This window comes from Bacillus sp. FSL R5-0512 (assembly GCF_038593295.1).
Taxonomy (GTDB): Bacteria; Bacillota; Bacilli; order Bacillales; family Bacillaceae; genus Bacillus; species Bacillus safensis.
Genome location: NZ_CP151982.1, coordinates 746029 through 803699, shown reverse-complemented (window position 1 = coordinate 803699; position 57671 = coordinate 746029). Strand labels below are relative to the sequence as shown.

Below are 57671 nucleotides of genomic sequence, written 5' to 3'. Positions count from 1 at the left end.
TGGTTTCAGCATTGTAAGATCGATTTGGTTCTCCCTTTTTAGAGACGTTTGGGCCATTTGGAATGTATTGAATCGGGATTGATATTTTATCCTTTCCTTCAATCGGGGTAATGACCACTTCTTTTTCTTCAGTAATGACAGTTTTTTTATCTAATTGCGTCCACACTTGAAGTGTTCCATGAATATTTGAATATTGTTTAATAAAATCAGTGAATTCGATGGAGGCATTTCCGCTCTCATCTACAGAAAAATAACCAATGGTTGCCTGATTAAACTTCATCTCAAGACGATCGATTTTTTCATAAATCACTAATTCCTCTGGAACCTTGAAATGGAATTCATCCCCGCCATTATAGCTATGACCGTTCGGGATGGCCCACTCATAGTTAATGGAAATCAGCGAGTTGATATCAGGTTTCTCAACTGAATTTCCTTCCTGATCTTCAAAGATTAATTTCGCATCAGTAAGGAGATTTTCTTGTATCAGCGTTTGTTTTGAAACACTTTGCAGCCCTGCACGCTTAGATACGCTCACTTTGTTTTTTAGTAATTCATCTTCATCGTTTTGTTTCGTTTGAGCGGCTTCTTGATTGTTAGAAGCTTTATCTTTCTCAGATGAGATTGAGTCATCTTTTGGAAGGCTTTCTTCACCCTTATTTTGCTTTGTTTTCTCTTCTTGCTGAGTTATACTGGTGACATCGATGTCAATTGATCCTTCTAAATTTGGATCGATCTCAACATCTTCTTTAAATTTCACCGTCACTTCATTTTGTTTTGAAACGGTATACTCGCCAACAAGTATGTCACCCACAGTAATGGGTTCCTTCTGCTCCTTCTCTACCTGGATGGCTGAAGGAAGAGTGAGAACATACGGATATTGTTTTTTTAGATCAATTCCTTTTATAGACCAATGCACAGTGGCCTTTCTTACTTGCTGATCTTCCATGCTTGATAACTTATTGCCTTCGCTATCAGCAAATTCAATATCCCCATAAATGTTTTCTTGAATTTCTTTTGCTTGTGCCCCTGCTAAAGGCAAGACTCCTAATATACTAGACTGTATGACTAGCACTGTAATGAGTGCCAGCGACAATATTCTTTTCAATACATCCACCCTTTTCTAAAATTAATTTTCAACAACGATAAAAAAATCATTCGTATACTGTCAGATCAATCACCCCGCTTCTGATCAATATTTTCTAAAAATTGCACCTTAAGACCCTATGAATAAAATGAGTTGATCAATCATGAGCTTGAAAGGTCATCATGAGTAGTGGATTGAGTAAATGGATTGGGGTCTATAGAAATGGGGAATAGTGAGAGGATCGTGAAAAGATTAAATGTGAATTTTTATATTTATACTGGAATGAACAATAAACGATGTGTACATGCATATATAAGCATGTATTCACATATGGTTCGTTCATATGAAACAAGCATGTATCATATCGTATGTAAGGTGAGTCAGTTCAGCATTATATAAATCGCATTCCTTTCTACTCCCTTTCATATGGTAATCAAAAATCTGCTGCGTTTTATTCTTACATTTACCGTTTCAACAGCAAAAAAATAAACTTAAATATCTAAAATGATCCATTTTTATAGGATTCATGGCTTACTTATCACCTTTTAAAAGAAATATATGGAGAATCAGGGAATAACATTTGTTTTCGTCTAATTTTTTTCTCTTTTATCATGAAAAGTGAAGACAAAACGATTTAGCCTAAACATTAAAATCATTTTATGCCTATTTAGAAAATCAAATGTTCTTTAAGTGAACTTCATCATATAGAGGCAAGCCAAGGGAAGGAGTTAGTTGTTTAATGGAGCTCATTGATAATAAATCAAAGAGATGGATAAAAATTTTAAAACTGCTTGTATCAAAAGATAAGTGGTGGAGCCTTCAAGAGATATCGAATGAAAATATCGGTTCCGTTCGTGCCATTCAAAGCGATTTAGAACAAATGAAGTCGTTCCAAACAGAGAACGGAGAGCCGTTAATCCACATAAAGCCAAGACAAGGCATATCCATTTGTTATACACAGACGATACGAGTCGACTACTATATCAAAGAAATTCTAAAAGATACGATTGAAATTCGATTGATTGACGGCGTTTTCTTTGAACAAAACAGGTCTTTCTATGAATGGATGGACACGCTGAATATCAGTAGATCCACATTGTATAACACCATTCATAAAATCAATTCGCTTCTTATCTCGTATGACATTGAGTTACGACCAGATAGTATGCAGTTCCATGGGAATGAGAAGGAGATTCGTCAATTTTTTGTGGAATTTTTGTTTGAAGTCTATGGAAGCAGGCTTTGGCCATTCGATGATATTCAAAAGCAAGATGCAGTTGATTTTTTACATAAGCTTTTTCAGGTGCTCGAAGTCAATCTACCTGATGTGGCTATAGATAAATTTTGCCTATGGCTCGCCGTTTCCATACACCGAGTGAGGAAAAATTTTTCAATACGACGCAATTATAGGTACTCATTGGATAAGGAAAAACAATCATCTACAGCTAAAGGTATCTATAATCAAATCAAAAACTTGGAAGAACACGTTTGCCAAATGACAAAGGACACTTTTGGTGTTACGTTGGATCGTCACGAATTTGTCTTTTTACTATTGATTGAACCAGCTATTGGCCATTATAAATCAATTGAAACTGTCGAAGAAAAATTGATGTTCTTTCAATCGCATACACCACACCTCTTCGAAGCCATTCATTCCTTTATCAATCAATTGGAGTTGATTTTTCATCAAGAGGTGGCTAATCGCAAGGCGATGACACTGATTCTTCTCCAATATTATGTGTATTCTAGGGAAATTACCGTAAGAGATGGATTCCTTTTCAAAAAGAAATCGAGGTATTTATCAGAGGTAAAAAAACAGCTTCCTTACTTCTATTCGAGGATTACTCATATCATCCAAGAGCTAAAAACAGACGATATACTTGCTTCTTTAGTGAAAAATGAACGAGAATTGATTCGTATCATTACTTCTAACTGGAGGGGGCTTGTTCATTTGGAAATGGATCGGAGAAACGTGTTGAACATTTTTGTCATTTCAACATTAGGTTATAATCATAGCTTGTTGATTGCGGATTTAATTAAATTAAGATTGCCTCCTCTCATTCATATTTTCACAAGTCCAGAAAATACATTAAATGAACTGACAATGGATCGACTTGGGATTGATATGATTGTGACCGATACTGAGCTTCCTAATCAACTAGGACGCCCTACGCTGCTGATCAGCTCTTTTCCAACAAAGAAAGAATTGGACAACCTGCACTCAAGATTGGTTGATATGACAAACTAATATTCACAAGAAAAGCTGCTGAGGAGCTCTCAAGCAGCTTTTTTGCTTCTGTATTAATGAAGCGCTATTTGTTCATTCATCAAATCAATGGCGTAAAGCGATTGCTCATATTCATCTAATAAAAGGTAGACTTTGAGCGGTGCAGCGGTTTGATCTGTCTGCTGCGTGAATAGAACACAAGTGAATTTTTCGATTCCTTCTGGCAGCTTGCTTTTCAGAAAAGGATGAAGAATAGGAGAAATTCGAAGGGTATCAACATCTTTTAGCCAAAGCTCATCTTGTAACGCAGGATAATGGTCAACCAAAAACTGACGAAACACTTCCAATGTACTCAAGGTAGATATCCTCACTTTCTTCTATTTATGGCTTTAAGCTTACCTAAAAACAAACATGTTCAACTCATCCTATGATCTCAGTCCGCCTATTTTCGCTTACTACTAGAGACATGATTTCATTTTTTCTTCTAAAAGATTTGTAGATCAACTTGACTGCAATGGGTTTTCAATATGTATGACGTTTACTATATGAAATACGAATTCCAACCGATGGACCTATGATCATATTCTTATCTGTTTCTTTCGTGATGAAACGACAACTTCCTTCTACAAAATTCCATTTTTATTCTAAAAAGAGGAAAATAGAGCAAAAAAGAACAGCTGCTCACTGTTCTTTTAGAAGTTATGAAAGGTCTGTCAAAGAGAACACTTCACCGCTCACTGCATCAACGCCTTCATGACAGTCGAGCTTTCCGCATAAAACATATTGTTTTTTCACATCGTCATAGACGTAGATGGGTGTAAGTTCGAGGTGTTCTCTCAATGTTTCAAAGGCTTCTTTCTGAGATATGGTGATTTCACTAACTGTTTGAGATGGATTGAGTATCCCGCATACTTGAAACATCTCTTTTTTATCTATGTAATTAATGGCTTCAAAAGTGCCGGCATCAATGAAGACCTTGATCTTATCCATAAATCCACAGCCTTCTTGCTCATTCGTTTTTAATATCGCTTCGATGCAGCCATGGTCGCGGTGGAGTGTTTTTAGCACCCACTTCCCTGTATCCTTTGAATATTTTTGCGCCAAAAAGGTTCGAACCGCTTTGATACACGCAGCCTGCTCTTCTTTTGAGATTGGGAATATATCCGGCGAAGGCTCCAGTGAGAAGGCTTGTTCAGCAGTAATGTCCTCGTTTATATCGATTTCCTTTTTTTCAAAGGCTTTGTTTAACGGTTCATTCCACTCCATGACCTGATGCATGTGGATGCAATGCGTTTCTTCACGCCCAATTTCAAACGGAAGCGTACCTGTTCCATCGTTCTTCACATAAATTTCTTCTAACGCATATATAGGGCGGATTCGATTCTGCTCGAAGGATGGCCAATCAAACCGCTGCACTTGCTGCTGGGCTAAATCCTCGATCCTATCAATGGAAAGCACATATTCTTCAGTTTTTAGTCGTTTTTTTGCCATAAATGGCCCTCGATGTATATAGTGAATGAGCTGCCCATGTTCATCCCATTTCACTTCGATTCTGCCTGAAGGCGTCACTTTCACACCATCTATTGCTTCTTCGAAAAAAAGTTCCCCTTTCTCCTTTTGATGCATGTGAAAATGCTCACCATAGACCAATCCTGTTTCTTGTTCGATCCATTGAATGACATAAGCTGGATAAGGCCTCTTAAATGTGACACCATTCTTCGCGAAGGTTTTGTCCATGACAAAAATGACCGTTTCAATCTGGCCTGTATTTAAGTTCACGTCAATCACAGCTGTGCCGTCCGGGTTTAGATCATCGTCCTCGGGTTCAGCTTCATGAGAGGGAAACCATTCCATATTCAATGTATAAACCGTTTCATTGAACATATTGACGTAGCGATGAAAACTGTGTCTTTTTAAATAGTAAAGATCTAAACCAAATTTCGCCTTTGTCTGATCGATCAGTTGTTGAATGTTTGCATTCATTTGTTTCACCTCCAAAATGATTCAGTCTTATGGAAGAACAAAGATGACGATAAAGCCGAAGATGACGATCGCTGTTAATAATCCTAAAACCATTGACACCATGTTTGTTTTCTTTGTAAAGCCTTTTAATTCATGCTCTTCAGTCGACCGATCGATTTTTCTAAAGCGAAAAAGCATGCTTAAATTAATAAGGGCTAGAGTTACAAATAATAAGAAAATTAAAAGCATAGGTTGTATGTTTAAGAATGGATTCGTTACATCTTGGAAGCTGAATGACTGAAGGAACATCAGACCACTTAATACTGCTCTTGAAATATTTTCTGCCTTCTTTTCTTTCTCCCACTCTTCCCCCAATTTTTCTTTTTCATAAATGGCTATCTGCTCGAAAAGGGGAATGAAAGACTTTGTTGATCCTTTTTTAATAAAACCATAAATACTTAGAAAGAGCATGATAATTCCTAAACAAAGAAAGAAATGTGTAAATCGAATGTCAGACATTTGAATCAAGATAAAAAAAGCGACGATTATGATGCCGGCTATTAAATTAGAAACGACTATTTGTTTTGATCTCATCATTTTTAATGCAGCTTGTTCCATGTAATACTCCTCCTCGTTTCAAATGTTTCTGTTAAGCGCTCTATCTCTATTACGATTTTATTGAAAAAATGTTTCAATATTTCCCCTTTCCATTGCAGAAATGGAAAGACGCCCATCATTCAATGGACGTCTCATCCTTCGTAAGGAAATCATCAAAGCATGTCTTGAACCACTTTTCTGTCTTTTATTTGCTCAGCTGCCATGTGTTTAAAGTCCTCAATCGACAGCTGCTTTGACGTCTTTTCTCCGTGCTGTCTGATATTTAGTGTGTTGTCTTGCATTTCTGTATCGCCGATGACTGCGATATAAGGGATTTTTTGCATTTGTGCTTCTCTCATTTTGTAGCCAAGTTTTTCATCCCGCTCATCGATTGTGGCTCTTATTCCGATACTTCTTAATTGCTGCTGCACCTCTAAGCAGTGATCAAGATGAACAGTTGAGACAGGGATGATTTGTACTTGTACTGGTGCTAGCCATAATGGGAAAGCGCCCGCAAAATGCTCGATGAGAATGCCTAGGAAACGATCTAGAGAACCAAAAATGGCACTGTGAATCACAACTGGCCGTACCTTTTCATTTTTTTCGTTAATATATGTTAAATCAAATTTCTCAGGCATTTGGAAATCCAGCTGAATTGTGGCACACTGATGGCTCCGCTGCAAGGCATCTTTGATATGAAAATCGATCTTTGGACCATAAAATGCCCCATCTCCTTCGTTTAGCTGGTAGTCAACCTTTAGACGATCAAGGACATTTTTTAGCGCTGTTTCGGATATATCCCAAATGGCATCATCCCCTAAGGCTTTTTCTGGACGAGTGGATAGCTCGACGGAATACTCAAACCCAAATGTCCGATACACATGATCAACTAATTGAAAAATCCGTTTGATTTCAGCTTCAATTTGATCTTCTCTTAAAAAAATGTGAGCATCATCTTGGCAAAATGTCCTGACCCTGAACAATCCATTTAACGCTCCGCTAAATTCATGACGATGCACCTGACCAAACTCAGCCATTCTGATCGGAAGGTCTCTGTATGAATATAAGCTGTTTTTGAACATGAGCATATGCCCTGGACAGTTCATCGGTTTTAAAGCAAAGCTTGTATGGTCTACTTCTGAGAAATACATATTTTCATGATAATGATCCCAGTGCCCTGACTTTTCCCAAAGCTCTTGGTTCATCATAAACGGCGTACTCACTTCTTCGTATTGCGCTTTGCCTCGCACTTCTCTTGAAAAGGCCATTAATTCATTTCTGACAATCTGACCTTTTGGTAAATAAAACGGCATACCTGGCGCTTCTTCTGAAAACATAAAGAGAGATAACTGTTTCCCTAATTTCCGGTGATCACGTTTATTTGCTTCTTCCATGAAATGAAGGTAATCAGCGAGATGATTTGGATGTTGAAACGCCACACCATACACTCGCTGCAAGACATCCTGATTGCTATCTCCCCGCCAATAAGCCCCTGCAACGCGTGTTAGTTTAAATGACTTTAAGTACCCTGTAGAAGGTACATGCGGCCCGCGGCATAAGTCGATAAATTCACCCTGCTGATACACTGTGATGGCCTCTTCTGAGGGGAGTCGTTTTAAGATATCTAGCTTATATGGATCATGTGCAAACAACGATTCAGCTTCTTTGTAAGAGACCTCCTTTCTTTGGATGAGGAGATTCTCGTTTATGATCTTTTCCATCTCTTTTTCAATTGCAGCCAAATCCTCTACACTTAATGTTTGATTGAGCTTCATATCATAGTAAAATCCATTTTCGATAACAGGTCCGATTCCAAGTGTGACATTTTCGTATAACCTTTTCACAGCTTGGGCTAATACGTGTGCAGATGTATGGCGCAACACTTCAAGCCCTTCTTTTGAATCGAGTGTGACAATAGACAGCCGAGCATCACAATCCAGCTGATGACTGACATCGACCATTTGTTCATTGATCTTTCCTGCCACTGCTTTCTTCCTTAAGCTTGGGCTAATATAGGAGGCAACATCTGCGACAGTCGTACCTGCGGGAAACTCCTTTATCTTTCCATCGGGAAATTGAATCTTCACCATTTTTTCTCTCATATCTGACACACCTTTCCTATTTTTTGAAATAAAAAAACACACCCATCCCGCGTAAAGGGACGAATGTGTAATCCGTGGTTCCACCCAAATTCCCATAATGCGCATTTGCTTTATGGCTCTGGTGCCGTAACGTGGCATTGACGGTATTGGATACTGCGATTTTCCCCAATACAGCTCAAAGGTGGTAAGACAGCTTTTCTGCGTTAGGAAGATTTCAGCGTGACTTCCCTCTCTGGTAACCGTAAAAGCTGCTCATGTCCTTTTCGAAGCAATGATCATATATGGGTGTACAAAAAAAACACACCCATCCCTCATAGAGGGACGAATGTGTGATCCGTGGTTCCACCCAAATTCCCATAACGCGTATTCGCTTTATGGCTCTGGTGCCGTAACGTGGCGTAGACGATATTGGATACTGTAATTTCCCCAATACAGCTCAAAGGTGGTAAGACAATTTTTCTGTGTTAGGAAGATTTCAGCGTGACTTCCCTCTCTGGTAACCAGTAAAAAATTGCTCATGTCCTTTTCTTCGCTTTTAATTTCTCCATATCTTACATGATGATGATGGATTGTGTAAAGTTTTATTTTGTGCAGTGGTAACGAAATTCATTCTTTAAATGTAATATTGTGTGTATTCGCTTGGGCTGTATTCAATTTGAAACGCAGGAGATAAGGCTCGTTTCACTTCTTCAGTGATACGCTCTCCTTCTTGATTGAACTTCCTTTCCATGTTTACACCATTTGGCAGCAAATCATCGGTTTCTTCGTCAAACCAGCGGCCATACTGTATATTCCAATTCCATAACTTTGAGAAAAGGGTATCACTCATTGGTACATCATCTCTTTCTAAATGACATTGACAATGCCCGCAATGAAAAGGTTCACCACCGTAATCTCCTTCAATTTTCACAAAAGGATGATCCTCAAACTCTCGACAGCACACCCATTTTTTGAAGTTCTGACCGAACTCTGTCAGTTTAATCGAGTAATAACGCATGGAAGTTCGTTTTCCTTTCATGTCAAACATCCCTTGATCAATTAATGTCTTCAATCGATATTCAATAAAATCATCACCGATATACTGATCTAAATGACCAATGACTTCTCCTATTAAGCGTGGAGTGACGATATACTCCTCTTCTGGCGCGGACTGATGAAGCCGCTTAGCCATTTTCACTAAATAAGCATCAAATTCATCTTCTGGTACGCTGATCACTTGTCCTTTTTGCCATATCCGCAGCGTATGATTTTCTTTAGCAAGTGAAAGCCATTCGTTTTGTAATCTTTCTCTCTCTTCTTTTGTCACTGGGTGAATATGCTCTTTACTCTCATACAAAATTTTAAATTTTTCAGATGCGATTTCTCCGGAATCTCGAAGGATCATTCTTCTTGTATTCGTATTGAACAGCTGATCAAATGCTGTCGTTGTATTGATTACAGACAATTCAACCCTTTTTTCTTTTAATAAATAGACGGCATATCGCAAGCCAATTTGCTCATGTGCATTACTGCCTGCCCAGATGAGAATACGACTGCCAGTCTTTATTTCTTTTATTTGCTGAAGCATTCTGTGCTGATCGTTAACCATGTCGTCAAAATAGCCAAATTCGTTTGACATCACGTTACGCAGCCATTCTATACGGTTCGCTTGTCCTTCACGATTGTGCAATTGCCAAAGCGGGCCAATGGAATACGTATCATCAAACGTGATCACTTCTTCAAATCGGTTTCTTTTCATTTCAATTAGTGCTTGTTTTAAACTACCAGCAGCTGAAGCGCCGAAAACAATATGAATCATGTTTGTCTCCTTTTACCTTACAGTTTCTTTCATTTTGACCTATTCCTGGTTCTTGCGTCAATTCTATTGAGTCAATTTCATTCAAAAGTATGACAAAGAGACGATAAGATATATACAGAAGAAATGAATGCAGAATCGAGGAGAAAAATGTTCTTAGACTTTTTATTTAAAAAAGAAAAAACGACTAAACCCGTTGTACAGAAAGATGTCCAACAAAAAACTACGGACAACAAAAAAACCGAACGAAAAGGGGCACTTGGTGAGTACAAAATAGATATTCAGCTCTCACAATTGCCAAAAGATTTTCTTTTTTTGAATGATGTAATGATAGAAAATCCTTCTTCTTCAACGGGTTACTCTCAAATTGACCATATCGTCATCTCGCCGCATGCCTTGTTCGTAATTGAAACGAAGAACTATCAGGGGACAATTTACGGTGGTAAAAAGCGAAAGACATGGCTGGTAAACGGAAAATTTCCGTTTATGAGTCCACTCGCTCAAAATTATGGGCACATCCAAGCCATCAAGCGCTGCTCAGGAAATTTGATTGATATCTCATCAGTCGTTTCTTTAATCTCATTTACGAAGCGATGTACATTTAAAGTAGACGAAGAATTAAGGAAAATTCATTCAAATGAGTTAGTCATTTATGATATAGAATTAACGGAATTTATCAAACGGAAGAGTGCAAATATCCGCATGCAGCATCCATCACCGATTTATTCTGAGAGCGAACGAACGCGTTTGTATGCAACACTCTGTCAAGCTAATATCAAAGATGACAAAATTCGAAAACAGCATATTGAACAAATTAAGCGAACTTCATCTGGACAAAAATCTGAGAACGCAGTTTGCCATGAATGCCAAACCTCTGTATCCGATAAAGTTCGATCGTACTGTCTGTCTCAATCAAGATTCCAAGGAAAAATTTTTTGCTATACTCATCAAAAAACATTTACAAATAAAAAAAGGTAAGGACACGTCTCCTTACTTTTTTTATTTTCTACGACCTCATCTAAAAACCCCATATGCTCAACAACTTTCATATCGTTCATAAATTGCTGTAAACTTTCTCTATTTTCTTTTCTTTCTAGCTCTGATGGGTACCCTAAACATAGGTTAAGAAGACAATCTAGCTTTTCCCCATTTCCACTGTAAAACTAGCCTGTTAATACGTCACCATTTTCACTTGAAAGTACGACCGTTACTGCTGTGTCTAGTACGTATTCGATCTCGTTTTCAGAAACCGTTCAATCTTGTTTTCTCGTATTCAAAAATTCAGCACTATGGATAGAACGAATTTTTCCTTCAAGAAGCTCAAGCATAGATTTTTTATAGATGATATAAACACCTTTGATAATATCTATATCGGGGCAGTAGGGGTCTTGTAAAATCAACGTGATACGTTCGTCTTCTTTTGAAAGTTTGATGGCATCAAAATCGTCTAATAATACTCTCTCTACTTCTTTTACTATCTTAGGTGCAAATGTTGCGATCATATCTTGTTTATTTTTCATAAAATATTTGCATACATTTGGCCATTTAATTTCTCTTCATACTGTGACATGATGCTTTCTTGCAACTCTGGGTATTCCCACACCAATAATGCTTGTTCAGCAAGCCTTTTGCCTCTAATTTTTCATTTCTTGTTCATTCCACACTTCAAGCTGTCCCAATCCTCTGTTTAAACGTAATGGACTGTCAGCAAATCCACCTTCCATATCCCTTTTCACTTTAAACGGTTTATCACTCAATTCAGAGTTATATCTTGTCAAAGTCAAATTGCCTAAAGTATGAATATAATTGTTATGGATGTATTCCCAATCTTCTCCAAGGTCTTGTTTCCATTCATCAGATAATCTTTTGTTTTGTGGCATGATATGTTCAATTGTATAACTCTCAATATCCACAACTTCTTTTCTCTCGTGATTTTCCTTTTCCTGTCGCAGCCATCAATGCAGAATAGAAAGATTTGATATGCTGCTCAATAGGTGAAGATTTGGCACATTCCGTCACTAGTTCATGTTCCAGTTTATAAGCAATGTCTATTGTTTCTCTTTGGATTTTGTCAGGTTGATCATAAACAGACTCACTTAAAAACGGTGTAAGATGAATAACCTCGCTGATACCAGCAAATATTCCGGAAATCTCACGTTCATGTGAGAACAATAATCGTAGTTTATAAATACACTTATTAATTGTTATACCCCAAATAAGCACTTGATCCTTCTGAGTATCCCCACCATACATCCAATAAAAACGACAATAATATTCCATTTTTGACGAATTATTCAAATTAAACCCATCATATGTTATAATTTGTTTTTCAGGAGGGATTAATATGGTTGACTTTACAAACGCGTCACTTGATTTCTTGGTTATACATAAAGTTGGAAACAAATTAAAACAAGAAGGTTATTTAGCTTCTAATTCACCTCCCATATTAAACGAACAAGAAGGAATAAATGCTCAGGAAACTTTAATGAATTACTTTTTAAAATCATTCAATTATGATAAAACGTTTCAATTTTCTCATACAAATGATCTGAAATTTAATGAAGTATACACATACTGCAACAACATTTTTGCAGATAAGAATAATAATTTCACAGATGAATCAATTAACATTCTAAAGCATCTTTACAATCAGTCTGACCATCCAAATATTAAATCTGGTGAACTTTATATAACATACTTATCCTCTTGTTTAATCAATGGGGAATTAATTGATGCAATAGGTATTTTTAAGTCCGAAAACAAAGATATATTTTTACAAGTTGAACCTTCTGATAAAAAAATCATCTTGAATTTCGAAAAAGGAATACATACAAAAAAGTTAGATAAAGGTGCACTAATTTTAAATCTTGAAAAAGATAATGGTTATCAAGTGTTCCTTGTTGATACATCAAATAAAAAAATTGATGAATCGAAATATTGGAAAGAAAATTTTTTAGGGGCTACAGACATTACAAATGATTCTTATTACACTCAGAAGTTTTTGAATATTTGCAAGGAATATTCAAAAACATACACCGAGATAGAAGAAAATCAACCAATATTAAAAAAAGTAAACTTTCTTAATAAAGCTGTAGAATATTTGGAAGACAACACTAAATTTCAGTTAGAAGAATTTACCTCACAAGTTTTTGAAGATAAGAAGTCTATTACTTCATTTGAAAGTTTAGTTGAAAATAATTATTCTAAAAATCATCAACTTCTAACAAAGGAATTTTCTATAGAACCGGCCTCATTGAAAAGAGAAATAAAAAGATTAAATGAAACTATTAAGTTGGATGATCACATTGAGATAAAAATCAAAGTTGAAAATCCAAAAAAATTAAATAGCGAGAATATTGAAAAGGGTTTTGATCAAGACAAAAATATGCATTACTATAAAATATTCTTTAATAAAGAATCATAAATAAGGAGTTGCAGTCATGGGTGAAAAGGAAAAAAAATCTGGGGAAGCTGGAGAACGCGTAGCAAAAAATTTTCTTCGACTTATTGGTTGGAAGAATCTGATCGACGGGATTGACATTAAGTGTTTTAACCCCGAAAAACACCAAATAAGTGAAGGGCCAAGAAAAAAACACGGATTAGATTTTTTCACAATTTATAGTTGTCCACTTTTTACCAAGTATGTAAATAGGGTGCCTGTTTCGATGAAGTATCGAAACAAATACAAGTCTAAACCAACAAACGAGCTAAAAAAGTTCATCAAGGATATCGATGATGCTGCAGAATGTATTAAGTTATCTAGCGTCTCAAATGTGCGAGGATTTAACAGAAGTGAAAAGAAGCTTACAGAGTGTATTATATGGCTTGCATATGAAGAAGATCCAAAAGCCAACATAATAAAAGAAATTGATGATTTTAGAACACCAGAAGATACAAATTATGAAACTTTAATTTTAATTGACAACTTTAGAATAAACTTCATACTAGGATGTTTAAACTTCTTAAAACTAAACTTTCCTGAAAAAACATACAATTACTATTATACCCGCACTAGTTTTAATTTAGAGATTGATAAAAGAATAAGTGAAGGACCTATTCTTCCAGTTGAATACTTAGCGTCTAATATTTTGTTAATCAAAATGGTTGACAGAGATGCCAAAAACCCTACACTTGTAATATTTTCAGCTGAACCATTCGACGAAGATGACTTTAAAAAATTCATCGGAATTGCCAACACTATATCCAATAACTGGCCTACAAAAATTCTTATTTGTTTTCCTGATTATCATGAGCTCTCACATGAACAATCTATTAATATAGTAAAGTCACAATTTGAAGATAAAGATTTTGCAGATAAAATCTCAGCACTTAAATTCGATTTTGGTGACTTTAGAGCACTGGAGGTGGAAAAAGTTGATTACTGATCTTGACTTTATATTACCACATGGAGATATTTTGAAACCTTTTCTTTCATCATCAGAAATTACCGACTCTGATTTAAAAAGAATGTTAGCTAAAAAAGGAATTTATGTACCTGACTCAAACCCTCATAAAACAATACCTTTATTATGTTGTAATGTTTTATCGCCATCAGAGTTTCAATTTTTGAAAGAAAATCAAAAAAGAAAAGAAGACAGCATAAAACGTAGATCTCGTAGCATTGATTTAAAAAGTGACATAAACTTTCCTCAGGAAGTTAGTTCACTGGACTTTGATTTTGACCGTTTATTAAACTACGACAACAACATATGTAGAATAAAAGATTCTCCGCAATTCAACTTTGAAAATACAAATACAGCAAGCTTGTCTTATACAATTGAACGTGAAGACGTGACCAAAAATTTCATGGAGCATAAAACAACTCATGATGCAAAGATAACACTTGTAAAGAATGAAGATAATCAAGTAGATATTATTGCAGAACATACCTCAACCGAAACCAAACGGATAAATGAATTAATAATGAAAGAAGCGATAAAACAGTTTAAGGATAAAGGGTGCGTTCAAAAAGAAACTGCTTTAAAAAAGCTTACTTCCAACATTTTGCCTACGGAAAATAGAAATAAGTTTCTTTTTAGATTGTTAAACAGTGACCTGGTAGATAACTTTAATTTCAATCAAGTTTCAAATATCCGCTTAGGCCCTAACTCGGATTACAACAATCCACCTCAACAGATAAAATGGATGGAAGAAAAAGTGAAAAAAGTTGTGTTAAATGGCGAGGCTATTGACCGATCTGAAATTTTTACTGATCCTGAATGTCTCAAAGCCATCATTATTGAAGAAATTGAAGCCAGTTTTAATGCACATTTTAGATCTCATGAAATAAGCTGTAAGGTAACTTTTGGTTTTACCAACCTCCTAAAAAATATAGAATCAAATAATGCTGAATTTGAGTTTAAAATAACCCCTAAAATTGGATTCATGTCTTTGAATAAAAATGCTGTAAGTCAATTCTTGTACGAATCTTTTGATTACATAAAAAATAAAGTTTTATCAGAATTTATACCGTCGTAATTACTTTCATCCTTTAATAGGGCCAAAACACGGTACTCATTTTATCAGGAGACTCAATAAAAAATCTTAAGCTAATGGTTTTTTAGCAAGTACTTTTCCAAATAAAAGCCCCGATTTTTCTGGGCTTTTATTTGCTACTTATTTTATTCGTTTCATTGGTTTTTTAGAGCCTTCTTGAAGTGGTAATTGGACAGCATTATCATATTCTCCGTTGCATCAGTTTCCTCCTTTCAATTCATTTGACTTAACTCAATAGTCTGCTTCATATAAGGAAAGTCTGAAACCTCAAAGATACAGCTTGGAAGAAGAAAATTTTCAAACAACTTTTTCTTTGCCTCGTTTAATGTGTTGAACAATTTAGCTACATCATTGAACCCTGATATATATAGATGCAAAAAATTCAACCTCTGACTATCAGTAAAGTTGCCTGCACTGCTCTATCATCCAACTGTATTTCCGTTGATAGATTGCGATGATAAATTGCTTTGTGCCTTGTAGAAATTTCAATAGATTTGTTTCTGATGCCTTCATTTCTTCACCCTTCATTTTTTGGATATTTACTCCTATTGTAGCAAATAAACTTCCTCAACTGGTGCATTCTTCAAATCAAAAAAGGAACTACTTGAAATAAGTAGTTCCCACAATACAACACTGAATTTGTATGATCACTGGTGAATCGATCATGTTACCTTCCATGCTCCATCACCTTCAAACTCTTATGCTGAGAGATTCCGTCAAACGCCACCATCAAGATGGTCATGAGTAAGCGCGAAGAACCGTTCCAGCACTAATCCAGCTTAGATTCAATATAGATTTCCTGCTCAATACAAGCCCTCCTAAACCCGAGCCTAAAGCAAATCCGAATTGAATAAATATGGAGATTATTAGAAATGGGCTTAAAAGAGTTAAAAGCATTTCAAGCTGTAATTCAGGAAGGGACATTCTCAAAAGCCCTCAAAAATTGAATTATGCACAGTCGACCATAACGAATCAGATCAAACGATTAGGAAAGGAGTTAGGCTTTCAATTGTTTGTAAGAGGATGGGAGGCTGAATTAACCACTTCCGGACAATTGTTTGCCAAAGAGATTGATCAGCTGATACTCCATTGGCATTTTGTATTAGAGCAATCACAAAAACTCCAAAAAGAAGAATCGGAACCTTGAATATAGGCGTCATAGAACCTATTGCTGCCTCTATTCTTCCTTCCGTCCTTCAAACATTCAGAAGGCAAAAACCGAATATCACATGCCACTTTATCATTGGTAATACAGACTTTCTTCACAAGCTTCTGCTCAAGGGTGAGATTTATTTTGCCATTGCAGGTGAACCAGTGATGAATACACTTCCGTTTGAGGAGTTGTACAAGGAGGAAATGTCTTTTATTATCGCAAAACAGCAGGCAGATCAAGTTGGACCGATTTCATTAATCAAGGATCTTTATGAACAGCCTTTGATTATTGGCGGGGAAAGTTGTTTATATCACATAAAATTACAAAAGGAACCTCTCAAGAATAAATGTGGAGCCGTTCACTTACACCGTCAGCCAGATTTCAGCGATTCCATCATTTCTAAAGAAATTCCCCTCTGTCGGAGTTATCCTTTCTTCTACTCTATTGTCAGACGAATTTGTGAAAGTTCCAATTGAAATGGAGGACCCTTTTATCCCGATAGGAATCTTAACTTATAAGGACCCCATCTATCTCTGGAAAAGACCAAGCAGCTGCTGCTTGATCTATTTCGTCAAGAAGCGGAGCAATTCACATTCTAGTAATCTCGTTTCAAAAATAAAAAACCTAGATTTCATACATCTAGGTTTTTCAATCTTTCAAGCCATTTTAAGATGGCTCCACTTTTAAAAGAATTGAATATAGCACCCTCGCAAAACCGCTCAGCTCTCACAACCCCCATGATGAGAGCAAGTACACACTGCGCATTTAAATTTGAGATGTCCACATTCTCGATACCGTTCAATCCACCTTCAATTCCATTTTCTTTGAGGATCTCTCTGTAGCGGGTAAGCTCCATTTCTTGATGTTGTTCTGCAAAGGTATAGACATCTTCGATAAAGTGACGGGCCGTTTCGGAATAATTCACAAATGGCATCTGGATTGGGCGTTCAGCTGTTCCATCATTTTCTTGATCGATCACCCATTCTCCGATATGGTCCTCGCGGAGCATCGGTATGTATTTTGTTAGACTCTCGAATTGGCTCATCGTTATCCTCCTCTATTCATTCATATGGTTTAATCTGATCGACACCTATGGAACAGTATAAAAAAAATCCGTGATCATCCTACCAGCTAGACACCAGTATTCAAATCACGGACAGTTTTATTTACTTCACTTTTTTACACTCTAGCCATTGATACAACGGTCTCCACATGCGCGGTATGCGGAAACATATCAACTGGCTGCATGTATTCGATTTTGTAGTCTTTTGACATGTATTCAAGGTCTTTTGCTAGTGTGGATGGGTTGCAAGAGACGTAGACAAAGCGTTTTGGTTTGACTTGTTTGACGGTGTCTAAGAAGGTGCGCTCGCAGCCTGTTCTTGGCGGGTCGACGACGATGACGTCAGGGCGGAAGCCTTCTTTGACCCATTTTGGCAGCCAATGTTCAGCTGTTCCTGTTACATAGGTCGCGTTTTTCATGCCGTGTTTTTTGGCATTTTTCTTGGCATCATCAATCGATTCTTTGATGACATCCATTCCTCGTACTTCTTTGGCGCCATCTGAGAGCCACATCCCAATGGTCCCAACACCGCAATACGCATCGACAACCTTTTCTTTTCCTGTCAGTTTGGCCGCTTTTTTCGCTTCATCGTAAAGCTTTAGCGTCTGCTTCGGATTCAATTGGAAGAAAGCACGTGCACTCAATTCAAAGGAGACGTCTCCTAAAAATTCTTGAATGACCATATTGCCAGCTAGGTGAGATGTTTTATGGCCGAAGATGACCGACGTTTTTTCACCATTAATATTGTGCATAATGGACGTCACTTCAGGCAGACGTTTTTGAATGGCTTCGGCTATTTCTTTTTTCTTTGGAAATTCAGGTTTTGATGTGACAAGAACGACTTGTACTTCCCCTGTTTCAAAACCGACACGCACGACAATCGAGCGTACGTCGCCTTTTCTTGTCCGTTCATTGTAGACCGATACGCCGAATTTCTCTAAAATTTTGCGGACAACGCCTGTTGTTTTGTTCGTTTTTGGATGCTGCACGATACATTCCTTGATCGGTACAAGCTTATGGGAATTTAGTCCATAAAGTCCTGCAATGATATCTCCGCTATGAGAACGTCCTACTTGGAACTGACTTTTGTTTCGGTAATGCCACGGATCTTCCATGCCGATCGTTGGCCTAATATCAAGCTTTTCAACCGATAGCTTTGTATGGCGCTCCATTGATTGAATGACAATATCACGCTTTTCATTTAGCTGCTGCTCATACGCCAGATGCTGCAGCTGACAGCCGCCGCACTGTTCGTATACTGGGCATGGCGGTTTGACTCGATGCTCGGAGCGCTTTCTTACTTTCCTCACTGTACCTTCTGCATATTTTGCTTGGACATTCGTTGCTTCAACCACCACTTCCTCACCTGGAAGCGCGCCTGGGACAAAGACCACTTGCTTTTTAAAATAACCGACCCCTTCCCCATTAATGCCAAGGCGTTTAATGGTAAGCGGGAACTGCTGTCCCTTTTGTAAAAGGGCACCTTGCTGTTTTTCTTTCACTTTATTCTCTCCGTTCTATTTAAAACCTTGATAGGTTGTCTTCATTTTATTCCATCTCATTAGTATACCACGTCTTAGACAAAGAGAGAAAATGCCTTTCATTTATTTATCTGTCTCAATGCTTCTCCATAAATATAAAGAAGCGTAGCTTAAATATGGGGTCCATTCCTTGCTTAGCGCTGACATCTCTTCTTTTGTCGGTTTTTCAGACAGGTCGAAGTGCCGTTTGATTGCGTTTTGAATGCCGATATCTGCCATCGGAAAAAGATTTGGTCTTCCAAGCCCATTCATGAGCACATTTTGAACCGTCCAAGGTCCGATCCCTCTAATCGGAAGCAATCGCTCTTCCACCTCCAGATCAGATAAATCGTGTAATTCCTCTAAACAAAGTGAGCCGCTCACAATTCGTTTCGATACATCGATGACATATTCTGCTTTTCGCTGACTAAATTGAAGCTTTCTCAAATCATCTGTTTCAAGAGAGGCAATGGTTTCTGGTAAAGGATCAAACCATACACCTTCTATTTGCTCGCCGTACGTATGGACAAATCGTTTCGTGAGCTCGTAAGCAAACGAAAGATTAAGCTGCTGATGAATGATGCATTTCATTAAACAATGATATAAATGAAAATCCAGCATGAGCGGCGTTCCAATATGCTGCTCAAAAATGGGCGCTAGATTGGTTTGAGAAAAATGGTCTTGAATCATGTGTAATTGATGCTCCATGCCAAATATCCGTTTCACCTCAGAAAGAAGGGGTTCCTCTGGGCCGTTTGATCGCACCCGGAACATAGGCGCATCCTTTGTTCCAGTAGCTTGAACGATGACCACGTACGGTTTTTGCTCTAATCTGATCGGCACTTTTATTTCTCTTTGACTCAAATCGACTGCTTTTAATGGATCACTTGATAAGCGTCTAAGCACTTGATCGAAATGATACGGCGGCTCTACCGCAAGCTGTTTTTCCCACATACATGTCCTCTTCCTTTCTGCAAACATACGCAGATGTGATTGTTTCATTTTGCATGAATGATTCTCTAGATTGAATACTTTTAAACATAAAGAGTACAAGAATTTATCAGTTATATCTTCCTTATTTGTGGTCATTCTCCTTTTGGATAGATGAAAGTTTTTAGTCGAATTCAGCTAAAATTCGACAGCATCCTTCAACATTTTAGGCTCATTTTCCTTAAATTAGAAATAGAACCTCTGGGTGATATCTTCCATTCAAAAAATATTTGTATAATTATGACATATCAAGGAGGTGAACAAAGAAATTAGCGGATTAGGCAATCATTTGTTTTATCTTGCAGGAACATATTTACCTCATTGATGACCGGCTTCACTTAGTTTCACATTTTACAAAAAAGAAGACCCAAAATTTAAAAACAAAGGAGATCCGACCAATGAAAAAAACAATTCTTTCTGTTGCCCTTGCCACTGCTGTTTCTTCGACACTGCCAGTATTCGCTGATGCTGCTGAGCCAAAAACTTCAGCACCTGTTTCTACTACACTTCAGCAAACTGTCTTAAACAAAGCTGCTGAAGGTAAAGCATCTACAACTGCAGGAAACGTTAATATTAACTTTGATGTACTTGGTATTGCAAATGCATTAATCAATGCTGCAAATGCTAACACAAACCGTGAAGGCTTTGTCAAAGGATTAATGGAGTCTGCTTTCTATGCTGCCGGCGCAAAATACAATGTCATGGTATTTAACTTAAGTCAAGGTTATGAGACTCGTTTCAACGGCGTCAAAACGTTTGCTACTGTGAAATACGGAAGTATTACGTACGGAGTCTGGGTATTTGAAAATGGATCTTTCACAAACAAAGGTGACGGCGGCTACATCAACTGGGCATTTAGAGGCTGGTTCGACCGTAATGGTGGTTTCGTCAACTTCCGTCGCCCTTAATTCTCGGTTTTATCCATCAATCATACACGCACATTGAACCGATCTCAAAAATGAGATCGGCTTTTTTTATGAAGAAAACGTATAAGTTCACCGGCGCTGCTTCATGATATAATGCAAGTCTGGAGGGGTGCACATGCTGAGAAAACTTGCAGTGACAAAAAACGGCGACTTGATTGAACATGCAACATTGCAGCAGCTTTCAAGCCCCGATATCGCCTGGTATTGGATTGATTTTCATGCGCCAACGGAAAAGGAAGCAGCGCTTTTAAAGGAATATTTTCATTTCCATCCACTCGCGATTGAAGATTGTTTTCATTATTTACAGCGGCCCAAGCTTGATTTTTATGAAGGATATTTGTTTTTCGTGCTGCATGCCCTTAATCAAAAAACGCTTCGTTCTGAGGAAGTCGATCTGTTTGTTGGTGAAAACTATATCGTGACCTTTCATTTGAAAGAAGCGCCGTACGTTGAACGTGTGATTCGAAAGCTCAAAGGCTCTGATAAAGCGAGAAACAGCGGACCTGAGCATATTGCCTACATGCTGATTGATGAGCTTGTTGATGATTATTTCCCTATTATTTATCAAATTGAAGACAGGCTGAATGAAATTGAGGATGAAGAAGGGCATAAAACGTATGGCACGCTGATGAACGAAGTATTTGGGATTCGATCAGATTTGCTCAAACTGCGAAGAACGATTATCCCGATGAGGGACCTTTTATATCGTATTGTGAACACGAATATGATGAAAAGCGATCCAAACCGCCATGCTTATTTTAATGATATTTATGATCATCTTTTGAAGTTAACCGAGATCGTTGAGTCAAACCGTGATATGACAGCCGATTTACGAGACAGCTATCAGACACTGAATTCCAACCGGATGAATGCGATCATGATGACATTGACCATTGTGTCGACCATTTTTATTCCGCTGACCTTTATTGTTGGGGTGTACGGAATGAACTTTGACAACATGCCTGAATTACACTGGAAATATGGCTATTTTGGCGTGCTGATTTTTATGGGCCTCCTCGTCTCGGGGATGCTTTTGTGGTTTAAACATAAAGGGTGGTTTAGGATTTTTAAATAGTGTTTGACTCTTTTTCACGTCAACATCCTCTTTTGTTTCAGCGTAAAATCAGAGAGGGATAATCAAAAAGCCTGCAGGTCTTCTGCAGGCTTCTTTCTATAGCTGAGGCAGATGCCATACTTTTTCAAGCATGAGATCGTCTAGACTTTTAAAGGAATATCCTTGTTTTTTCAGAGCGGTGATGGCATCATCCAGCGCTTCGGCATTGTCTCTAGAGACGGTATGAAGTAAGTAAATGGCACCTGGGTGCGCCTGCTTCATCATTTGATCGTAAGCATACTGTTTTCCTTTTTGATGATGGATATGCCAGTCCACAAACGCCACTGACCAAAAAACGGTTTGGTAGCCGAGCTGTTTTGTTTCTTTTAATACCCTTTCACTGAACACACCGCGCGGCGGACGAAGATAGAGGTTATCCTGTTTTCCTGTGATTTTGTACACATCTTCATTGACACGGTCCAGTTCTTCTTTGATTTCTTTTGTACTCTTTGTTGTTAAATCAGGATGGTGATAAGAATGGTTGCCAATGATATGACCTTCCTCTGCCATACGTTTGACAAGCCCCGGCTGGTCCTTTACAAAATGACCTGTCACAAAAAAGGTGCCTGGTACTTGATGTTTTTTCAGCACGTCTAAGATCTTGGGTGTGTACCCATTTTCATAGCCATTGTCGAAGGTAAAATAAATCTCTTTCTTTTTCGTGTTGCCTAAATAGAACGCATCATACTTTTTTAAGAGTGCCGTCAATTCTTTGCCCGCATCCGGCGGCCTGTGCTCTTTACTTTTCGCAAATCCCCAGTTAATGGGCTTATTAGACACGGCTTCCGCTTCTGAGAGAGGCATGGAAACAAAAAGCGCACATAAACAGATCAGCATGAATTTTTTCATTTACGTCACTTCCCGGTTTTTCTTCTATTGTGCAGAATAAGACCGAGACTCATACACCGATTCACCTGCCAATTTAAAGAAAAAAGCCCGCACCGCGCGAGCTATTCTTCCTTCCAATCATTTTTAAACCGTTCATATTTCGCTTCTAGGTCGTCAATCATCTGGATCAGTCTGTCTATATCCTCAACGTCTGTTGATTCAGGATCTAATGAATCAATCACATTCATAAACATATCTAATCGGTTCTTTAAATAATCAACCTGCTGCTCTTTGCTGTCTGCTGCCTTACCCATCGATACACTCCCTTTAGCGTTTGTTTATAGCTTATCTTTTTTTCCCTTGCAAATCAATTGTGTCCCCCTTGCGTATAACCGTGATGAGGCTTAAAATTAACTGTTGGCGGGTCTACGTTTGCCCGAATGAAAAGGAGATAGATACCATGAACCAAAAAACAGCACTTCGTCCGATCACACCTGCATACGACCCTTGGGAAGCCTATCTCGATGTGCAGGATTACGGAGAAATGAAGCTGACTAATATTGAATTTACGACAACAACGCTGTGTAACATGAGATGTGAGCATTGTGCGGTCGGCTATACCTTACAGCCTAAAGACCCGAATGCGCTGCCGATAGATTTACTGCTTCGCCGTTTAGATGAAGTTCCGCTCCTGCGCTCACTCAGTATTACAGGCGGAGAGCCCATGCTTTCTCTTAAATCTGTACGGGAATATGTCGTCCCTTTATTAAAGTATGCCCATGAACGCGGCGTCCGTACACAGATCAATTCAAATTTAACCCTTGATTTGACGCGGTATGAAGAAATTATCCCATACTTAGATGTCCTTCACATTTCACATAACTGGGGCACTGTCGAAGAGTTTGCAACGGTCGGTTTTGCCATGATGGATCGAAAACCAACCTTTGAGCAGCGCGAGAAATTATTTAACCGCATGATTGAAAATAGTCAGGCACTTGTCAAAGCGGGCGTAACCGTATCCGCTGAAACCATGCTGAATAAGCGCACGCTTCCATATATCGAACACATCCACCGGCAAATCGTCGAGGAAATGAAATGCCAGCGCCACGAAGTTCACCCGATGTACCCAAGTGATTTCGCCAGCGCCCTTGAATCATTGACGCTTCCGCAAATGCGGGATGCGATTCATCAGCTGCTTGATATTCGTGATCAAAACACATGGATGCTGTTTGGCACCCTGCCGTTTTATTCATGCAGCACAGATGAAGAAGACCAGCGACTCCTCAACCGATTGCGCCAGGAGAAAAACGTCACGGTACGAAATGACCCTGATGGACGTTCACGGTTGAATGTGAATATTTTTGATGGGAATATTATTGTGACAGACTTTGGCGATACTCCGCCGCTTGGAAACATTGCAACTGATACATTGCAATCAGCCTATACACGCTGGATGAACACAAAATTAGCAAAAGAACTAAATTGTCATTGCCCAAGCGTGCAGTGCCTCGGTCCGAATGTTTTAGTGAAAAACAGCTATTATCAAGATGTTGATTTTACTTCTCGTACAGCCAGGGGGTAGCCGATAGATGGACGATACATTTCTGACAGTAGTCAAAAACAAATACATTGAAATTCTCCTTGTTGGACTCATTCTTTGGCTTGCTGTCTTTATGATTAACAAAGCCCTTCAAATTTTCTTTAAACGAACTGAGTTTATAGAGGACAAAAAGAAGAAAACGATCGAGAGCTTGGTCAAATCGGTCACGCAATACACCGCTTCGATTTGCTTTGTGCTCTATGTCATTTCTCTGTTCTTTCATGACTTTGGGAAAATCCTTGCGGGTGCTGGTGTTGCTGGGATCGTCATCGGTTTTGGCGCCCAGACGCTGATTCGTGATATTTTAGCAGGCGTTTTTCTTATCTATGAACGTCAGATTCATAAAGGGGATTATGTGACGGTGAATAACCTCTTTAATGGAACCATTGAAGAGATTGGTCTCCGCTCTCTGCAAATTAGAGAATGGAGCGGCAAGCTGTTAACCATTTCTAACGGAGATATCCGTCAAATCCAAAACTATAACATGGACTACATGCGGATTACGGAATCTGTGTTAATTAGCGCGAATCAAAACCCAGATATCGCCTTTCAAGCACTTGAAACAGCATGTGACAATTTAAATCAAATGCATCATGATTTTCTTAAAAAAGACGAATTTCAAAACGCCATTGAACCCTTTCAAGTTCATGGAATTATGGGTCTGAATAAGCTGAATCGCGGGATTGAAATCACAGTAAAAGGAATGGTCGAAGACGAAAAATACTTCGATGCTGCCCTCGCTGTGCGAAAAGAAATGATCAAACAACTTCATCAGCATGATGTCAAATTGCTTGAGGATCTCGCTTATCCCCAGCCTGCAAAATAACCTCATATATGATGGGGTTATTTTTTTATTTGTTTTTTGTTAACCAGTTAATTATAATGTTATTTAGTTAATCAGTTAACAAAAGAGAGGATGTATGGAATGACAAAAACAGAAGCAATTTCTTTCATCAAGGAGATGTATCAAGAGGTGTTAACCAAGTTCGATGTAAAAAAGGTGGAGACTTATTTTTCACCTGACTATCAGCAAGTGACCGATGGGAAGGTTTCCACGCTTGATGAATTTAAAAAGCATCTATCCACATTAAAAGAAATGACAACACAGCTTGTGATCCCCGCCTTTCATGATGTGTTATTTGATGAAGAAACGCAGCAAGCGTGTTTTCGTTACACGGTTCATGTTGAACTCACAAGCGGAGACGGGGGTTTAATAGATGTCACAGCTCTTTTCACCTTATTAGATGGCAGGATCATTCGATGTGACGAGCTGACTCGGGCTCACGCAAAACATGAAATGCTTGAAACGCTTGGGCATATTTGCTAACAATTCTCTTCACTTCAGCCCTCTGACTTCTATCCTCTTGACTGATTCATGTATAATAGATAGCAGAATGATTTCATGCAGCATGGGGACCCTCATACTGTGTATTTTCTAAGTGAAAGAGAGTGAATAAGATGGGTCGTAAGTGGAACAACATTAAAGAAAAGAAAGCATCAAAGGATGCCAGTACAAGTCGTATTTACGCAAAATTCGGGCGTGAAATCTATGTGGCTGCCAAACAAGGTGAGCCAAACCCAGAATCAAACCAAGCACTTCGTTTTGTCCTAGAACGTGCAAAAACATATAGTGTCCCAAAACATATTGTGGACCGTGCCATTGAAAAAGCCAAAGGCGGTGCGGAAGAGAACTTCGATGAGCTGCGCTACGAAGGATTTGGTCCAAATGGATCAATGGTGATCGTTGACGCCCTCACCAATAACGTGAACCGTACAGCTTCAGATGTTCGAGCAGCATTTGGGAAAAACGGTGGAAACATGGGCGTAAGCGGCTCTGTTGCCTACATGTTTGACGAAACAGCTGTCATCGGTGTCGAAGGGAAAAGCGAAGAAGAAACGCTTGAGCTATTAATGGAAGCAGACGTTGATGTACGTGACATCATGGAAGAAGATGAAACGGTGATTGTGTACGCTGAACCAGATCAATTCCATCAAGTACAAGAAGCATTCAAACAAGCCGGCGTAGAAGAATTCACTGTCGCTGAAATCACAATGCTTCCGCAAAACGAAGTGACATTAGACGATGAATCGAAAGCACAATTTGAAAAGCTGATCGATGTATTAGAAGAGCTTGAAGACGTGCAGCAGGTTTATCATAATGTGGATTTAGGGGAATAAAAAATTTAAGCCATAGTAGTCGTTGAGTTCATTCAACTTCTACTATGGCTTTTTTTATTTTCTTTAAAAATCATGGATAAAGCGTTAATGTCTCCCCTATTAATAAAAGGAGATTAATTCATCCCTTGAAACCCAAACGTCAAGTGATCCTGAACAGGAATCCAAGCGCCGATTCCTTGTGAGGTCACGTTTTTTACGACGAGTTTTCGTTTATTTCCTTTTAGCACAAGGTACACTTCTCCGTATGTGACCTTACCTTTTTCGTTGATCGCTGGTGCATAGGCATGAAGCGATGCTGCTTTTTTCGGAGAGACATGGTATGACTGATCTCGTTTTGTTCCTGCACCAATCACGGTGTCAAAAGCGAGGGGCAGCTTTGTTTTTTGAATCGCTTTTTGCATCATCAATGTTTTCACATCTTCTGGGTTCGGCACTTTTGCTGTGAGCCCGCCGCTTACTTTCACTTGCTGCTTTTGAACGTATTTTCCAATGGCTGTTTTATTGCCGCCTCTGTTATCAATGTGGTTCGTATTCACTTTTTTGTATTCCCAGTTGGCGACCGTTTCGTTTGAATCGTAGCTCAGCGCCCATCTCCCGAGGAAAATGGTCGCACGGTATCCAACAGCTAATGGCGTCCCTGAAATGCTGGATTCATTCAGCATTTTAATCAAATGAGTATTCTCAATCGGTACACTTGTTGTTTTGAACAATTCAGCCGTCAGCTCGCTCGGCTGGAGCAGCGGCTGATCCTGTGACGCGTTGGGATACGTATTCTCCTTGGAGATACTGGCGACAGAGGATGGCACTTTAAATGGCTTTGCCGCCTCCGCTGAAAAGCTGTATAGAAAACTTAAGGATAAGAGAACAACAAACATGATGCGGAGCATCTTTTTCATATCATCACTCTTTCTCATTCATTTTTCCATAGTATTTTCCGCAAAGACGTCCCTTATCCACAAAAGATTATAAAAGGAAAAATCCAATCGCCATAATAAAATAGGCAGCGAGTAATGTGGCACCTTCAAACCAGTTTGTATCCCCGTCATTAGATAAAATGACCGTGAGCAGCACAGAGGATGCCATCGCAATGAGCTCTGGCAAGGAGAAAATGAGCGGCATCTGCTTATCAAAAAATAGCGAGCTGATGACTAGGATTGGCGCGACCATCATGGCAACCTGAAGTGTGGAGCCAAAGGCAATTTCCACTGCTACATCCATTTTGTTTTTATACGCCATGATGACAGCTGAGGCATGTTCTGCGGCGTTGCCGACGATGGCCACAATAATGACACCGATAAACAGCTCACTCCAGCCAAACTGTTCTCCTACCGTATCAAAAGTATGAACAAGACGCTCTGAAATGTACGCAACTGCGATCGTCGAAAGCAGCAAAATGACAGTGGCAAACTTTCCAGACCATTCAGGTGTTTCTTCTTCCGTCTCCGCTTCACCTTGCATACTGTCCTGCTTAGCAACATAGACTCCGCGGTGGCTGACCAGTTTGAAATAGAGCGCCGCGACATAAAGCAAAATCATCACAATGCTGATCCCAATGCTTAAAACAAACTGCTTATTCTCTGCCATCTCCATCGAAAACACTTCTGGAATGACAAACGCTACAATGATGGCAAACATGAGCAAGCCTGAATTGTGCCTTGCATCATGGACATTGAACACTTGGCGCTTATATTTTAATCCGCCAACAAAAAAAGACAGCCCCGCCACAAGCAGTAAATTTCCGATGACTGATCCAGTTAATGAAGCAAGTACGATGGCCGTCAGTCCTTGCTTCAAGGCAAAAAACGATATGATTAATTCCACTGCATTTCCGAATGTGGCGTTTAAAAGTCCGCCAATTCTAGGTCCCGCAATGATGGCAAGACTTTCTGTGGCTCTTCCCATAAAACTAGCAAGACCAATAATGGCGATACAATAAACGGTAAACATGATGACCTGCGGGAAATGAAGAAAACTGCCAATCACCGATAGCGGAACACCGACTGCGACAATCACAAGAAATAAACGATTCATACAGCCATTCTCCTTTACATATGTCTGACTGTTATTCTTTCGTGAGTGCCGTCATCGTATACATTTTAGATTCGCGCGTGTGAGAAGGTGATATCAATACTCTCTTTCACGGACTGCACCATAGAGCAGTGCTTCAATGCAAGGGTGATCATTTTATCGATTTGTTCATCAGATGTATTGATGTCTTCAAATAAGATATGTAAATGAATGCAGGAAATTTTGTTTACAGCTCCTGCCCTTGTCGTTTCAGATGTGATCTTCATCCCTTCATAGGATATTCGCTTTTTACGGCATACATGAATGAGCATTTCTCCAAAGCAGCCTGCAATGGCTGAGGTGAGCAATTGAGATGGGCGGTACCCCAGTTCTTCTGTTCCTGAAATAGGCAGCTGCCTGTCCTCAATAAGTGCGATCCAATGATCCTTTTCGTATGTCAGCTTCATTCCTTTTCCACCTTTCTATTGAAACCCCTCTGGTTCCATTGTACGATGAAAACATGAACTTGTAAGGAGCATCTTATGTCGAGAATTCACTTTATGATTTTAATTTTACTGGTATCCGTATCCGGTTTTTCACAGGGTGCATTACTTCCTGTCATTTCCATTATTTTTGAACATGCCGGCACTTCTCCTACGTTAAACGGCCTGCATGCCACAGGCTTATATCTCGGTGTGCTGTTTGCGTCTCCTTTTATGGAAGCACCGCTTCGCCGGTTTGGATTTAAGCCGTTAATCGTCATTGGAGGCGCTGCTGTCTTTTTAAGCTTGTTTAGCTTTGTGTTTTTTGAATCTTATGTCGTCTGGTTTTTCCTCCGGCTCATGATCGGGATTGGTGACCATATGCTGCATTTCTCTACACAGACGTGGGTGACCTATGCTTCATCATCAAGAAATCGCGGACGAAATATTTCATTGTATGGATTATCATTTGGACTCGGTTTTGCCGCCGGCCCTTTTTTAACGCCGCTCATTGAGATCAATCCAGCCTTGCCTTTTATTGTTTCTGGTGCCGTTAGTTTATGTATTTGGCTCCTTGTGTTTGTTTTAAAAAATACATATCCAGATACAGGCGAAGTGCAAACGTCAGAGCAGACAAACAGTTTGAAGCGCTTTAAAAAGGCCTTTCAATTTGGCTGGGTCGCCTTTATGATGCCATTTTGCTACGGCTTTTTAGAAACGACGCTTAATAGTAACTTCCCTGTGTATGCACTCAGGAGCGGTGTGACAGTAGATGCAGTTGCGTTTATTTTACCTGCGTTTGCCATAGGGAGCATTGTCTTTCAGCTTCCTCTTGGGATGCTTAGTGACCGGTTTGGCAGACGCCGCATCATTTTATGTGTGACACTCGCTGGATCATTCTTTTTCCTTTTGGCAGGGATTTTCATTCAATCCGTTTTGGCTGTGGCCATCTGTTTCTTTATCGCTGGAATGGCTGTAGGCTCTACCTTCTCGCTTGGCATCAGTTTTATGACCGACTTATTGCCAAAGCATCTTCTTCCCGCCGGGAATTTAATGTGCGGGATGGCGTTTAGTGCAGGCAGTATTCTCGGACCGGTACTCGGAGGATTCTTTGTGCAAACGTTTGAAGAAATGAATTTACTTTACCTTGTCAGCATCGTGATATTATTTGTGTTTTGCTGCGTTCGATTTGGGAGAACGCAGGCAGTGCTGGAAAGTCCCAATGAATCCATTTCTAATTAAAAAAACTCCCCTGCACCGCAGAGGAGTTTTTTCATTTAATGATAACCATTTTGCCCGTTCGCACTGCCGCTTGTTTTGTGCTTTGGCTGATGGCCTTTGTTTTGTTTCGTGTTGCTTCCGCCTTTTTTCGATTGTTTGGACATATGTGATTCCCCCATCTATCAAGATTGAACATGTTCGTTCTTCTTTAGGATGCCCGGATTTCTTCACACCTTGCCTGGTACGATTTTACGCTTATGTAAAAGCGCATTGAGCTCGCCGCCAAGAATGATCATGATGCCGGTTAAATAAAACCAGATCATTAAAATAATGATTCCCCCAATACTTCCGTACATCGCACTGTAATTAGCAAACTCGCCTACGTAAAATGAGAACAGCATGCTCACCAAAATCCATCCAATCGAGGCAAAAATAGCGCCTGGCAGAACAAATTTCAATTTCAATCTAATGTTTGGGGCGAAATAGTACAAGGCTGTAAACACAATCAATAAAATCAGCGGGCTAATGATCCACCTCATGGCCGTCCAAATGGTGAGAAAGGCATCTGACTGCCCGACTAATTCAGCGAGAAATAAGCCAAGTTCTTTTCCAAAGACAGGCAGCATTAAGGCAAAAATAATCGTAAGAACCATTGCTATGGTTAAGATGATGGATGTTAAACGTACGAGAATGAAGGAACGATTTTCCTCAACTTCGTAAGCATGGTTAAATGCTCTGACGACGGCATTAATCCCGTTAGATGCAGACCAAAGGGCGGCAATAATCCCGAATGACAGCAATCCGCCGTTACGGCTGTTCAGTGTCTCTTCGGCAATGGATTCAATCATCGAAAGCGCTCCTTCTGGCGCATAACCAGAGATGACGCTTAGGACATCCTTCGACGTCAGCGGCAAATATCCAACGAGCGTCAGCACGAAGATGAGAAACGGAAATAATGAAAGCAAAAAGAAGTAAGCAAGCTCAGCAGATTTTGCCGGTCCTTCATGCAGCAAAAAGCGTTCAATTAACGCTTTAATAAAACCCATACGCCTCATCTCCAATGATCAATCTTTCTATTTCGATCGAAAGTGATCCTTTGTTTCTTCAATAATCTCTAATACTTTTGGGGTTGTTTCCTTTAACTGATTGACTTGTTCATTTAAAAATGACAAATCATCTGAGACTGTTCGCATCAGCTGCTTCGTTTCTTCCATTTTTTCTTTCATGCAAGCAGAAATTCTGGCTGGCTCCTGACGGTATTCCGCCAGCTTTTCCTGACAGTCATCCCATTTGTCTTTAAGCGCGATTCTCGTTGGCCGATGAAATAATGTCAGCAGTGCGCCGCAAGCTGCTCCTATCACAGCTCCACGAAGCATGATTTGATTTTTTTCTTCCATCTCGTCTGATCTCCTTTCAGTTAAAGGTGTTTCTCTTTTTTTACATACGTCAAAAAACGATTAATTCCTTTTTCAATTAAATCATGTACTTCCTCAAAGTTTCCAGTGTAATAAGGGTCTGGCACATCATCTCGATCGTCGTCTTCAACAAAGTCAAGAAGACGGCCAATAAAGTGATGTTTCCCATAGCCGGCTATACTGCGAAGTGCTCCTACATTTTCAGCATCCATCGCAATGATATAGTCGTATGCTGTGATGTCCTCATCTATGATTTGTCTTGCGGACATCCCTTCATAGCTGATCCCTTTTTCATCAAGCAGCTTTCGTGTTCCTTCATGCGGAGGGCTGCCTTGATGCCAGCCGCCAATGCCTGCTGAATCAATGACAAAGTGCTCGCTTAGCCCCTCATCTTCTACTCGTTTTCTAAACATGGCCTCTGCCATCGGTGATCTGCAAATATTGCCAAGACATACGAATAATACATGAATCATCCTTCATTCTCCTCCTATCTTTTCCCTAAGAACTGCTTTCGGAAACCTTTTCTCTATCATATCAAGCCCTTTTTCTTTTGAAAACTTTGCAAGAAAAACTCCCATCGGCATTGACACATTATACAAAAAAAGGTGACACTTTAGGAGAAATAAACAAATAAAGGGGGATACATATGGGATGGGTAGAACAGATTGTCAGCAGTATCAATGATGTATTATGGGGACCGCCGCTTTTGTTTTTGATCGTGGGGACAGGGATTTACCTTACCTTTCGCGTGCTCTTCATTCAAATTAGGCTGCTCCCCTATTCGCTTAAGCTGGCATTTTCAAAGCAAGATAAGACATCAGAAGGTGATATTTCTCACTTCCAAGCATTAATGACAGCCCTTGCTGCAACGGTTGGAACGGGAAATATTGTAGGGGTCGCCTCTGCTGTCATTGCCGGCGGACCAGGCGCTGTGTTTTGGATGTGGTTTGCAGCGTTCTTTGGAATGGCGACAAAATATGCTGAAGCTGTTCTCGCAGTGAAATACCGTGTCAAAAATGAAAAAGGGGAAATGTCTGGCGGGCCGATGTACTATTTGGAGCATGGCTTGAAGCAAAAATGGCTAGGGGTGCTGTTTGCTATTTTTGGCGCTACGGCTGCCTTTGGGATTGGGAATCTCGTGCAGTCAAATTCGATTTCTGGTGTCATGAATTCAACCTTTCAAATTCCAACATGGATCACCGGCATTATTATTACGGCCTTTACTGCCCTCGTGATTTTAGGCGGGATTAAAAGCATTGGCCGTGTGACGGCTATTTTTGTACCGGTCATGGCTTTATTCTACGTCATTTGCGGACTGATCATTCTTGTCATGAATGCGGATCTTGTCCCAAGTGCCGTCGGGCTCATTTTTACGGATGCATTTACAGGTCAAGCCGTTGCAGGCGGTGCAATCGGCACCGTAATCCGCTGGGGTGTGGCGAGAGGGGTATTTTCCAATGAAGCGGGTCTCGGTTCTGCACCAATCGCTGCAGCTGCTGCCAAAACAGATATGCCTGCTCGTCAAGCGCTTGTGTCAATGACGCAAGTCTTTATTGATACGATGATTGTTTGTTCCATTACAGGGATCACAATTGTCATGGCCGATATGTACGTCACAGAAAAAAGTGATGCACTCACCTCGTTATCCTTTGCTCATTTCCTTGGTCCAATCGGCTCAATCATTGTTGCAATCGGCTTACTTTTATTCGCCTATTCCACCATTATTGGCTGGTCCTATTATGGCGAAAAATGCTTTACATATTTGGCGAAAGATTCATATGTGATGTATTATCGTGTTGTGTTTGTTATTGCTGTCTTTTTCGGTGCCGTGTTTAAGAATGATTTCGTCTGGGGCGTGGCGGATATGCTAAACGGACTGATGGCTGTTCCTAACTTAATCGGCCTCATCGGTTTATCTGGGGTTGTCGTGTTTGAATCTAAACGAATCATTGATAAGATCAAGCAGGAGAAAAAGGAGAAAAACATCTCGGTGTCGTCTTAATAGCCCTTTTATTCTTTTGCATTTCTGTTAAAATAGACATATTATTCAACACATATGCAGGAAAGGACGTGCCGCCCTTGTCAGAGCAAAAAGCGGCTGAAGTCAATCAGCTGATTGAAGACATTTCGCAAAAGTTAAATATGCTGAACATTGGAGTCATCAAAGCCGAGGACTTCAGTCCAGACAAGTACGAAGATATTGAATTTCTACACCAAATGGTGATGAAAAAATCTTCATTCAGCCCAAGTGAAATGCAAGCCATCGCAAGCGAGCTAAAAAACTTAAGAAAATAATCGTGCAAAGGAAACTGGATTGCGGTTTACGCCGCTTTCTTCATCCATGCACAGAAAAAGCCAGCACCCCGCAAGGTGCTGGCTTTGTTTATCCTGTCAAAACTGCTTATTTTGCGAGCAGTTTTAATGATTCACGGTTAAATGCTGGAATGTCATCAGGTGTACGGCTTGTCACAAGCTGATCCTGACAAACGACAACTTCTTCATCTTTGAATTTTGCGCCTGCGTTTTCCATATCTACTTGAATGGATGTATAGCCAGTCGCGCCTCTGCCTTCCAGCGACTTCGCTGTAATGAGCAATTGCGGTCCGTGACAGATCGCAAATACTGGTTTTTTCTCGTCCATAAATGCTCTTGTAAATTGGACATAGCGATCATCTGCACGCAGAATGTCTGGTGAGAACCCGCCAGGAATCAGAAGTGCATCGAAGTCTTCAGGCTTCACGTTATCAATGGACGCATCCACTCTCACTTCTGCTTCTCCTTGCTTCCCTTTCACTGTTTTTCCTTTTTCGTTTTCAATCACTGTGACCTCATGGCCTGCATCTTTAAAGGCTTTTGCAGGCTCGGTGAATTCAACATCCTCAAAGTAATCTGTTAATACAACTGCAATTTTCTTACCCATGTAGAAACCCTCCTGCTTGATTATCGTTACACTACACACTATACCCGGGTACATTGAAATCAAACATCCTATCCCGATCAGAAAACCCCTTATGATGAAAATAAGCATTTAGACTTATTTATATTCCCTCAACAAGGTAATTCGTATGATTTATGTTATCTTTACAATAATCTGCAAAAAATAACTACAAAAGTTAACGAAACATTTCTACAATAGGTATTGTGGTCAAAAAAATTTGAAAGGCGGAGATCAGGTGAAGAAGCAAGCACATAGGTCTAAACGAAGGAAAAACCTGTCTATTCTGCTCACTTCCATTATGATGATTAGTCTCATTCTCCCAGCAGTACCTACTCATGCAGCAATAGAAAACGGAGATGCCGTAAAAGTCAGCATCTTAGCCACAACGGATGTACATGCCAACATGATGAATTACGATTATTACAGCGACAAAGAAACAAATGAATTTGGTTTGGCAAAAACAGCCGAGCTGATTGAAAAGCACCGTTCACAAAATCCTAATACACTCCTTGTTGATAACGGAGACCTGATTCAAGGAACCCCTCTTGGAGAATACGTTTACAAAAATGAGAAAGACAGTATCATCAATCAAACAAAGGTTCACCCCATTATTCATACACTCAACAAACTAAAATACGATGCAGGAACACTTGGCAATCATGAATTTAACTACGGATTATCATTTCTTGATGGTACCATTGCCGGCGCTAACTTCCCGATTGTCAATGCGAACGTCAAAAAGTTAAATGGAGAACACCGTTTTACGCCTTATGTGATCCAAGATAAAACCTTTAAAGATGCAAACGGAGCTTCACAAACTGTAAAAGTCGGTTACATAGGATTCGTTCCACCGCAAATTATGACGTGGGATAAGAAACATTTAGATGGACAAGTTCAAGTGCAGGATATCGTCGAATCTGCCAATGAAACCATTCCTGAAATGAAGGAAAAAGGGGCAGATATCATCGTCGCTCTTGCCCATACAGGAATTGAAAAAACCGCTTCGCCTAAAGGGTCAGAAAATATGATCTTTGATCTTGCCACGAAAACAAAAGGCATCGATGCGATCGTGTCCGGCCACCAGCACGGCACATTCCCAAGCGCTGAATATAGCGGCGTCGACAAATTCGATGTCTCAAAAGGAACCATCAACGGCATTCCAGTCGTCATGTCAAAAAACTGGGGAAGCTACCTCGGAGTCATTGATTTAACATTAGAGCCTGACGGCAGCAAATGGAAGGTCACAGACGGAACAGGAAAGATTGAACCTGTTGCAGGAGTCACTTCTCAAAACAGCACTGTGAAAGATGCCATTCAAACAACGCATCAAAACACACTTGATTATGTGAGAAAACCTGTCGGTAAAACAGAAGCAGACATTAACAGCTTTTTTGCTCAAGTGATGGATGACCCTTCTATTCAAATTGTGACAGATGCACAAAAATGGTATGCACAAGAAAAAATGAAGGATACCGCGTACAAAAACTTACCGATTTTATCTGCAGGCGCCCCGTTTAAAGCCGGCGGTCGAAACGGTGTGAATTATTATACGAATATCGCAAAAGGTGATTTAGCGATTAAAAATATCGGCGATCTCTACCTTTACGATAACACCGTGCAGATTGTCAAACTGAGAGGCAGTGAAGTCAAAGACTGGCTCGAGATGTCTGCCGGACAGTTTAATCAAATCAAACCAAACGATTCAAATGAACAGCCTATTTTAAACGAAGAATACCGCTCGTATAACTTTGATGTGATCGATGGTATCACCTATCAAGTCGATGTGACGCAGCCTGCTAAGTACAGCACAACAGGCACCCTTGTTAATGCGAATGCAAACCGCATCAAAAACCTGTCCTACAACGGGAAATCAGTCTCTGACAATCAAGAATTTTTAGTCGTGACGAACAACTATCGAGCTTCTGGCGGCGGAGGCTTCCCGCATCTGACGCAAGATAAAGTGGTGCTTGCCTCAGCTGATGAGAACCGCCAAGTACTGATGGATTATATTATCGAACAAAAAACCATCAACCCAAGTGCGGATCAAAACTGGTCCATTGCACCAATCAAAGGCGCAACAGTCACATTCGAATCTTCTCTTTTAGCTAAGCCGTTTGCTGAAAAATCAAGCAGCGTAGAGTTTGTTCGTAACGCCAGCACAGATGGCCTTGGCGTGTACAAGCTCGCCTTTAAAGAGGATGGCACAACAGAACCGCCTTCATCAGACAACTGGAATTTAACGGTGATGCATACAAACGATACACATGCCCACCTTGATGATGCGGCAAGACGTGCAACCAAGATTAAAGAAGTTCGAGCCGAAAGCAAAAACAACATTTTATTAGATGCTGGAGACGTCTTCTCTGGTGACCTATATTTCACAAAATGGCAAGGACTTGCCGACCTAAAACTAATGAACTTAATGAAATATGATGCCATGACATTTGGTAATCATGAATTTGACAAAGGTCCTTCTGTTCTTCGTCAATTCCTGACAGGTGATGCATCAGATGTAGATGCGAAAAACCGTCATCAATTTGAAAAGCCTGCATTCCCGATTGTGTCATCAAACGTTGATGTCTCTAAGGAAAAACAATTGAGCGGCTTAGTGAAAAAGCCAGCGACATTTAAAGCTGGTGAGAAAAAAGAAGCTGGGATATACCCATACATCCTGCTTGATGTAAACGGTGAAAAGGTGGCTGTATTCGGCTTAACCACTGAAGACACGGCCATTACATCCAGCAGCGGTCCGAACATTCAATTCAAGGATGCATACAAGAAAGCAAAAGAAACAGTCAACACGATTCAAACAGAAGAAAAAATCAACAAAATCATTGCTTTAACACACATTGGCTATAACCGTGACCTTGAGCTTGCTCAAAAAGTAGATGGTATTGATTTAATCATTGGCGGTCACACGCACACCCTTGTTGAAAAATTAAAGGTCGTCAATAAGAAAGAACCAACGATTGTCGCACAGGTAAAAGACTACGGACAATTTTTAGGAAAAGTAGACGTGGCCTTTAATCAAAAAGGAGTCGTACAGCCAAAGGAATCTTCTTTTGATCTCATCACCATCGATGACTCTGTCAAAGAAGATGCTGATGCAAAAGCGATCCTCGATCAGTACAAGGCAGATATTCAAGATTTAAAAACGGAAAAAGTCGGGTCTGCTGATGTCCTCTTAGATGGACAACGCGAGCATGTCCGTGCAAAGGAAACGAACCTTGGGAACTTTATTGCTGACGGCATGCTGAAGAAAGCGCAAGAATCTGCTGGTGCTGATCTTGCCATCACAAACGGCGGCGGAATTCGAGGCAGCATTGAAAAAGGAGATATCACTTTAGGTGATATTTTAACGGTCATGCCATTTGGAAACACACTCTATGTCGCAGATCTAAAAGGCAGCCAAATTAAGAAAGCACTCGAACAAGGGCTTTCAGGCATTGAGGAAGGCGGCGGCGCATTCCCTCATGTAGCCGGCATTGAATATACGTTTACACTGAGTAAACCAGCTGGCAGCAGACTCATTGATGTCAAACTGAAAGACGAAAACGGCAAACTAACAGACATTGATGATAAGAAAACATACCGCGTGGCAACAAACGCATTTGTTGGCACAGGCGGAGATGGCTACAGTGTCTTTACAGAAGCCTCTCACGGCGAAGACTTAGGCTATGTTGACTATGAAATCTTCAAAGAGCAAATTGAACAGGCAGACGGCGGGCATATTTCTCCTGTCATCGATCACAGGGTGAAAGAAGTGTTCCTTCCGCGTGCGAAAGGAAAAGGCACCTATGACATTCAAGATGATGAGAAATTCCAAACGTATGTGCAGCATACAAACAAAGCATTGCTCTATTTAGACAAAGCGAGCGAAGCGAAAAACGTTCAATTGTCTCTATCAAAAGCGCAGGTAGCCGAGCTGAAGAAAAGAGAGCAAGATCCAAACGTCACCATCTATCATGACAAAGTGGGACTCGCATTACCGCTCTCTAACTTGTCCGAGAAAAGCGCAGATATATGGATGACAAAGACGGATAAGGTGAAAAATGCATTAACGGATACGTATGATTTCCAAATCAAACAAGATCAGAAAAAGGTTTCTACCTTTAAAGATTCTGTCACACTATCCTTTACATTAGATGAGCCTCAAAAGGCGAAGAAACCTGGTGTATATTATGTAGACCGCAAGAAAAACCGTTATGCAAAAACAAGTAACGGATCGTTCGAAAATGGTGTCGTATCAGGTCAAACTGAACACTTCAGCGAATATACCGTACTCAACCAAAGCGGGGCAGCTGGAACAACGCCAGATCAAACTGGCGGAGACGGCGGTACATCAGCGCCAGGCGGAGGTACAGGTACAGATCCAAACCAAGATGGAACCGGACTCCCAGGCGGCACACTCCCGAATACAGCAACAATGATGTATACAGCTGTATTGATTGGCGTACTCATGCTTGCCTCAGGCGGTATCCTATATTACTACCAGCGCAAGCGTACAAGAAAAAATGTATCATCCTAAAAGAAAAGGACAGAGCCTATGCTCTGTCTTTTCTCATCTCAATCTTGGGATAAATAAATCCAATTGCGTTTATCAAATTGTTTCACCTCATCTGATCCTATATGACGCAGCATTCTATTGAAGAACGTGATGTCATCTTCATCATCGACGGCATATAAATCCTCTTGAACATAATTTCTTATAATAAAATTCGTTAAGTTTGTATTATTCACAAAGTCTGCAAAATAATCTTCTACAAGAGTTAAATCCTCTTCACTTAATTTTTCATCATTGATAATGGAAATATGAAAAACATTCAAATACGCTTGTATATCTTCTTCATCCATATAACATAAAGGTTCCAGCTTTCTGTCTTCTGCCGTAAACGGTTTTCGCGTATCTTCAATGATGACATAACATAAAATCTGCTGATCTTTCATCACACTGAATATTTCTAAATCTCTTAATTTTAATGGTCTATTTACTCTCATCATCTTTCCCCCAGAAAGTAGTGATCTATTCGTCATCTACTTTTCCCATAACCTGAAAAGGACAGAGCCTAGGCTCTGTCCGTTTTTTCTCTTCTAGCAAAATCGACGAATCTGAAGCGGTCTAATCGGTGACGGCTTTCTGTGTATTGAAATAGACTCGTATCCTCTAAGAACACATAATTTTTTACCACAACGACATGGTCAAATCCCTTCAAATCAAGGTACTTGGCGTCCTCTTCTGTACATGGCTCTACCACAAATTCTTTTTGAGCATAGCTGATCGATACACCGAGTTCTCCCTCAATATACTCGTAGATTGATCCTTCGCATATGTCTTTAGACAATACTTCGACATGCTTTTGCAAAAAGTAGTCCTTGTCTAAAATCACCTCTTCCCCGCTAATATTGCGAGATCGAATGACTTTCCAGACGTCTGTCTGTTCATCAATTTTCAGCTGAGACTGAATATACTGATCCGGTTTGATTAAACCAAATTCATGAACTGTTGTGACCGTCTTTCGGCCAAGCGTTTGGGAAAGCTCTTTAAAGCTGACAAGACCTGATACAGGAAACTGCATTTTCTCCCGATTCAGCAGTACAGAGCCTTTCCCGCGGATTTTTTGAATATAGCCATTTTGCACAAGAATATTTAATGCCTTTCTCACCGTCTCCCGGGACGTGTCGTACATGATAGAAAGTTCATGCTCTGATGGAAGGATGCCTTTATCCTGCCATTCACCTTGCTCAATTCGTCTTGCGAGCTGATCATAAATCACTCGAAACTTATTCTCTTTCATTTTCCCTCCGCCCCATTTTCTAGCGTTTGGTTAAATGATAAACGATTGACTCATATGGGCGCAACGTAAATCCCTTGATATGTGCCGGCACATCCTCATAATTGGATAACAGGACTTGCCCCTCCATCTCATCTACAGCCTGCACAAGCTCATCAGGAAGCGTAAAGTCCGCCTCCCCTGCATAAAAGTGGTTGATCACGAGGAGCTTCTCATTCTTGCTTTCTCTAACATAAGCAAAAATCTTTGGATCTTCTGCTAAAAGTAAGGAGAAGCTGCCAGATGTGATCACATCAAGTTCTTTACGCAGTCTGCAAAGGGCTTGGTAATGATAGAAAATGGACGTCCGGTCTTTTAACGCAGCTTCGACCGAAATGTCGTTATCGGCTGGCTCAATCCAAGGCGTTCCTGTTGAGAAGCCTGCATTCTTCTCTGAGGTCCACTGCATTGGAGTTCTCGCATTATCTCTTGACTTGACCTGTAAAATGGCGAGTGCTTCTTCCTTTGATTTTCCCTTTTCAAGCATGACTTCGTACATATTGAGTGATTCGATATCACGGTAAGACGAAATGTCCTCAAAGCGAGGATTCTTCATGCCAATTTCCTCACCTTGATAAATATAAGGAGTCCCCTGCATCAGATGAATCGTGGTCGCCAGCATCTTCGCTGATTGCTGATGATACGTGTCATCATCACCATATCTTGAGACGATACGCGGCTGATCATGATTGCACCAGAACAGCGCATTCCAGCCGCCGCCCTCATGCATTTTCGCCTGCCATTCAGACAGAATCGACTTTAATTCTTGAAAATCAAATGGTGCGATCGCCCACTTTTCGCCGTTTGGATAATCCACCTTTAAATGATGGAAGTTAAACGTCATATCCAGCTCCTGCCGATCAGGTCTTGTATACCGAATACAGTCTGCGATATTCGTTGAAGACATTTCTCCAACTGTCATGCTATCGTATTTCGAAAAAACCTCCTGGTTCATTTCATGCAGAAATTCATGAATTCTCGGCCCGTCCGTATAGTACATGCGGCCGTCGCCTTGCACAGATTGTCCGGCATCATCTAAGAAGCGCTGATCCTTTGAGATGTTGTTGATGACATCCAGCCTGAACCCATCAATTCCTTTTTCAAACCAAAAGTGCATGATGTCATATACTTTCCTGCGCACCTCATCCTTCTCCCAATTGAGATCCGCCTGAGTGACATCATATAAATGGAGATAATAATCTCCTGTTACTTCGTCTAGCTCCCAGGCTGGGCCGCCAAATTTCGACTGCCAATCATTCGGAGGAGATCCGTCCGCTTTTGGCTCCTTCCAAATATAATAATCTCGGTAAGGGTTATCCTTTGACTCACGCGAGGCTTGAAACCACTCATGGAAAATGGATGTATGGTTAACGGCTAGATCCATGATGACCCGTATTCCTCTCTCATGCGCTTCCTTCAGCATGCGTTCAAAATCTGTCATTGTGCCGTACATGTCATGGATTTTTGTATAATCACTAATATCATAGCCGTTGTCATGCTGCGGGGACTCATACATTGGCGTGAGCCAAATACAATCCGCCCCAAGCTCTTTGATGTAATCAAGCTTTTTCGTCACGCCATTGATATCCCCTGTACCAGAGCCCGTTGTATCTAAAAAGCTCTTCGGATAAATTTGATAGACAACCGCTTTTTTCCACCATGGTTCATTTGATTGCTGATTCAATTTCCTTCACCACCACTAGTTAAGTTCTTCTGAAAAATCCTTCTTCTTTTTTAGTTTTGCATATAAAAGAGTACCGATGAATGGGAGGATGAGTACAATCACCATTCCAATTGCAAATGCCCCCCAATATTTCGGGATAATGGAGAAAATTCCTGGAATGCCTCCAACACCAACTGAGCTTGCCAGCACCCCTTGAGAGGCGATAAACATACCGGCTAATCCTGAGCTGATCAGTGCAAAAATAAATGGGAATCGATAACGCAGGTTGACCCCAAACATCGCCGGTTCGGTAATTCCTAAATAAGCAGAAATACTTGATGTCAGCGAAAGTCCTTTTTGTTTTTCATCTTTTAAGACAAACATCATTGCCAGTGCAGCTGATCCTTGTGCGATATTGGACAGTGCAAGCATTGGCCATAGGAACGTGCCGTGCAGCTTTGAGTTAATCAATTGAATATCCACAGCGAGGAACGTATGGTGCATTCCTGTAATGACTAATGCTGCATACAGTCCGCCGTATAATAGACCGCCAAGTGCTGCGAATTGCTGGAATACAGCTACAAGTCCAGATGTTAAAACATTACCGATTGCAAAGGTAACAGGTCCAATGACGATAAATGATAAAAATCCAATGACTAATAACGTAATCGGTGCAACAACTAAAAGCTGAATACTTTCAGGTGTCCGTTTTGTAATAAATAATTCGAGCTTTGCAAGTAAATAAGAGGCAACGAGTATCGGAAGAACCTGTCCTTGATAGCCTACCTTCTGCACTTCAAGTCCAAACAAGTTCCAAACAGGAATGTCACCGGTCTTCTCAGCCGCTCCATAGCCCCATGCGTTTAACAAGTCTGGATGTACAAGCATTAGTCCAAGGACCATTCCTAAAAGCGGATTCCCCCCAAACCGCTTCACAGCTGACCAGCCAATTAATGCTGGCAGGAAGGTAAAGGCAGTGCCTGCAATTAAGTTGATCATATTCGCTAAATCAGCCCATGCCGGATACACATCCACAATCGATTTTTGATCGAAGAAAATATCAGGAGCTGTTAAAATATTATTAATTCCCATTAATAAACCGGCTGTGACGATGGCAGGAAGAATCGGTATAAAGATATCCGCAAGCGTTTTCACAGCACGCTGCAATGGATTTAGTTTTTGATCAGAGGCACGCTTGACGTCCTCTTTTGTGGCTTCCCCAATCCCCGTCCTTTTGACCATTTCGGCATATACTCGATTGACGACCCCTTGGCCGATCACCACTTGGTATTGACCGTTCGCTGAGAAAGATCCCTTCACTTCTTCAATTTGTTCAAGTGCTTTCTCATCCACCTTACCTTCATCTTTCAGCACAAAGCGCAGCCTTGTCACACAATGTGTCGCTTGATCAATATTTTCTTTGCCGCCGATGGCTTTCACAATCTGATCTGCTGCTGCCTGATAATCAGCCATACTATCCCCTCCGAGATCGTTTTTTTATATAAGAAAAAAGAACCAAAAAACTTGTATATACATGTTTGATTATTATTTTATATTTGTATATACATGTAGTCAACAACAAAATGCAGCGCTTACATAAAAAAAGCCCCCTCAATGTGCTCAGGAGAGGCAGCGTGTCATCATCTTTTTTTATGCTCCGTTAATTTCTCGTAGACCTTATTTTTATAAAAGGAGGAAGCTGGACGGGCAAAAGTTTGGCGCTTAGATGTAAGTTCATCCAGACGTTTTTGTTTTTCTTCACATATGAGAGACAGCTTTTTTCTCTCCTCTCCGTCTATACTGGAGCGAAGCAGCTCTTTGACAGTCATGAGTTCTTTTTTCAGCGCTGTTTCTTCCCCAGCAAATCCGGCATTTTTCATGATGCGGTAGCCCATTCTAAGTTCTTCTGGTACATGAGCAGCATCATCTTTTGGCAGAGGCTTCCCAAAGCCAGATAATCCTTCAAAAGCCCCGTTATCCATCGCTTTTTTGATCCGTTCTTCTGATAATCTCTGCGCAAAATCCATAGCGTTTCTCCTTTCGCCGCAAGTATTTGATTAAGCATAGCAAAAAAGCTGGCTCTCTCACAAGAGCCAGCTTCAGCATCTAGACACCCCCTCGCATTCGGTGTCTATCCTGCGCTCAGGTGCTCGTCCCTTCTTCGCTGAAAAGAGAAAAAGGGCTAAAATATTTTAGCCCTTTCTCGTTATTTATTGTCGACTTTGAAGGTTGAGACCATTTGTGCTAAGTCATCCGACATATCAGAGAGCTGTTCAATCGCACTTGAAATTTGCTGCATACCAGCACTTTGCTGTTCTGTTGCTGCCGCCACTTCTTGAGAGCTGGCTGCATGTTCTTCCGATACAACAGAAATTTGCTCAATCGATGTAGAAATCGTTTGATATGCTTTCTCAACTTGCTTAATAGAAGCAAGCAAATTGTTCGTTCTTCTTGAAAACTGGGACACACCGTCGTAAATCAAAGCGAAGTTTTGTGACGTGCCTTCCATTTGCTCACGTCCTTCTTCCACTGCTTTACTGCTTTCCTCTACGCTTTCAAGAACGCGCTGACTGTTTTCCTGTGTACCGATGACAAGGTCTGAAACGGTTTTAGCCGCATCCGCTGATTGTTCAGCTAACTTGCGCACCTCATCTGCCACAACAGCAAAGCCTTTTCCTTCTTCTCCAACACGTGCCGCTTCAATGGAAGCATTCAGTGCAAGCAGATTCGTTTGTGCTGAAATGTCTGTAATAATCGAGATGACACTTTCAATCTCCGTTGAATGAGATTGTAATTCTTCTGCTGCCTGCTTTGAGTTGGTCATCTTGTCATGTAGCATATTCAGATGATCAAGCACATGGTTCACTAATTTTTGACCAGATTCTGACTGCTCTTGTACGTTAGATGAAACAGATTTCATTTCATCAACTTCTTTTGTGACACCTTCGATTTGCGTATCGATCTCAGCAACGGATGTCGTACAATCCGTAATATTTGCGACAGAATCATTGATTCCTTCACTCATATTCGTCATGGCTTCTGATACTTGCTGCGCACTTTGACTCGATTCGTTCGTCACCGTACGAAGCTGTGAAGACATTTTCGACACTTCACTAGATGAGTGTGAGATTTTCGAAATGAGCTCTTTGATCCGCCCCTGCATCTTTTGGAAGGATGCGGCAAGCTGGCCGATCTCGTCTTTACTTTCAACCTCTACCACACCAGTTAAATCACCGTCAGCAATTCGGTTCGCTGATTCCATCAATGAACGTGCTGGTTTCGCAATTCTTCTTCCCATAAAGTATGAGAAGAGTAATCCACCGATGAGCACAATGGCAGATGCCACTGTGATATAGATCGTCAGCTTCTGCGTTGTTTGAGGCACGACAGACGCATCTAAATCAATGCCTAAAATCCCTGTCAGCTCACCGCCTGAATCCTTGATTGGCAAAAAGACTGATTTATGTGTACCAAATGAATCTTTGTAAATATCACTTTTGACCATTTTATCTTCAGAAAGAGCTTGTTTCATCTCATCTGAGAATGCATAATCCTGGTCAAAATCATTGTCTTCTCCAGTTAATACGATAATTCTTTCTTTACCGCCTTTATTAGATAACACGTATAAGTTCTCAAGCGTATGATCTTTTTGAAGCTCTGTGAATTTCGTTTTAATCTCGGCATAAATGGGATCATCCTTCCCGCTAATGCTGAGCACGTTTCCATCGATGTTATCGATTTCTTTTTTGGCAGTATCAATATCTGTTGTTAATCGATAATCAAATTGCTTTAATAACTGGGATGATAAATCCTGGCTGACTAGATAAAAGGTTAGAACGAATAATGCAACGGTTGCGAGTAATGTTACGGTAACGACTGACATGATTTTAGAGGATATCGTGTATCCTCCAAATTTCCTTTGTTTCGCCATTTTTTCCTACATCTCCACTCTCAGATTTGATTTAAGCATGTACATTTTCAAATTGTCCACAAACAGATGCAATCACATCTTTTAAATAAGATACGATATGAGGGATATGCTCTGGTAACGTATAAGGTGAGATGACAAAAAACTTACTAACACTTAGATAGAATTCTTGGCCTTCTTTCGAGTTGACAAGTAAAAACTTCGTTGTATCGCCAAAGAACATCTCATCTCTTTTCTCTCCAAGCTTTTCAAACAGCATTTTGTTCAATTCATTGTTCCGCTCAATTTCGATTGAAGTCGCTTCGCCAGAAATCTCTTCTTGAAAACGCGGTGAGCCGTCTAGGTAAATTCTAAATAATGTAGCCATTCCGACGTTGTCATCATTCACGACTTCTGCTTGCGGAATTTCCCGACTAAGTGCTTCTCTGAAGGCAAGGTTCACTTCTAAGAATTGACCAAGCAAGCGCTGATAGCCTTCAATCCCAAACGTTAACAGCACACTCAGCATACTGATCGAGCTTCCCATTCTTGAGCATTCCAGTGTATAACCCGTATGGTATTCTCCGTAGCCTCTATGGCCAACATATGGTGTCTCCTGTTCTTCCAGGTCCAAACGCTTTAAGTCAGCAGCGTTTTTCACTAGGAATAAACTGGATGTGTAAGGTGTTTGGCCAAGCTTTTGAAAATCAAAGCACATCGAGTCTGCAAGAGACAGATGCTGGAATTTCGCTTTGATTTCTTTTAGCATACGAAGAATACCGTCTGAGAATTGCAGCGGATTTTCCGATACATCATACTCATTAAAGAAAGCAAAGAATCCACCCAGCGCCGAATCTGCATGAATATGCGGCACCTTCAGATCATACTTTTCAGCAATCGTTTCTGCTGTTTCACGTACCCCTTTTACATCATCAATTGCAATGGCATCTGTTGTTCCGGTTGTTGCAACAATATAAACGGGAATCCCGCCACCCTGTGCAACACGTTCCATTTGACAACGCAAATCTTCCATATCCATTGAATGATCTTTATTCGTCTTAATTCTGATTAAGTTGTTTGTGCCAAGTCCTGTTGCTTCCATTGACTTAAATAGGCTGTAATGTGCAGCATCAGAACAAAACGCATAAAGATTTTGCGGAACTCCTTTTCGCAGTGACTCCGGCGCAGCCTTTGCGATCGCTAAACGAAGTCCTGAAAAAATCGCTCCTTGACCTCCCCATGTTGTGTATCCCCCGCTCACATTTGGATCATATCCGATGAGCTTAGACATCATTGAGACCACTCTGACCTCAGCTTCCGCACCTGCTGGTCCATAAACATCCCATAGGTTGTTTCCGTTTACCAGCATAGCTGTCAGCATGCCTAAAATTCCTGGTGTACTTGCCATTGGCAAAATGTTCGTGAAGAAATACTTGGTGTGGTATGGATGGTTATGTAAAAGCTTCAGTAATTCTTCATTCACAAGTTCCGCTTGCTGGCCGTTCATCGGAATTTGACTTGTTTCAGTAAGCTTTTTGTAAAAGTCCTCCCCACGATTCTTTTCACCTTTAAGGTGTGCACGGTTGGGATCTTTCAGGTCATCGACCCCTGAAATGATCTGCTCCATCAATTTGATGAGTTCTTTACGCTCTCCTGCATTTCCGTCCTCACTCGGAAACCAGTTCTGAACGAGGTTCTCTGCTCGTACAGTCATATACTATCAATCCTTTCAATGGAAGATTTCCTGTCACTGTCTATATCGACCCCAATTCAGAAGTTTATAGTCTCAATATGTTCACTTAAGTATATTTAGATAATTTGTTCACTTATTAAAATAAATAAAACCCTTAAAAAACACATGAAAACCATTATTTTCGTGAAACACAAAAATATATTGATATATTGTATGAGAGGAATTTTTATCCATCGCTTTGTTCCATTCCATGGCTCATTTTTTTTGCTTAACCTGCATAAACATTAAGAAACAATGGAAATACTCTCTAAATGACCATTGTAGAAATCAAATTAATTCTTTAGACTTGTGTCTTTTTACCTGTTTTATTGATATAGCAACTGGAAAATTACTGAATTTTCTGTCAATAATAGGTCGATTTTCATAAAAAGTTTTTCGATGGGCGAATATTTTCATTTTCTCTCCTTTTATTGCTCGGACAGGCTTCCAAAGGCTCTTCACTGGTTATGACTTTTCTATTTGTGCATTTCGTGGTATATTCTAATGGTTCGTTTTCTTTCGTTCCGCCTCTTCCGTTTAACGGAGAAAAGGAGTGTTTATATGAAAACATTTATTCAAAAAAGAGGTCTCGGCTTCTTTCTGATTGCAGCCGTCTTACTATGGCTCAAAACGTATTCAGCGTATTTAATCGAATTTAAACTTGGTATATCAAATGTGCTTCAGCATATTTTGCTTTTCGTGAATCCTATTAGCTCCAGCTTGTTCTTTCTTGGCTTTGCTTTATTGTTCAAGAAAAAATGGCAGCCTGCCGCTATCATTGTGATTCACTTTTTCATGTCTTTTTTACTATACGCAAACATCGTGTACTATCGATTCTTCAATGACTTTATCACGCTGCCTACAGTGATGCAGGCAGGAACGAATGGCGGACAATTAGGTGATAGTGCATTTTCACTCATGCGTTGGACTGATGTGTTTTACTTTATTGATACAATCATTTTGATCGTACTTGCAGTCCGCATGAAAAGGCAGCAGCAAACAAGTACAGCCACTGTACCTGTTCAAAAGTCAAAATCGTTTAGACTCGTCCTTGTGTCCTCTGTTGTGATCTTTGTTTTAAACTTAGTGGCTGCAGAGATCGATCGTCCAGAGCTTTTATCAAGATCGTTCGACCGCAATTATTTAGTTAAATATTTAGGCGCTTATAACTTTACTGTGTTTGATGCCATTCAAAATGTGAAATCAAACAGCCAGCGTGCTCTGGCAAATTCAAATGACGTGACAGATGTAGAGAACTATTTAAAAGCGAACAGCGCTGATCCTAACCCTGCTTATTACGGGAAAGCGAAAGGCATGAACGTCATTACAATTTCTCTTGAATCTCTGCAAAACTTTGTCATTGATTATAAGGTCAATGGAAAAGAAGTAACGCCATTCCTTAATTCATTGGCACACGACAACAAAACGTTTTACTTTGATAACTTCTTCCATCAAACAGGACAGGGAAAAACGTCTGATGCTGAATTTATGATGGATACTGGGTTATTCCCATTATCACAGGGCTCTGTTTTTATTAACAAGGCGCAAAACACATATCAAGCACTTCCTGGTATTTTGAAGAAGGATCAATATACGTCAGCAGAATTCCATGGAAATACGAAAACCTTCTGGAACCGTAATGAAATGTTTAAATCCTTTGGATATGACAGATTTTACGATTCTGAGTACTACGATATGAACGAGCAGGATACGAAGAACTATGGACTGAAAGACAAACCGTTCTTCAAAGAATCGATGCCAATTCTTAAAAACATGAAGCAGCCGTTTTATTCGAAATTCATTACCTTATCGAACCATTTCCCATTTGGAATGGATGAAGGTGATACTGATTTCGAGCCTGGTGATTTCGGTGACTCTGTCGTCGATAACTACTTCCAATCGGCTCATTATTTAGATGAAGCGATTGAACAGTTCTTCAACGATTTGAAAAAGTCAGGTCTCTATGACAATACAGTCGTTATTATGTACGGCGATCATTACGGTATTTCTGAAAACCATAATGAAGCGATGGAAAAAGTGACAGGGCAAAAAATTGGAGATTATGAAAATGCGCAGCTCATGCGTGTGCCGCTCTTTATCCATGTTCCTGGCGTAAAAGGCGGACAGATTCATAAATACTCTGGTGAAGTCGATGTCGCACCAACTCTTCTGCACCTGCTTGGCGATGATACGAAGAACTATTTAATGTCTGGTTCTGATATCTTATCGAAGAACTTTAAAGAGCTTGTGCCATTTAGAAACGGTGACTTCGTGTCTAAGGACTACACGAAAGTAGGCAATAACTATTACAGCAACAAAACAGGCGAGAAAATCGAGCCAACTGACAAGGCATCGCAAGAAAATGAAACGGTGAAAAAGATGCTGGAGACATCTGATAAGATTGTCACCGAAGATTTACTCCGTTTCTACAAGCCTAAAGGCTTTACACCGATTGACCGCAACGATTATGATTATACAAAGAAAGTACAGGATGAAAAGGATTCCTCTTCCGCCAAAGATGAATCCAGCTCTTCTTCAAAATAACGTTCTCATGCTAAGAACCAGCCGATCCTTGATCAGCTGGTTCTTTTCACGTTTGATCATGATGGCCCCGGGTATAGGAGAAGAAGGAGGGATTTATCATGAAGAAAACAGCAACTTTTGTCGTAACTGCCTCACTTGCTTCATCGGCCCTATTCGGTTTCAGCCCTGCGGTCTCAGCACACGCCATGATTAAACCAGCAGCAGAGCAATCCGTTCCTCAAGGTCCAAAAGCCGCGCTTAACAGCATTTATAAGCTGGCACATAAAGGACAAATGCCCTACTATGCGAAGGGACTGAAAATAGGCGTTCAAACAAAAAAAGACGTTCATCATCAGCTCGGACATCCATATCCAGAAACAGGTCAAAGCAGCTTTGATTTGTATCATGCTGAAATGGGGAATCCTGGATTTGCTTTTCACTATGATGCGAAAGGCAAAATTGATGAAATCCGTTATTTCGGTACAAATGTAGAAAAAGAAACAAATATCGGCGGTATGACCCCTTCGTTACTAAAGAAACAGCTTGGACCAGCGGATTCAGTGAGTACCATTCCGCAGACAAAAGAGAAAAAATATGTGTATCGAACCGGTGATTATGAACTCGAATTTATCGTAGGCCATGATCCAGATATGAGTCAGCATGAGCTCACCGTCCTGCATATCAACCTCATTAAAGCCGATTCTTAAATAAAAAAGGGCTAAAATGATCTTTATTTTAGCCCTTTTTCTTCCTTTCAGCGTGATAGAAAACCTTTGCAGCCCTAGGAAGGACGAGTACCGGAGCGGAGCGAATTTGACATTCGTGAGCACCGGAGCGCAGACCTGACACCGAATGCGAGGGTTTGTCTACACGCTGAAAGCATCCTGAGCTTGTGCTCAGGATGCTTTTCTTTATTATGATGCCACTTCTAACTGCGGCTTTCTTTTCATTGTTCTTTTGAGGACTGGACCTGCGACATAATCAAGTCCAAATTTGCCTGCATTCCCTTTCGCTGCCATAATAATGATGGCTATGAGCAGAAGCAGCGGGTTCACAGAGACAGTTCCAGCTAGTAAGAAAGAGACATTCATCACGCTTCCAAAAAAGGCTGCCGTTGTTGTAAACAATCCAACAATTAATCCTAGGCCTACTAAGATTTCTCCCCACATGACCATGGCACTGAATAGTCCGGCATTTGGCAAAGCGACATTTTCTAAAAACCATACATAGAACGGATACACTAGATGACCATCCTTGACGACAGGTTCAGATATTGCAAATTGTAAATAGCCTGATGCATCAAATCCACCTGTTAGTTTTCCAATACCAGATGTCAGCCAAGTCCATCCGATATAAAGTCTTGCTGCCAAAAGGATAACGGCTGCCCATACATTCGTTTGTAAGAATTTTGTAAACATGATGATGCCTCCTTTTAAATTATGTGAAATATTTCACATTTTCTTTATGATCTTATTATACTATGCAGAATGTTATTTGTGATCTTTTTCACATATATATTCACAAATTGTTCATGAATATCTAGTTGAGGTAAACTTTTCCCTTGCTAAAACCGTCTAAGTCATTTCAGACAGTAAAAAGGGGTTTAATTTTGTATGAAAACACTATTTCATTTTGCTTATTTACAAGCCATCTCATGTCTATTCCCCGTCATGATCTTTGCGGCGCTTGCCCTATCAAAGACGGTGTCTATTCCTTTTCTTCACCGGTATGATTTCATTCTACTGCTTTGCATCGCAGCTCAGATCCTGATGCTGACGCTGCGGCTGGAGACTTGGGCGGAGCTAAAGGTCATTTGTCTATTTCATCTCATAGGAATCTGTCTAGAAGTGTATAAAGTACATATGGGCTCTTGGTCCTACCCTGAAGACGCTTATACAAAAATATTTGGGGTTCCACTTTATAGCGGCTTTATGTATGCGAGTGTGGCTAGTTATATTTATCAGGCACTTTCACGACTTCATGTAAAAGTGGCCGACTGGCCTCATCCATTTCTTTCAATTGGCATCAGTTTGTGCATTTATCTCAATTTCTTTACGCATCACTGGCTCTATGATGTCAGGTGGTGGCTGACATGTCTGCTTGTTGTTGTGTTTCGGAAAACGTCGGTTTCGTTTCAGGTTGGTCCATCTTCCTTTCGAATGCCGCTTGTTGTTTCATTTCTCCTGATTGGCTTTTTTATTTGGGTGGCCGAAAATGTCACGACCTTTTTAGGCGCATGGCAATATCCAAATCAGCAGCATGCTTGGTCTCTCGTCCATCTTGGTAAAATCAGTTCGTGGTTTTTACTTGTTGTCATCAGCATTGTACTGGTGATCGAACAGCGTAAACAAAAAAACGTTCAGCCCATTTGACCTGGCTGAACGTTTTTTTTAATCTCGATCGACTTCCTTACGGAGTTCATCTGCGACAAATTCTACATTCGTTCCAATGATGATTTGTACGGTTGTTTTTCCAGAAGTCAGGACCCCTTTGGCACCTGCTTTTTTCAATGTACCTTCATTTAATAAATTTGTATCCTCTACTGTTAAGCGAAGACGTGTGGCACAATGATCAATCGTGGTGATATTGTCTTTGCCGCCAAGTCCCTCTACGAGCATACTCGCTCCTCCTGCCGTCACCGTATCATCCGCTGCGATATCCTCCATGTCATCATCTTCCCTGCCTGGTGTTTTCAGCTTTAATAGTTTAATGAGGAAATAGAAAACGACAAAGTACACGACGCCATAAATGATTCCTACTACAAGAAGCAAGATCGGTTTTTGCGCAATTCCGAAGCTTAAGACGTAATCAATCGCACCTGCTGAAAAGGCAAAGCCGCTATGAATCCCGAGGGTGTTTACAATAAAAAGCGAAAGCCCCGTCAAAATAGCATGGACACCATATAAAAGTGGAGATAAAAACATAAAAGAAAATTCAATTGGTTCAGTGATCCCTGTTATAAATGATGTAAGTGCCATCCCAATCATCAGACCCGCTGTTGCTTTTCGCTTCTCAGGCTTTGCAGTTACAACCATGGCTAGACATGCCGCTGGCAGACCAAACATCATCACTGGGAAGAATCCGGTCATAAAGACACCCGCGCTTGGATCTCCTTTAAAGAATCGCGCTAAATCCCCTGTTGCCCCGCTGAATTCCCCGAATTGAAACCAAAATAAGTTATTCAAGACATGGTGAAGTCCTAATGGAATGAGCAATCGGTTAAAGAAACCAAACAGCCCTGCACCTGTTGCCCCAAGACTTAAAATCCATTCTCCTAAATCATTGATTACACTTTGAATCGGCGGCCATACATATCCGAAAACGGCTGCTAATAGAATGGTGAAAAGTGCGGTCATAATAGGCACAAGCCGCCTTCCGCTAAAGAAACCTAAGTATTCCGGCAGTTTCGTATCCTTAAATTTATTGTAAACATAACCTGCCAAAAGCCCGCATAAAATACCGCCCAATACCCCCATATTGTTGGTTGAGTTAATCGACGTTGTACCGGCTGACAAAATAAAATAAGAGATCGCTCCTGATAATGCCGCTGCCCCGTTTCCATCCTTTGAAATACCAATCGCTACACCCATTGCAAAAATTAAAGCCAAGTTCGCAAAAATTGCATTCCCTGCCGCATGAATAAACGGGATATTGAATACATCCTCCCGCCCAATGGCCAAAATAATCCCTGCTGCTGGAAGTACAGCGATTGGAAGCATAAATGATTTTCCTAGCTTTTGAAAAAACTGAAACACCATCTGATTTCCCCCCTTTGTCATCATCATGACCAAAATCATTCATGATGTTCATAAAAAATATATCATATGCACGTCTAGTTATCTATACCAATTTGTCCACATCCATTTGAATTCCGCTCTTTACTCTTTTTGCGTAAAATGTGGTAAGCTATTGAATAGAATGAAGATATAGAAAGCGGGAATGAACAGTGATTGTCAAACATGATCATGAGTTAGAAGCCTTAAAAAAAGTCGGCCGAATTGTCGCTTTGGCAAGAGAAGAAATGAAAAGCCAAGCGAAACCAGGCATGTCTACAAAAGAATTAGATTTGATTGGGAAAAAAATATTAGAAGAGCACGGTGCCAATTCAGCACCTGAAAAGGAATATGACTTTCCTGGTACCACTTGTATCAGCGTAAACGATGAAGTTGCACACGGTATCCCTAGTGAAAAAACCATTTTACAAGAGGGCGACCTCGTGAACATTGATATCTCAGCAGAGCTTGACGGATATTATTCCGATACAGGTATTTCATTCGTTTTAGGAACAGGTGATGCTCGGCTTGAAGCATTATGTAAGTGTGCGGAGGATGCGTTCCTTGAAGGATTAAAGCATGCAAAAGCCGGTAAAAGACAAAACCAAATTGGCCGTGCGGTCTACAATACAGCGAAAGAACAAGGATTTACTGTCATTAAAAACCTGACAGGACACGGCATTGGGAAGAATCTGCATGAAGCACCCAACCATATTTTGAACTACTATGATCCATTCGATAATGCTTTGTTTAAAAATGGCACAGTCATTGCCTTTGAACCTTTCATTTCAACAAATGCTGAATCGATTTATCAGGCTGATGATGGCTGGACATTTAAAACACCAGATAAAAGTCTAGTGGCACAGATTGAACATACGATTGTGATTACTAAAGACGAACCGATTATTTTAACAAAGCTGTAAGCCAAGCGGGTCCCCTCCTTCACTGGAGGGGATTTTTTCATGCCCGTTTCACGAATCTGTCACGACTAAACAAAAAAGCCTGTGGTAAAATAGGCAAAGATATGCGAAAGGGGTCTTATTTGATATGTGGTTCATCATCATAGGTGTTATCTTTTTCATCGAAAGTATTATCTTAACGGTTGTAGGGATTAAGAAAAAACAATCCATGATGACCTATCTTGGTGTTATCATCATGATTATGACGGTCGGCATGATCCTCGTTACCCTCAACCCGCCAAATTCATAAATCAATATTTCCAGCATATACATGGATCATAGGCAGATAGAATCAGTTTTCATTTCTTGACACCTGCACGCTTTTCACCTCTTTTTTGAGATGTTACAATGCAGGCAGTTTCAATTGAAAGGAGTTTTCTATCATGCATTATGGTAGCAAAGGCTGGTATGTCGAAGAATTAAAGAAGCTTGGTGTGACCAAGCATGAAGGAAGAAAGCTTCAAAGCTTAAAAACATATTTCCTTGCAAATCTTCTTGAGCAAAAGAAACGCAGCTCATAAGCTTAGAAAAGCCGCACATCTTAAGCTGATGTACGGCTTTTTTTAAATGTGCTGAATTCGTTTTTCTAAAGACTTCCTGACCACATCTGCTAAGGCATCTACTTCAAGAACGGCTTTCAGTCTCTCTGGACTTGTTTGACGATATTTGACTTCATTGACCTCATGGACCGTAATGTGATGGGACGCTTTTTCTACTAGTACTAGCGATGCATCAGGCGGCACCATGCCTTCTTTCAATACACGTAAATAAAAGCCTGTATACCCTGTTTTTTGCACTTCCTTTACAAGCTTCATGTTGCCATGCTTAAGAGACAATTTCACACAAGGCTGTCTTGGCTGGCTCACCTCAACAAATGCATCTCCAAGCTGAAACACATCGCCAATATGCACATTCGTTTCGACTAGCTGGCGTACTGTTACATTCTCGCCAAAGGCAGCTTCCTGTAATGGAACCCCTAAAAATTGTTCAAAGTGAGCATAATGATCATACGGAAAGACGCAGACGGCTTTATCATAACCCCCATGATGAACCAAATCCCCCTGACCATCTCCTTCAAAATTGACCTGACTTAAATACACAGGCTCATGAATGCGCCTTTTGTTGATGGCTGTTTTGATTTCTTTTCCATTCGCATAGGTAATGACAGGTTGTCCCACTTGGATTCCTTCTATGTCGTATCTCTTTTGTCCCACGATGGCCATCTCCTTTGGTTGTCTACTGGCTTTTATTTTACATCGTTTGACAATCAAATCATAGTCGAGGCGTGAAGATCAGATGCAGGCTATGGTACGATGTGAAAAAAGGAGTGATGATCATGATTCATTATCACGCCATTGTAAAAGGACGTGTGCAAGGAGTCGGCTTTCGTTATTTTGTTCAGGGAGAAGCTGTCAATCGTGGAATGAAAGGCTGGGTACGCAACACAGATGAAGGTCATGTCGAGTTAAAGGTAGAGGGTGAGCAGCAGAAAGTGATTGATTTCTTAGAGACTGTCCGGAAAGGAAGTCCTTTTTCAAAAGTCACCGACATGCAAATGGAGCCGCTCGCTGAGCTTGCTCATTATCAGGATTTTCGAATAAGATAATAAAAAAACCTAGCTTTCGCTAGGCTTTTTCTGTCCCGTGATAGGGCTTGTCCTGATAAAAATAGTTTGGTTTCACAATGGTATTGTCGTAATTCTTGTGGAATATGTGGGTAGCAGCTGGTGATACTGGGGGAATCAGCCATGTCCAGTCCCCAGTCAGCTTGCGGTCAGCCTTTTCTTCCTGCTTTTCAAACTGCTTGAATTGATGTGCTGCTGTGTGATGATCAACAATGGTCACCCCTGCTTCGCGATAAGAATGGAGAACCGCCTCGTTCAATTCGACAATGGCTTTATCCTTCCAAAGGGACGAATTCTTGGTTGTGTCCAGTCCTAAAAGAGAAGCGATTTTTTTCAGCATATTGTAGCGGTTTTCATCCGCTAGGTTGCGTGCACCAATTTCTGTGCCCATATACCAGCCATTAAAAGGTGCAGCATTGTAATGAATACCGCCAATTTCTAATTTCATATCAGCAATAATTGGAACCGCATACCATTTCAGTCCTAAATCACGGAATTCATCGTATTCAGGATGGGTGATCTCTACCTCTTGGACGATTTCTTTCGGAAGCTCATACAGAACAGGCGGCTGATCTTTTAGCTGAAACATGAGAGGCAGAATATCAAAATGTGTGCCCTCCCCTTTCCAGCCATGTTCTTCACATAATTTTGTTAATTCAAGAGATGCCTCGTCGCCGATGATGCCATATTCAGTTTTATAGCCTGCATAACGAACGAGCTGATGATTATAAATGACGACTTCCTTCTGCCTGTTCTTCTCTGGGGGAAAGATCGTAATGGACGGTTTGATTTTCCCGCCATTTGTCGCATACTCAATATGATGAAAGAGCGCCTCCTTCACCTCATCCTCTGTCTTTACATGCCGGCAGTCATGCACTTGCAGGGTCGACCAAAACAAACGGCCAATGCAGCGGTTACTGTTGCGCCATGCCATTTTCGCCCCGTGAGCTAATTCCTCTAG

55 protein-coding genes, 1 pseudogene and 1 other annotated feature (2 of these 57 only partly in view) are annotated in these 57671 nt (G+C 40.4%); of the genes and pseudogenes, 23 read left to right on the top strand and 33 right to left on the bottom strand.

The window, feature by feature from the left end:
* Positions 1 to 1114 carry the 5' end (the start) of a SpaA isopeptide-forming pilin-related protein gene (locus tag NSQ25_RS03945; RefSeq protein ID WP_342497915.1) on the bottom strand. The gene continues 5039 nt to the left of window position 1, outside the view, so the window shows 1114 of its 6153 coding nt (coding positions 1–1114); the start codon lies at positions 1112 to 1114; its stop codon lies beyond the left edge, outside the window.
* Between the two features lie 709 nt (positions 1115 to 1823).
* On the opposite strand from NSQ25_RS03945, the gene NSQ25_RS03940 reads away from it, so the two are divergent.
* Entirely contained in the window at positions 1824 to 3332 is a 1509-nt protein-coding gene (locus NSQ25_RS03940; RefSeq protein WP_214755657.1) for a helix-turn-helix domain-containing protein, read from the top strand.
* A 53-nt stretch (positions 3333 to 3385) separates the two neighbouring features.
* Here NSQ25_RS03940 and NSQ25_RS03935 read toward each other — a convergent pair whose 3' ends face one another.
* The 5 genes from NSQ25_RS03935 to NSQ25_RS03915 all read right to left on the bottom strand — a co-directional run bounded on the left by NSQ25_RS03935 (position 3386) and on the right by NSQ25_RS03915 (position 9770).
* A complete protein-coding gene (locus NSQ25_RS03935; RefSeq protein ID WP_024425245.1) occupies positions 3386 to 3667 on the bottom strand; it encodes a hypothetical protein in 282 nt (93 codons plus the stop codon).
* 343 nt (positions 3668 to 4010) lie between these two features.
* Positions 4011 to 5294, bottom strand: a complete 1284-nt coding sequence (locus tag NSQ25_RS03930) for a hypothetical protein (protein ID WP_214755656.1) — start codon at positions 5292 to 5294, stop codon at positions 4011 to 4013.
* A gap of 27 nt (positions 5295 to 5321) precedes the next feature.
* Entirely contained in the window at positions 5322 to 5891 is a 570-nt protein-coding gene (locus NSQ25_RS03925; RefSeq protein WP_251217102.1) for a hypothetical protein, read from the bottom strand.
* A 152-nt stretch (positions 5892 to 6043) separates the two neighbouring features.
* Complete coding sequence (thrS, locus tag NSQ25_RS03920; RefSeq protein WP_326136688.1) at positions 6044 to 7972, bottom strand: threonine--tRNA ligase; 1929 nt, start codon at positions 7970 to 7972, stop codon at positions 6044 to 6046.
* Between the two features lie 314 nt (positions 7973 to 8286).
* Positions 8287 to 8511, bottom strand: a binding site (T-box leader).
* A gap of 74 nt (positions 8512 to 8585) precedes the next feature.
* The gene (locus tag NSQ25_RS03915; protein ID WP_326136689.1) at positions 8586 to 9770 is read right to left on the bottom strand and encodes a DUF1835 domain-containing protein; all 1185 of its coding nucleotides are present in this window, start codon (positions 9768 to 9770) and stop codon (positions 8586 to 8588) included.
* A gap of 147 nt (positions 9771 to 9917) precedes the next feature.
* Here NSQ25_RS03915 and NSQ25_RS03910 point away from each other — a divergent pair, with 147 nt between their 5' ends.
* Positions 9918 to 10745: a nuclease-related domain-containing protein gene (locus tag NSQ25_RS03910; RefSeq protein ID WP_326136690.1), complete on the top strand. Its 828-nt coding sequence runs from the start codon at positions 9918 to 9920 to the stop codon at positions 10743 to 10745.
* A gap of 275 nt (positions 10746 to 11020) precedes the next feature.
* Here the strand turns inward: NSQ25_RS03910 and NSQ25_RS03905 are convergent, their stop codons facing one another.
* The 3 genes from NSQ25_RS03905 to NSQ25_RS03895 form a co-directional block, all read right to left on the bottom strand.
* A complete protein-coding gene (locus NSQ25_RS03905) occupies positions 11021 to 11287 on the bottom strand; it encodes a hypothetical protein (protein WP_326136691.1) in 267 nt (88 codons plus the stop codon).
* Positions 11288 to 11401: 114 nt separating this feature from the next.
* Positions 11402 to 11680 carry an HNH endonuclease family protein gene (locus NSQ25_RS03900; protein ID WP_326136692.1) on the bottom strand — a complete coding sequence of 93 codons (279 nt, stop codon included), beginning with the start codon at positions 11678 to 11680 and terminating at the stop codon, positions 11402 to 11404.
* Entirely contained in the window at positions 11670 to 12065 is a 396-nt protein-coding gene (locus tag NSQ25_RS03895) for a T7SS effector LXG polymorphic toxin (RefSeq protein ID WP_326136693.1), read from the bottom strand. Before NSQ25_RS03895 ends, NSQ25_RS03900 begins: the two co-directional genes overlap by 11 nt.
* Positions 12066 to 12111: 46 nt before the next feature.
* Here NSQ25_RS03895 and NSQ25_RS03890 point away from each other — a divergent pair, with 46 nt between their 5' ends.
* The 3 genes from NSQ25_RS03890 to NSQ25_RS03880 are packed head-to-tail and all read left to right on the top strand — an operon-like array spanning position 12112 to position 15245.
* Positions 12112 to 13191, top strand: a complete 1080-nt coding sequence (locus NSQ25_RS03890) for a nucleoid-associated protein (protein WP_326136694.1) — start codon at positions 12112 to 12114, stop codon at positions 13189 to 13191.
* Between the two features lie 16 nt (positions 13192 to 13207).
* A complete protein-coding gene (locus tag NSQ25_RS03885; RefSeq protein WP_326136695.1) occupies positions 13208 to 14152 on the top strand; it encodes a hypothetical protein in 945 nt (314 codons plus the stop codon).
* Entirely contained in the window at positions 14142 to 15245 is a 1104-nt protein-coding gene (locus NSQ25_RS03880) for a hypothetical protein (protein ID WP_326136696.1), read from the top strand. Before NSQ25_RS03885 ends, NSQ25_RS03880 begins: the two co-directional genes overlap by 11 nt.
* 685 nt (positions 15246 to 15930) lie before the next feature.
* Here NSQ25_RS03880 and NSQ25_RS03875 read toward each other — a convergent pair.
* Positions 15931 to 16157, bottom strand: a pseudogene (locus tag NSQ25_RS03875) (MFS transporter); the annotation flags it as partial.
* A gap of 249 nt (positions 16158 to 16406) precedes the next feature.
* Between NSQ25_RS03875 and NSQ25_RS03870 the strand changes: the two are divergent.
* The gene (locus tag NSQ25_RS03870) at positions 16407 to 16892 is read left to right on the top strand and encodes a substrate-binding domain-containing protein (RefSeq protein ID WP_326136698.1); all 486 of its coding nucleotides are present in this window, start codon (positions 16407 to 16409) and stop codon (positions 16890 to 16892) included.
* A 155-nt stretch (positions 16893 to 17047) separates the two neighbouring features.
* Here the strand turns inward: NSQ25_RS03870 and NSQ25_RS03865 are convergent, their stop codons facing one another.
* The 3 genes from NSQ25_RS03865 to NSQ25_RS03855 form a co-directional block, all read right to left on the bottom strand.
* Positions 17048 to 17461 (bottom strand): DUF6508 domain-containing protein, encoded by a 414-nt coding sequence (locus tag NSQ25_RS03865; protein ID WP_326136699.1) that lies wholly within the window; start codon positions 17459 to 17461, stop codon positions 17048 to 17050.
* A gap of 134 nt (positions 17462 to 17595) precedes the next feature.
* Positions 17596 to 18981, bottom strand: a complete 1386-nt coding sequence (gene rlmD, locus NSQ25_RS03860; RefSeq protein WP_070326772.1) for a 23S rRNA (uracil(1939)-C(5))-methyltransferase RlmD — start codon at positions 18979 to 18981, stop codon at positions 17596 to 17598.
* A 102-nt stretch (positions 18982 to 19083) separates the two neighbouring features.
* Positions 19084 to 19953 (bottom strand): DNA-3-methyladenine glycosylase, encoded by an 870-nt coding sequence (locus NSQ25_RS03855; protein WP_326136701.1) that lies wholly within the window; start codon positions 19951 to 19953, stop codon positions 19084 to 19086.
* A gap of 434 nt (positions 19954 to 20387) precedes the next feature.
* Here NSQ25_RS03855 and NSQ25_RS03850 point away from each other — a divergent pair, with 434 nt between their 5' ends.
* Positions 20388 to 20897, top strand: a complete 510-nt coding sequence (locus NSQ25_RS03850) for a hypothetical protein (RefSeq protein ID WP_024425256.1) — start codon at positions 20388 to 20390, stop codon at positions 20895 to 20897.
* Positions 20898 to 21030: 133 nt separating this feature from the next.
* A complete protein-coding gene (corA, locus tag NSQ25_RS03845; protein ID WP_034283707.1) occupies positions 21031 to 21990 on the top strand; it encodes a magnesium/cobalt transporter CorA in 960 nt (319 codons plus the stop codon).
* A gap of 96 nt (positions 21991 to 22086) precedes the next feature.
* On the opposite strand, the gene pdaA is transcribed toward corA, so the two are convergent.
* Together pdaA and NSQ25_RS03835 are read right to left on the bottom strand one after the other, a co-directional pair.
* Positions 22087 to 22878, bottom strand: coding sequence for a delta-lactam-biosynthetic de-N-acetylase (pdaA, locus tag NSQ25_RS03840; RefSeq protein ID WP_024425844.1), 792 nt, complete (start codon positions 22876 to 22878; stop codon positions 22087 to 22089).
* Between the two features lie 101 nt (positions 22879 to 22979).
* Positions 22980 to 23171, bottom strand: coding sequence for an SE1561 family protein (locus NSQ25_RS03835; RefSeq protein WP_012009274.1), 192 nt, complete (start codon positions 23169 to 23171; stop codon positions 22980 to 22982).
* A gap of 146 nt (positions 23172 to 23317) precedes the next feature.
* On the opposite strand from NSQ25_RS03835, the gene yfkAB reads away from it, so the two are divergent.
* The 4 genes from yfkAB (at position 23318) to NSQ25_RS03815 (ending at position 26635) form a co-directional block, all read left to right on the top strand.
* The gene (gene yfkAB, locus NSQ25_RS03830; RefSeq protein ID WP_070326774.1) at positions 23318 to 24439 is read left to right on the top strand and encodes a radical SAM/CxCxxxxC motif protein YfkAB; all 1122 of its coding nucleotides are present in this window, start codon (positions 23318 to 23320) and stop codon (positions 24437 to 24439) included.
* A gap of 7 nt (positions 24440 to 24446) precedes the next feature.
* Complete coding sequence (locus NSQ25_RS03825) at positions 24447 to 25283, top strand: mechanosensitive ion channel domain-containing protein (RefSeq protein WP_326136702.1); 837 nt, start codon at positions 24447 to 24449, stop codon at positions 25281 to 25283.
* 99 nt (positions 25284 to 25382) lie between these two features.
* Positions 25383 to 25784 (top strand): nuclear transport factor 2 family protein, encoded by a 402-nt coding sequence (locus NSQ25_RS03820; protein ID WP_326136703.1) that lies wholly within the window; start codon positions 25383 to 25385, stop codon positions 25782 to 25784.
* Positions 25785 to 25915: 131 nt separating this feature from the next.
* Positions 25916 to 26635, top strand: a complete 720-nt coding sequence (locus NSQ25_RS03815; protein WP_024425262.1) for a YebC/PmpR family DNA-binding transcriptional regulator — start codon at positions 25916 to 25918, stop codon at positions 26633 to 26635.
* A gap of 113 nt (positions 26636 to 26748) precedes the next feature.
* Here the strand turns inward: NSQ25_RS03815 and NSQ25_RS03810 are convergent, their stop codons facing one another.
* The 3 genes from NSQ25_RS03810 to NSQ25_RS03800 all read right to left on the bottom strand — a co-directional run bounded on the left by NSQ25_RS03810 (position 26749) and on the right by NSQ25_RS03800 (position 29109).
* Positions 26749 to 27510, bottom strand: a complete 762-nt coding sequence (locus tag NSQ25_RS03810) for a YfkD famly protein (RefSeq protein WP_227001727.1) — start codon at positions 27508 to 27510, stop codon at positions 26749 to 26751.
* 88 nt (positions 27511 to 27598) lie between these two features.
* Positions 27599 to 28666, bottom strand: coding sequence for a calcium/proton exchanger (cax, locus tag NSQ25_RS03805; RefSeq protein ID WP_326136705.1), 1068 nt, complete (start codon positions 28664 to 28666; stop codon positions 27599 to 27601).
* A 65-nt stretch (positions 28667 to 28731) separates the two neighbouring features.
* A complete protein-coding gene (locus tag NSQ25_RS03800) occupies positions 28732 to 29109 on the bottom strand; it encodes an OsmC family protein (RefSeq protein ID WP_326136706.1) in 378 nt (125 codons plus the stop codon).
* A gap of 75 nt (positions 29110 to 29184) precedes the next feature.
* Between NSQ25_RS03800 and NSQ25_RS03795 the strand changes: the two genes are divergently transcribed.
* Positions 29185 to 30366 carry an MFS transporter gene (locus NSQ25_RS03795; protein WP_326136707.1) on the top strand — a complete coding sequence of 394 codons (1182 nt, stop codon included), beginning with the start codon at positions 29185 to 29187 and terminating at the stop codon, positions 30364 to 30366.
* Between the two features lie 206 nt (positions 30367 to 30572).
* Here the strand turns inward: NSQ25_RS03795 and NSQ25_RS03790 are convergent, their stop codons facing one another.
* From NSQ25_RS03790 to NSQ25_RS03780, 3 genes are read right to left on the bottom strand one after another with little or no spacing between them, the layout of a single operon-like run.
* A complete protein-coding gene (locus NSQ25_RS03790; protein ID WP_024425272.1) occupies positions 30573 to 31391 on the bottom strand; it encodes a YhjD/YihY/BrkB family envelope integrity protein in 819 nt (272 codons plus the stop codon).
* 27 nt (positions 31392 to 31418) lie between these two features.
* Positions 31419 to 31742, bottom strand: a complete 324-nt coding sequence (locus NSQ25_RS03785) for a YtxH domain-containing protein (protein WP_041106306.1) — start codon at positions 31740 to 31742, stop codon at positions 31419 to 31421.
* 20 nt (positions 31743 to 31762) lie between these two features.
* Entirely contained in the window at positions 31763 to 32233 is a 471-nt protein-coding gene (locus tag NSQ25_RS03780; protein WP_081124095.1) for a low molecular weight protein-tyrosine-phosphatase, read from the bottom strand.
* Between the two features lie 173 nt (positions 32234 to 32406).
* Between NSQ25_RS03780 and NSQ25_RS03775 the strand changes: the two genes are divergently transcribed.
* Positions 32407 to 33762 (top strand): sodium:alanine symporter family protein, encoded by a 1356-nt coding sequence (locus tag NSQ25_RS03775; protein ID WP_034283694.1) that lies wholly within the window; start codon positions 32407 to 32409, stop codon positions 33760 to 33762.
* A gap of 77 nt (positions 33763 to 33839) precedes the next feature.
* Complete coding sequence (locus tag NSQ25_RS03770) at positions 33840 to 34055, top strand: DUF1128 domain-containing protein (protein ID WP_003214000.1); 216 nt, start codon at positions 33840 to 33842, stop codon at positions 34053 to 34055.
* 106 nt (positions 34056 to 34161) lie between these two features.
* Here NSQ25_RS03770 and NSQ25_RS03765 read toward each other — a convergent pair whose 3' ends face one another.
* Positions 34162 to 34680 carry a type 1 glutamine amidotransferase domain-containing protein gene (locus NSQ25_RS03765; RefSeq protein WP_070326778.1) on the bottom strand — a complete coding sequence of 173 codons (519 nt, stop codon included), beginning with the start codon at positions 34678 to 34680 and terminating at the stop codon, positions 34162 to 34164.
* A 253-nt stretch (positions 34681 to 34933) separates the two neighbouring features.
* On the opposite strand from NSQ25_RS03765, the gene NSQ25_RS03760 reads away from it, so the two are divergent.
* Positions 34934 to 39226: a multifunctional 2',3'-cyclic-nucleotide 2'-phosphodiesterase/3'-nucleotidase/5'-nucleotidase gene (locus NSQ25_RS03760; protein WP_326136708.1), complete on the top strand. Its 4293-nt coding sequence runs from the start codon at positions 34934 to 34936 to the stop codon at positions 39224 to 39226.
* Between the two features lie 38 nt (positions 39227 to 39264).
* Here the strand turns inward: NSQ25_RS03760 and NSQ25_RS03755 are convergent, their stop codons facing one another.
* The 7 genes from NSQ25_RS03755 to NSQ25_RS03725 form a co-directional block, all read right to left on the bottom strand.
* Positions 39265 to 39699 (bottom strand): hypothetical protein, encoded by a 435-nt coding sequence (locus tag NSQ25_RS03755; protein ID WP_034283689.1) that lies wholly within the window; start codon positions 39697 to 39699, stop codon positions 39265 to 39267.
* 65 nt (positions 39700 to 39764) lie between these two features.
* Entirely contained in the window at positions 39765 to 40493 is a 729-nt protein-coding gene (gene treR, locus NSQ25_RS03750) for a trehalose operon repressor (RefSeq protein ID WP_024425854.1), read from the bottom strand.
* A gap of 19 nt (positions 40494 to 40512) precedes the next feature.
* A complete protein-coding gene (gene treC / locus NSQ25_RS03745) occupies positions 40513 to 42213 on the bottom strand; it encodes an alpha,alpha-phosphotrehalase (protein ID WP_326136709.1) in 1701 nt (566 codons plus the stop codon).
* 15 nt (positions 42214 to 42228) lie between these two features.
* Positions 42229 to 43665 carry a PTS system trehalose-specific EIIBC component gene (gene treP, locus NSQ25_RS03740; protein ID WP_101676698.1) on the bottom strand — a complete coding sequence of 479 codons (1437 nt, stop codon included), beginning with the start codon at positions 43663 to 43665 and terminating at the stop codon, positions 42229 to 42231.
* Positions 43666 to 43832: 167 nt separating this feature from the next.
* Positions 43833 to 44219 (bottom strand): DUF1992 domain-containing protein, encoded by a 387-nt coding sequence (locus tag NSQ25_RS03735; RefSeq protein WP_041116179.1) that lies wholly within the window; start codon positions 44217 to 44219, stop codon positions 43833 to 43835.
* A gap of 179 nt (positions 44220 to 44398) precedes the next feature.
* Complete coding sequence (locus NSQ25_RS03730) at positions 44399 to 46123, bottom strand: methyl-accepting chemotaxis protein (RefSeq protein ID WP_041116177.1); 1725 nt, start codon at positions 46121 to 46123, stop codon at positions 44399 to 44401.
* A gap of 31 nt (positions 46124 to 46154) precedes the next feature.
* The gene (locus tag NSQ25_RS03725; RefSeq protein WP_120208616.1) at positions 46155 to 47813 is read right to left on the bottom strand and encodes a pyridoxal-dependent decarboxylase; all 1659 of its coding nucleotides are present in this window, start codon (positions 47811 to 47813) and stop codon (positions 46155 to 46157) included.
* A gap of 579 nt (positions 47814 to 48392) precedes the next feature.
* Between NSQ25_RS03725 and NSQ25_RS03720 the strand changes: the two genes are divergently transcribed.
* Complete coding sequence (locus NSQ25_RS03720; RefSeq protein ID WP_046314243.1) at positions 48393 to 50375, top strand: LTA synthase family protein; 1983 nt, start codon at positions 48393 to 48395, stop codon at positions 50373 to 50375.
* Between the two features lie 98 nt (positions 50376 to 50473).
* Positions 50474 to 51061 carry a YjgB family protein gene (locus NSQ25_RS03715; RefSeq protein ID WP_046314241.1) on the top strand — a complete coding sequence of 196 codons (588 nt, stop codon included), beginning with the start codon at positions 50474 to 50476 and terminating at the stop codon, positions 51059 to 51061.
* A gap of 207 nt (positions 51062 to 51268) precedes the next feature.
* Here the strand turns inward: NSQ25_RS03715 and NSQ25_RS03710 are convergent, their stop codons facing one another.
* Entirely contained in the window at positions 51269 to 51772 is a 504-nt protein-coding gene (locus tag NSQ25_RS03710; RefSeq protein ID WP_034283676.1) for a DoxX family protein, read from the bottom strand.
* Between the two features lie 195 nt (positions 51773 to 51967).
* Between NSQ25_RS03710 and NSQ25_RS03705 the strand changes: the two genes are divergently transcribed.
* Positions 51968 to 52726 (top strand): DUF817 domain-containing protein, encoded by a 759-nt coding sequence (locus tag NSQ25_RS03705; protein ID WP_144496702.1) that lies wholly within the window; start codon positions 51968 to 51970, stop codon positions 52724 to 52726.
* Positions 52727 to 52744: 18 nt separating this feature from the next.
* On the opposite strand, the gene nagE is transcribed toward NSQ25_RS03705, so the two are convergent.
* Positions 52745 to 54112, bottom strand: a complete 1368-nt coding sequence (nagE, locus tag NSQ25_RS03700; RefSeq protein ID WP_061110558.1) for an N-acetylglucosamine-specific PTS transporter subunit IIBC — start codon at positions 54110 to 54112, stop codon at positions 52745 to 52747.
* Between the two features lie 188 nt (positions 54113 to 54300).
* Between nagE and map the strand changes: the two genes are divergently transcribed.
* The 3 genes from map (at position 54301) to NSQ25_RS03685 (ending at position 55607) form a co-directional block, all read left to right on the top strand.
* Positions 54301 to 55050 carry a type I methionyl aminopeptidase gene (gene map / locus NSQ25_RS03695; protein WP_024424611.1) on the top strand — a complete coding sequence of 250 codons (750 nt, stop codon included), beginning with the start codon at positions 54301 to 54303 and terminating at the stop codon, positions 55048 to 55050.
* A gap of 124 nt (positions 55051 to 55174) precedes the next feature.
* Positions 55175 to 55336 carry a hypothetical protein gene (locus NSQ25_RS03690; RefSeq protein WP_087976421.1) on the top strand — a complete coding sequence of 54 codons (162 nt, stop codon included), beginning with the start codon at positions 55175 to 55177 and terminating at the stop codon, positions 55334 to 55336.
* A gap of 133 nt (positions 55337 to 55469) precedes the next feature.
* Entirely contained in the window at positions 55470 to 55607 is a 138-nt protein-coding gene (locus NSQ25_RS03685) for a YflJ family protein (RefSeq protein WP_064497716.1), read from the top strand.
* Between the two features lie 42 nt (positions 55608 to 55649).
* On the opposite strand, the gene NSQ25_RS03680 is transcribed toward NSQ25_RS03685, so the two are convergent.
* On the bottom strand, positions 55650 to 56300 hold the full coding sequence (locus tag NSQ25_RS03680; protein WP_214755643.1) for an MOSC domain-containing protein: 651 nt from the start codon (positions 56298 to 56300) through the stop codon (positions 55650 to 55652).
* Between the two features lie 122 nt (positions 56301 to 56422).
* On the opposite strand from NSQ25_RS03680, the gene NSQ25_RS03675 reads away from it, so the two are divergent.
* Positions 56423 to 56692: an acylphosphatase gene (locus NSQ25_RS03675; RefSeq protein ID WP_214755642.1), complete on the top strand. Its 270-nt coding sequence runs from the start codon at positions 56423 to 56425 to the stop codon at positions 56690 to 56692.
* Between the two features lie 19 nt (positions 56693 to 56711).
* Here NSQ25_RS03675 and NSQ25_RS03670 read toward each other — a convergent pair whose 3' ends face one another.
* Positions 56712 to 57671: the 3' portion of a nitric oxide synthase oxygenase gene (locus tag NSQ25_RS03670; RefSeq protein WP_326136711.1), read on the bottom strand. Its footprint extends 147 nt past the window's final position; only the last 960 of its 1107 coding nucleotides appear in the window; its start codon lies off the right edge, out of view — the gene reads right to left on this strand; the stop codon is at positions 56712 to 56714.

Bases quoted from the DNA above. Each gene is read 5' to 3' on its own strand.
- NSQ25_RS03755 (WP_034283689.1), bottom strand. From the start codon at position 39,699: ATGATGAGAGTAAATAGACCATTAAAATTAAGAGATTTAGAAATATTC.
- NSQ25_RS03780 (WP_081124095.1), bottom strand. From the start codon at position 32,233: ATGATTCATGTATTATTCGTATGTCTTGGCAATATTTGCAGATCACCG.
- NSQ25_RS03890 (WP_326136694.1), top strand. From the start codon at position 12,112: ATGGTTGACTTTACAAACGCGTCACTTGATTTCTTGGTTATACATAAA.
- NSQ25_RS03765 (WP_070326778.1), bottom strand. From the start codon at position 34,680: ATGGGTAAGAAAATTGCAGTTGTATTAACAGATTACTTTGAGGATGTT.
- NSQ25_RS03735 (WP_041116179.1), bottom strand. From the start codon at position 44,219: ATGGATTTTGCGCAGAGATTATCAGAAGAACGGATCAAAAAAGCGATG.
- cax (WP_326136705.1), bottom strand. From the start codon at position 28,666: ATGAATCGTTTATTTCTTGTGATTGTCGCAGTCGGTGTTCCGCTATCG.
- NSQ25_RS03800 (WP_326136706.1), bottom strand. From the start codon at position 29,109: ATGAAGCTGACATACGAAAAGGATCATTGGATCGCACTTATTGAGGAC.
- NSQ25_RS03720 (WP_046314243.1), top strand. From the start codon at position 48,393: ATGAAAACATTTATTCAAAAAAGAGGTCTCGGCTTCTTTCTGATTGCA.
- NSQ25_RS03930 (WP_214755656.1), bottom strand. From the start codon at position 5,294: ATGAATGCAAACATTCAACAACTGATCGATCAGACAAAGGCGAAATTT.
- pdaA (WP_024425844.1), bottom strand. From the start codon at position 22,878: ATGAAAAAATTCATGCTGATCTGTTTATGTGCGCTTTTTGTTTCCATG.
- NSQ25_RS03850 (WP_024425256.1), top strand. From the start codon at position 20,388: ATGAAAAAAACAATTCTTTCTGTTGCCCTTGCCACTGCTGTTTCTTCG.
- corA (WP_034283707.1), top strand. From the start codon at position 21,031: ATGCTGAGAAAACTTGCAGTGACAAAAAACGGCGACTTGATTGAACAT.
- NSQ25_RS03790 (WP_024425272.1), bottom strand. From the start codon at position 31,391: ATGGGTTTTATTAAAGCGTTAATTGAACGCTTTTTGCTGCATGAAGGA.
- NSQ25_RS03690 (WP_087976421.1), top strand. From the start codon at position 55,175: ATGTGGTTCATCATCATAGGTGTTATCTTTTTCATCGAAAGTATTATC.
- NSQ25_RS03685 (WP_064497716.1), top strand. From the start codon at position 55,470: ATGCATTATGGTAGCAAAGGCTGGTATGTCGAAGAATTAAAGAAGCTT.
- NSQ25_RS03835 (WP_012009274.1), bottom strand. From the start codon at position 23,171: ATGGGTAAGGCAGCAGACAGCAAAGAGCAGCAGGTTGATTATTTAAAG.
- NSQ25_RS03725 (WP_120208616.1), bottom strand. From the start codon at position 47,813: ATGACTGTACGAGCAGAGAACCTCGTTCAGAACTGGTTTCCGAGTGAG.
- NSQ25_RS03925 (WP_251217102.1), bottom strand. From the start codon at position 5,891: ATGGAACAAGCTGCATTAAAAATGATGAGATCAAAACAAATAGTCGTT.
- NSQ25_RS03675 (WP_214755642.1), top strand. From the start codon at position 56,423: ATGATTCATTATCACGCCATTGTAAAAGGACGTGTGCAAGGAGTCGGC.
- NSQ25_RS03910 (WP_326136690.1), top strand. From the start codon at position 9,918: ATGTTCTTAGACTTTTTATTTAAAAAAGAAAAAACGACTAAACCCGTT.
- NSQ25_RS03885 (WP_326136695.1), top strand. From the start codon at position 13,208: ATGGGTGAAAAGGAAAAAAAATCTGGGGAAGCTGGAGAACGCGTAGCA.
- nagE (WP_061110558.1), bottom strand. From the start codon at position 54,112: ATGGTGTTTCAGTTTTTTCAAAAGCTAGGAAAATCATTTATGCTTCCA.
- NSQ25_RS03795 (WP_326136707.1), top strand. From the start codon at position 29,185: ATGTCGAGAATTCACTTTATGATTTTAATTTTACTGGTATCCGTATCC.
- NSQ25_RS03905 (WP_326136691.1), bottom strand. From the start codon at position 11,287: ATGAAAAATAAACAAGATATGATCGCAACATTTGCACCTAAGATAGTA.
- thrS (WP_326136688.1), bottom strand. From the start codon at position 7,972: ATGAGAGAAAAAATGGTGAAGATTCAATTTCCCGATGGAAAGATAAAG.
- NSQ25_RS03730 (WP_041116177.1), bottom strand. From the start codon at position 46,123: ATGGCGAAACAAAGGAAATTTGGAGGATACACGATATCCTCTAAAATC.
- NSQ25_RS03810 (WP_227001727.1), bottom strand. From the start codon at position 27,510: ATGTTTGTTGTTCTCTTATCCTTAAGTTTTCTATACAGCTTTTCAGCG.
- yfkAB (WP_070326774.1), top strand. From the start codon at position 23,318: ATGAACCAAAAAACAGCACTTCGTCCGATCACACCTGCATACGACCCT.
- NSQ25_RS03865 (WP_326136699.1), bottom strand. From the start codon at position 17,461: ATGAGCCAATTCGAGAGTCTAACAAAATACATACCGATGCTCCGCGAG.
- NSQ25_RS03710 (WP_034283676.1), bottom strand. From the start codon at position 51,772: ATGTTTACAAAATTCTTACAAACGAATGTATGGGCAGCCGTTATCCTT.
- NSQ25_RS03915 (WP_326136689.1), bottom strand. From the start codon at position 9,770: ATGATTCATATTGTTTTCGGCGCTTCAGCTGCTGGTAGTTTAAAACAA.
- NSQ25_RS03715 (WP_046314241.1), top strand. From the start codon at position 50,474: ATGAAGAAAACAGCAACTTTTGTCGTAACTGCCTCACTTGCTTCATCG.
- treR (WP_024425854.1), bottom strand. From the start codon at position 40,493: ATGAAAGAGAATAAGTTTCGAGTGATTTATGATCAGCTCGCAAGACGA.
- NSQ25_RS03785 (WP_041106306.1), bottom strand. From the start codon at position 31,742: ATGGAAGAAAAAAATCAAATCATGCTTCGTGGAGCTGTGATAGGAGCA.
- NSQ25_RS03705 (WP_144496702.1), top strand. From the start codon at position 51,968: ATGAAAACACTATTTCATTTTGCTTATTTACAAGCCATCTCATGTCTA.
- treP (WP_101676698.1), bottom strand. From the start codon at position 43,665: ATGGCTGATTATCAGGCAGCAGCAGATCAGATTGTGAAAGCCATCGGC.
- NSQ25_RS03940 (WP_214755657.1), top strand. From the start codon at position 1,824: ATGGAGCTCATTGATAATAAATCAAAGAGATGGATAAAAATTTTAAAA.
- NSQ25_RS03825 (WP_326136702.1), top strand. From the start codon at position 24,447: ATGGACGATACATTTCTGACAGTAGTCAAAAACAAATACATTGAAATT.
- NSQ25_RS03775 (WP_034283694.1), top strand. From the start codon at position 32,407: ATGGGATGGGTAGAACAGATTGTCAGCAGTATCAATGATGTATTATGG.
- NSQ25_RS03855 (WP_326136701.1), bottom strand. From the start codon at position 19,953: ATGTGGGAAAAACAGCTTGCGGTAGAGCCGCCGTATCATTTCGATCAA.
- NSQ25_RS03815 (WP_024425262.1), top strand. From the start codon at position 25,916: ATGGGTCGTAAGTGGAACAACATTAAAGAAAAGAAAGCATCAAAGGAT.
- NSQ25_RS03820 (WP_326136703.1), top strand. From the start codon at position 25,383: ATGACAAAAACAGAAGCAATTTCTTTCATCAAGGAGATGTATCAAGAG.